We start from the raw sequence: 57,671 nt of genomic DNA, 5'->3' as shown, positions 1-57,671 counted from the left end.
ATTGAAGCTCTGGAACAGGTACTGCATCATCGTACGCATTTCCCCAAACTGCCCACCAAGACCTTCCTGTAGCGCGTTGGCTGCCGATGGATCGGGTTGATCATCGACAATAGGATTAATTAAATTTTGAACGTGATAAAACATAATGTCATTCTTTTAAGGGTAAGAAAATCGAGGAAGCAATACGCACCTCATACATTACATAACTGGCCCAGAGCATACATTGTTTCAATTTTTAGCAATTAGGCCAACTAAAAATCCCGAAGTACAGCAGACCACTGACAAGCACAAATATTTAGGTTTTTTGCTTCAACGGGGACAAATGACAGCCGGAGAGCTTTCTAATATAACAGGGTTATTCACCGGCGCAGTTACGAGTTTAATAGACCGTTTTGAAAAGCAAAAATTAGTAAAAAGACAAGCTGATAAAATAGACGATAAATCAAAAAGAATAATACGATGAAGACCATGATGTTGCCTTGCTTGGTTTGGCAATACATTTTTTTATCGCTTTTTCTTGGACAGTCCTTTTCTTTTTATTTTATCCAACATTTAGCCCTATTCGTCTGGTTAATGATGAATTTGATCGTACTGCCTATAACAAATGTACCAAAATTCCAAGTTCATTTGTTCGAAGCGATTAAAGGAATTAGTATACTAATCATTGCTGTCGGATTCCCTTTGGCTCATTTTGCTCATAACTACTACCAAGGCAATGTGAAACGGACCGGCCGGGAGGGCGGTATCGCTATTTAATCCTTAATCTCCCCTGTCAAAAAATTTTCTTTCTCAACTTAAAAAAACTAATAATTTTAGTATATTTGCATAGCTAAGCTTTTTGTAAAAGCATAGCCTCAATTATTGGGTGTAGGGGCGATAACTATCTTTATCGGGCATAAAGCCGATATTTGCAGTTATCGGATATAAAGCCGATATTTGACCAAAGGTAGATAAAAGAACATGATAGGCGTATTAACCGGAGACATCATCAGCTCCCGCACGAAGCTTGCCAATGAATGGCAACCCGTGCTAACACGTATCTTGAACCAATATGGCAAGGAACCGAATGACTGGGAACTATTCCGGGGGGACAGTTTCCAAATTCGCGTCGCTCCTGAAGGTGCCCTCAAGGCGGCCATCCACATAAAGGCCGGAATGAGGCAGGTACCTCCACTTGATGTAAGGATAGCCATTGGTGTGGGCACCGAGGAACACGCCGCCAACAAGATTACATCCGCTGCCGGTAGTGCGTTTATCCTTTCTGGCGAATGCTTTGATGCACTCAGGAAACAAACCCTGGGGATTGCGATCGGCAACAAGAAACTGGACGAGGTGCTAAACCTGATGCTATCGCTTGCGGCACTAACCATAGACAATTGGAGCCCTACGGTGGCCGAAGTCATCAAAATGGCCATCGAGCACCCTGAGATGAATCAGGAAGGGATTGCAAACAAAATGGGAAAATCACAAAGCAGTATCAGTGAAGCGCTCAAAAGAGGGGGGTACGATGCGGTGATGCGAATGGAGCATTTTTACAAACAACAAATCGGCAGACTATGATCACGTTAGGCCTCAAATTAGTTCTCGCCCATGTCTTGGGGGATTTTGTTTTCCAAGCCGACAAATGGGTAAAAAGTAAGTCAGAAAAAAAACACAAATCACGGCACCTGTATCTCCATATCGCGGTACATGCAATAACGATGCTGGTGCTGTTGAAATTTGACTTCTTTTATTGGAAAGCTCTTTTAGTGATCCTATCAAGCCACTTACTTATTGATGTCATAAAAACACACCTGGACGGCAGAATAAACAAGCCGACATTATTTTGGCTAGACCAATTGGCACATAGCGTCTTCATACTAATAGCTGTCTATCTCTATGAGCCGTTTACCATTTCCATACAAGGATTGCTGACAAATGAAACACTGTTTTTTTTACTGGCCATTCTATGCATCACATTTGTCTCTTCAATCATTATCAAACAGTCGCTATCGAGTTGGGGCCTTGAAGCACAGCAAAGCCCACCAGAAAAGCTGTTTGAAAAAGATTCGCTCACCAATGCGGGCAAATATATCGGGTATTTGGAACGGCTTTTTCTCTTCTGCTTCATTTTAATGAACCAATGGCAGGCAATCGGGTTTTTAATTGCAGCAAAATCCATTTTCCGGTTTAGCGACTTATCAACAGCTAAAGACAGAAAGCTTACAGAGTACGTATTGATCGGTACGCTGCTTAGTTTCGGGCTGGCCTTATTGATCAGCATATTGTATAGGTACTGCTTGTCGTTACAATGAATTACATGAATTATTTTGTCGCATTCACCCCCTCACCCTGTCAGTTTTTGCCGCCAGATTGAATGATTCAATTGCCTAACTTCGTATTTTTAAACCAACGGACTAAATTGACGATACGATGAGAAAATTAATCATGTGGAACATCATTACCTTGGATGGTTATTTTGAAGGCAACCAGCATTGGGACCTACCTTTTCACAACGTGGTTTGGGGAAAGGAACTTGAGAAATTTAGCCTTGAACAGTTAAACGCTGCGGACTACCTCGTTTTCGGCCGGGTAACCTACGAAGGAATGGCCGCCCATTGGACAAAAGCAACGGGGGAACCAGAAACTATCGCTGGCCTGATGAACAACATACCGAAACTCGTCTTTTCTAAAACATTGGAATCGGCCGACTGGAATAATACAACTTTAATTAAAGAAAATGCTTCTGCTGAAATCGCCAAACTGAAAGCGGAAGGCAACGGAGATATGTATGTATTTGGCAGCGCTAACCTTTCTGAGACATTTATCAACGACCAGTTATTTGACGAGTACCGCATTGGAATTGCTCCGGTTATTCTGGGTAGTGGACGACACTTGTTCAGCCGGGGAATAACCCCTGACAATTTATCCCTTATCTCTACTCAGGTACTTTCGACAGGCGGTATCGTACTAACCTATGCGAAAAAATTCAGTTAAGCTGATCGCGCAAGTACAGCTCCAACGATGTGAACGGCTGGCGACAACCTTATGGCAGGGTAATTATCGGATGCTGCCAAGGCTTCCGATAGGGCCGCCTCAAGAGTGTTGTCGCTTCCGGATCGTCAATACATATTTTCTGCTGCGGATCGTAACTAAGTGGCCTATTCAACTGCATGGATAGGTTGGCCAGTATACAACTGGCTGTGGATATGTGGCCCTCTTCGATATCCGCTACAGGCAGATGGTCGTTTTCAATAGCAGACAGGAGATTCAGCATGTGGCGCCGTGTAGCCGGTGCCGTATGCAGTTCAATCCGGGGCTCGTTTAAATCCGCTGGAAATTCTTCCTTCTCGTAGACTACATCTTTCGCAATGCGGTCGCCTTCGCCGGTAGGGATAAACTCATACTTCATGACGCTTCCCTTCAGGGTGCCTTTATCGCCATAAATGATAAATGCCCATGGGTATTCGGGATCGGCAGGGTTTCCCCAAGTGCGATGCTGCCAGATACAATTCAGCTCATCATATTCAAAAATGGCGGTCTGCGTGTCGGCAATGGTAGACTTCCCTCCTTTTTGAACGTAGATCCCCCCGGTTGCACTGACCCGTCTGGGCCAGCCAAGCTGCAACAGCCAGCGTACCGCATCAAACATATGCACACACATATCACCCGTAATGCCATTGCCATATTCCATAAAGGTTCGCCACCAGCTTCCATGTGGCAGCCCATCATAGGACCGTAAAGGTGCCGGGCCGGTCCATAGCTCATAATCAAGAAAGTCGGGAACGGGCTCCACCGGTGGATTTCCATCCCGCCTCATGTGATAGTAGCAACATAGCTCTACATGGGATACCTTACCGAGCAAACCTTTATCGATCACCCGCTCTTTGGCATCAATCAGATGCGGGGTACTTCGCCTTTGGGTGCCTATTTGCACCTTTTTGTTGTATTTTCGTGCAGCACGGAGTATGGCTTCTCCTTCAAGTACATCAACGCTAACGGGTTTTTGCAAATAAACATGTGCCCCTGACGCCATGGCGTCAATAGCCTGCAGTGCATGCCAGTGATCCGGGGTACCGATGAGCACCAGATCCAATTGGTGATCAGCCAGCATTTTCCGATAATCGCTGTATAACGCCGGAACTTTTTTGGAGGCTTGCCGCTCACTGACCAGCTTTCCTGCCTCCTCCAGTTGATTCCTATCCACATCGCACACGGCGACAACATCCACATCGCGCACCTGAATGAGCCTGAATAGGTCACTTTTCCCGTACCAGCCCGCGCCGATCAAACCAACCCGCAGGTTGCCGGGTGCGGGAGCAAATGTGAATCCCTTCGCCTGCAATGCCGATAACGTCAATACAGCGTTAGCACCTTGAATGAATTTCCTGCGATTCAGACTAAGATTGGCCATAATCTATTGGTTTATAATTTCCGATCGCGCCTGGCCGACCAAGAGTTTGATTTCGTAATCACCAAGCGTGATGAGCCGTTCTTTGTAGAGCCCACCGATGGCTTTCTTAAAAGCGCTTTTGCTGATCTGAAAACGCGCCTGGATTTCTTCGGGTGCACTTTTATCGCCCAGCGTTATCGTTCCCCCAGCGTCTTTCAAGGCGCGCAGGATCACTGCTTTGGTATCCAGCACATGCCCGAAGCCCTGCGGCCGCAGGCTGAGGTCTATCTTGCCCTCAAGGCGTATGTTTTTGATCCAGCCTTTGCGCTTGTCGCCTACGGCGACATCAGTAAACAATTCATTGCGGTACAAGAGCCCAATATAACGATTGTTGATTATCGCGTTGAAACCCAGGTCGGTCTCTTCACTGATGAGCAGTTGTACTTCATCCCCTTCTTCAAAATCAAAATCCTCCTCGTCGATATACTTATGTAGCCGCGATGATGCCAGCATACGCTGATGCTGCCTGTCCAGGTAAAGGTAAACGATATGCTTTTCGCCCGGACGCATTGGTCTCCGCTGTTCTTTGATCGGCACATATACGTCCTTACTGATACCCAGATCTAAAAAAGCGCCGTTTTCACCAGCATCGACAACCGTTAAATAAGCAAAATCACCGACCTCTGCCAAGGCTTGTTTGGTAGTCGCCAGCAGCCGCCCGGCTTTGTCCAGGAATACAAAAGCAGTAATCGTGTCGTTGACTTCGGTCTGCGGGGGCACATCCGCGGATGGCAATAAAATTTCATTTTCCCCATCGGACAGGCTCAAGCCGTCGCTATTTTTCCCCGCTACCCTGAGGATGTTATATTTTCCTAATTCCGCCATCATTTATAATTTGCGTCATGCGCTTACTTCCTTAAAATTTTCTCCATTGCCTTTCCTTTTGTCCATTCATCCACCTGCTTACCCAAATGACAAATCTGTTTGCATCAGTTTATCTTTAATAAGGGCTAAATTACAAAAAATGACGGTGCGTACAGCATTTGTTGTCGTCCATCAGAAGAAACCCATTCGATTTCCATCTTAAATCGTTATATTAGCCTGAAATACAGTCGTATGAAAGCCAATCATCCCTTATCCCTATACCAGCTGTTTTTTTGGGGTACCATCACGCCCACTGAAGATTTTCAGGCACATCGGAATGTATGATTAAGCGATCCATGCTTCCCTCGCGGCTAGCCTGTTGATTCCAGGACCGCGGCAGCCCCGATTAGCCGCCGCGGTGAAGGCAATCTACACGTCCTTATGGCGAGCGCTTCCAGCCATTGTCGTTGGCCGTTGCAAGCTCCCCATATATGCCCCGTTCTCCGGCGTAATCTTTGCCGCCGAATGTATAGGTATCCAAGCCAATGAGCTCCAGCTGGATTTGAGGCACGGGAAATTGGGTGGGCGTCCCCCCTTGCAGCAGGTCATGCCTGCGCATGAATGTAAAGGGCACAAACGTGCCCCCGGCAGCGTCGATTTCAATGGCATACTCGTAGTGCAGAGCGTCCCGCAAATCAGCCGGGTTGGGTGCGATATCCGGCAATCCACCCTTGGCTTTGCGCGCGGCACTTGTGGCGTTGAGCTCTGCTGCAGCTCCCGCATAGTCCCTCAGCCAGTATTTGGCTTCCGCGCGCAACAAGCGTAACTCTTCAGCCAAAAAATAGGGGTTGGACGCCCCTGCCACGTTCAGCGTCGACAATGCAGGATACATCCAGCGCGTCCGGACGTAGTTGCTAAACAAGTTGCGCCCACGCGCTTCGAGCAGGATGCCGAAGTTGCTCGTATACGCGAAATACGTGTAAAAACGCCCATCATCCGTCTCAATGGGACCCAAGATAATCGAATTGTCTACCGGATAGCTATTGGGCGTAGTATGGTTTTTGTCCACCAGGTAAGGAATCTTGATGTCCACCGGCACATACGTGGCACCCCCGTATGGGCGCTCCAGCACATCCACCAATGCGTTGTAGTAGCCACCCACCACGGTGGTGATGAGAAAATCCGTTGTAAATCCCCGACTCGCATAGCCCAATACCCTGTTCCAATACGCATCGCCCAATCCCTCGGCTTCCGCTTGATCCCGAGCTACCGATGAAAGTATGCGTGCAGCCATGGAGTTGGTGAGCCTGATCAAGTCGTCGCGAGAAATCGTTATGCCAGTCAGGAAATCGAATCGCAGGTCAGGCGTGGCTTCCACCAATTGCAGCGTTTTATCCAGATGGGCAATCCCATTTTCAATCAAATCCTTATACGAATGCGGAAACTCCCTCACACTGAGGGATACATCGTCCACAATGATTCCCCTATCGAAAATCACCCCCAGATACCCCTGTGAAATTCCTTTGGCATAATATGCTCCCACCAAGCAATCAGCCGTGCGATCGGCACCCGCATCGTCATAGATGCGCACCTGTTGGTTTTCGATGATATCAATCACCTTGGTGGCATCCAGGTTAGCCTGGTAGAAATTGGAATACACCTCCCGCACCGCCGCATTACCCCGATATGCAGCGTTATTATTGAGCCGGAGCCGCGGCTCATTGGCAAAGTCCCACCAAGACTGGCTGCCGTTGGTGTTGGTAGATTGGTCGGCCCAAAGGCTGAAATGCGAGCCTCCGGCATTATTTGTCGTGGTCTCGAAAGCCGTCTGCACGCTACTCGTCGTCAGCACGTAGCCGAGGCTCTTTATCTTCTGGATCGCCTCGGCATTAGTGAGGGTTGAGGGATCATCAAAACCGATGGATTCGCACGATGCCATTAAAATCAGCGGGACAAGGTAATAACTATATTTCTTCATGTCTTTTATCTTAAAAATTAAAGGTCAATTTTCCGGAGACGATTCGATACGATGGATAATTAAATCCATCCTGGCCAATCCCATCGACGTTTACGCCCTTGTAGTTGGTCCATATGAATAAATTGCGCCCAATCAGGGAGAAGGTGGCATTTTGGAGTACTTTTTTGATCCCCAGCCTTTCCGTAGGAATCTTATAGGACAGTGAGAGTTCGCGCAGCGCTACGTGGGTGGTACTTTCTATCCAATAATCGGTCACCTGGGACGCATTGAAAACGCGGGTGGTAAAGTTCAACGGTTTGCCCGCCTGCGCCGTCAGGTCAGAAAACTCGGAGCGATAGACATAGGTAAGGTATTGGGCCGTCTCATTGAATTTCTGCCCGCCCTGTTGCCAGTCCAGCACGGCATACAACGAAAATGGGCCGTAGGAGACGGTATTCGCAAACCCGACATTGAAATCAGGCATGGCGTCGCCAATGATTTTTGCATTTCCGGTTGCTTCATTGACATAAAACACCGGAGCCTCATCTGCGGTACCCAACGCCGCTTTTTCCACCAAGACGCCAAATTCATTGACCGCATAATCGTCCACCCGTTTTGTGCCATCGCCCGCATTGATCACCAATCCAGCTTCGTTGGTTTCCAATTGGGATAAGCTTGAGAAGATGCTGTAGCCATAGATGGCCGTGGTACTGGCTCCTACAGCTTTACGGTATCCACCGGAGGTAAACTCGGGCACATTGCCCAAGGACGTAATCTCGCTTCGGACACGGCTGAAGGTCAAGCCCGGCGTCCAGGCAAACCGTCCTTTGCTTACTGCTCTTCCATTGATCTCCAATTCCAGCGAGTTGGATTTCACGGCACCCAGGTTGTCGTAGATATTGGCAGACCCAGCGATGGGCGCAAATGCCGGCACCGCTATAAAATCATTGGTGCTGTTTGAAAAGGCATAGTTGAATTGGACATTCACCCGATCCCAAAGCGTTGCATCAAAACCAAGTTCCGTCTCCTCCGTGACGGCACGTTTCAGGTCGGTATTATCGTTCTGGGTATAACTCACCCCACCTGAATTTGAGATGGCCACCCGGCTATCTTTTGCCCCGAAAGGCGGCAAGCTTCCCGCTTGTCCATATGCCACCCGGAATTTTAATTCGGTGAGCGCATTCAAATCCACGTCCTGCGTGATGCGGTATGCCGCCGATATCCGCGGAAAGACCGCCGTACCCACATCCCGCCCAAAGCGGGAGCTCTGGTCCAGCCGCACCAGCCCATCGACGAACAATTTGTCATCCCACGCGATTTTGGCATTCAGGAAATAGCCGTAGTTGACCGTTTTTGCCCATGATGAAGACAGCGACCGTGTGGCAGGCTCGGTCACGTTCAAGCTTTTTACCGGAGCCGTCAGGTTCCGCCCAGACCCACCAAACCCGGTCTGCTTGGAAGACTCGTACACAAACTTTGCCGTGAGGCCCCAGTCAAACTTGCCGGTGCTGCGGTTATAATTCAGCTGCAATTGCCCGTTCCTGGTATCCGTACGCTGGGTAGCCAAAGCATAGTTCCCATTATTCAAGTTGATGTTCGGCGTGATTGTTTGAAAGCCGATGGGATAATACACCTCCGAATTGTAATACCTGTTTTGCAACGACGCCGAACCTTCCGCACTGAGGTGATCAGTGATGGCATACCTCAGCTTGCCCCCCAGCAGGAGATTTTCGGTGATATACCCATATTCCTTGTTGGAAAGCTCATAAAGCGGGTTTGACCATTGCGTGCCCGGCAAGTCACTTCCGCTTGGAAAAAACACGTACCTCCCATCATCACCCTTTTCTGCCAAGTTAATGTGGGGCTCTACCAGCAGCGTCGAATACAGGAGTCCATCAGAACGGGACGAGACAGCCTCCGAAGGACTATCAAAATGCGAGTACTGTGCCGTGATATCCGCGGTCACCTTCGGCGAAGCCTTATAGCCCAGGTTGAACAATAGGTTTTGCCGCGTATCTGCCCCTACCGCGTCAGACACGCCGCCCCGGTATTGGTTTTGCGCGGAGAGATAAGCCGAATACCTGTCATCATTGGCTGATACGGATGCCGAATTGGTATAAAAGCTATTCCGGCCAAGTATGTTTTTGGTATTGTCATAAAAATCTTTGTAAGGATGCAAGTTCACTGAAAACCCATTTTCTTGGTAATCAATCACCCGGGCACCATCCACCAGCAGGAATGAACCATCCGGGTTTACTTTGAAGTGGTGGCGATTGGAAGTAGGTGGCAACAATAAGACATCAGAAAAGCCCAGCTCGTTATCGACCGTGATATCGAGCTTCCTGCCTTTGCGCCCCTGCTTCGTGAGCACCTGGATGATGCCGCCCTCACCCCGGGTTCCATAAAGGGCCGAGGCCGCCGCGCCCTTCACCACTTCGATGGATTCGATATCATTGGGATTGAGGTCAGCCAAGCGGAGGCCGGTCACAAAGCCATCCACCACGATTAAGGGCTCGATGTTGCCCGTCACGGATTTCGAGCCCCGCAAGTATACGGAGGCACCTTGGTTTCCGCCCGACTGGTCTATGCGCAATCCCGCGACCTTGCCCCGCAGCGACGTGGAAGCATCCGTGGCCGGCACGGTATTGATCAATTCATTGTCTACTTTCGTGAGGGCAAACGAAAGCCTTTTGCGGCTGGTTCCCTCGGCCACGCCGGTGACCACCACCTCATCCAGCCCCGTGGCGTCCTGCTCCAGCAGAACAGTTATTGGGCTTCCGTCTGCCACCACCGTGATGGTCTTGTAGCCCAGGTAGGATACGACGATGGCGTACGGGAATCGCTGCCCTGTCACGAAGCGGAACTTTCCCTCCCTATCGGTCGTTGTGCTGTGGGTCACCCCTTCCAGTTGCAGGGTCGCGCCCGCCAGCGGCTCCCTGGTCAGCACGTCCAGTACCACGCCATCCAGCGTGGAGTTGATCAACGGCCTCGTCTCCTGCGCCCAGGCACATATGGGCAAAAAGAGCAACAGGATAGCGGCCATTTTACCGGCCAGGGTTCGATTACGTTTTAAGTACATAGTTTTATTCATGGTCATACGGTTAATACGTCAATTTAATAAACATCATAGGCCCATACCAGCAGCGACGCCGATAAGGCTGGCACCGCAAGGCCTCTTGCAGCGCTCAATGGATTGAAGAATTTTAGTTGGATGATTTCGTACAGCTGTTGGCCGTACGGTTGCTTACAGTGGCACGGCTACATGCACATATAGCGGCAGGCCGACATGGCCATTCGGTGGGTTGAAAGAAAGGTAGGAATAAAGGTTGAGATCGTTGGATTCGCTGACACTCGCGATTCCCCCAGCAAAATAAATGTACGGTAGTGCATGGCTTTTCTTAACTAATACAACAATAAATAACTGTTTAGATACGCTGGCTACCGAGCCAGCATGAAATAACGATGCAAATGTATATCAATTCAGTAGACATTTATACTCATAAATCATGCGCATCCTAGGCATAATTTATGCACAGTACCAGCTATTGACGACAATTTTTACGATTAGTTTTTCCTGCTTTCTTCATATGTAGGGCCATACAGGCCTGGCACTTTATTTCCCGTTGCACGTAGATAGACAATCAATTCACCCCGGTGATGATAGATGTGATTAAAAAGAAACCCACGCAAGACAATGCCCCTTGGCATAGGCCCGAGGATGACCTTTTCCCCTGCTTTCATCGTCCAGTTGTCTTGCAATCGCTCCGCAGTGAGGGATTTTAAAGCCGTCCGCGCTTTCTCTACATTACTTTCAAAAAGCGCCAATGTAGCGTTGATATCATCGGGAGCGCCCCGTTCAAGGCTATCGGTGGCCATGTCGTATACATCCTTGGTGAGCGTACCCACGTACCAATAGTAGATGGTGGCAATATGCTGGGCCAGTTGGCCCATCGTCCAAGAGATTTCCGATGGTTTGTACCCCAGGTCTTTTTCAGGAACCATGGTTAATAATTTTCGGGTGTTGTTTACTTCAAGTTCAAATTCCCCTATCAAGTATTGCAGTATCATATGTTGTAAAGTTTACGATAAAAATCGCAAAAAACCACCGAATATTATAAAAAAATCTGAGAAACCCCGGGGTGTCACTATACTGTCTCTCTGACAAAACGGATATGGAACCAGACAATGCCGCTCTGGGCAGGATAAAGGATATCACCGACATGCATTTGATATGTTTGAATGATTATACCATCCGTATAAAGACCGTATGTAGAATCTCCTATTTCCTTTACCCATAGTGTATACGCTATTAGTTTTCAGCTTATGGTCTACGTAATAAATCAATCTCGTTCCGCGTGGCGTCAGTTGGATGTGTTAGTTAATAGGCCAGTCACCGGACGAAGCAGTTGCCAACTACCCTTTTCATTATTGATTCAGGTGCCCTACGACCACGAGTTTAAGCCCTTTCAGTTCCTTCTGCTGGTTTGCAATTAAACTTGCCTGTCCCTCATTCTCTTTTTTTAGCTCAATCATGTGCAGCGTCAATTCTTCCACCTTCTTCAGCAGCAGGAGATTCATCTCAGCCAGGTCCAGGCCTTCCTTTTCGATATCCTTGGCGGAAGGGATTTCCGGTAGGTGTTTGTGTTCTTTTACGTAGGCTTCCACCTCGGCAAGCTTAGGCAGTTCGTACTCCGGCGAGAACACGTAATCCGGCACGGCGATGTCTGTTTTTACCTTTACCTCTTTGGCAAGGACGGTACCTTCCACGGCAAGCTTCGCTTGGGGGTTAGTTGTGCCGATGCCTACCCGGCCATTTTGCTGCGCCCAGATGATATAGGTATTATCATCCGTCCCCAGATAAATGCCGCCGCTATTCGCTGTACCATATCCAATATGAGCGTTTTTGGCGAGACCAGAACGGGTCAAGGTGATAAACCTACCAGCCGACCCCTCCAGATGGATTTTGGTTAAAGGATTAACCGTGCCGATGCCCATTTTCCCGTCATTTTCCACCGTGAATACCACATTTTCATTGGCCACGGCCGTGCCACTTGAAAGGCGCAATATGGCATTGGTGGTATTCAGTTGGTTCATATAGACCGCGGCACCAGTCCCCGTACCATTCCTATTGAACTGATGGTAGGCCGTATTATCCGGTACCGTACGAAATACACCCGTGTATGTTTGCCCTTTAAGAATTGGAATGGTCAAGCCTATTAAGGCCAACAGTACCATTGTTTTTGCCCTACCCCTTGTGAAAAATAATCGCTGGATCGAACAGTATCCAGGGAATCTGGTCAGTTGTGTTTGCATAGCTGTATCTTTTGTCCAGCAAAGCTATGCAGAGAATCGATTGCCTATGATTCGTTTTGGCTATAAATTTGATAGGCATAGGCTATAAATTTTGATAGGCTGTACCTATAAAGCGCGGCACTGCGCCATTGATATCGCCGGGCTGGGGTATGTCTTCGCGCACCTCATAGAAAAACACCCCAATAGTTGTGTCCAACTTTTGGGGTGCTATTTACTAAGTACTGTTCCACAAACATTGCCGCCCTCATTTCTTAACATCGACATCGGAGATTGGGTTAAAAACAAATTAACATAACCGGATTTTCCGTCTCTGCTATAATTGATGTTCGATTCATAAGCAGTGCTAAAATCTATTTTTGCCAAGTCCACATATAACGGAGAACCACCAGCCGTTCGGTACCACTCATTTGCGTCTGCTAAAGTGCGACATACCTTGCGTGAAATCCTTTTCGTTCATCACAATGGCCTTACCCTGCAACCCTTCATCATCAGTTCCAAGCGGATTACCATATTCATCTTAAATCGGGCTCGCTGCCATCCCATTTGGATCAATCACTATAATGGGATTGTTCAATCCGTAGTTATAAGGCGAATAGGGTTGGAAGCGCTCCGCCAACAGATCCACGCTTCCCCACCTGCCGATCACCGGATTCCCGAGACTGCGCTCGGGACAGGCCTTGCGCCATAGTCGTATGACTTTCCACAGATTTTTCGCGTTCCGGCCATTTTCCTTACAGCCGGATTTCAGCCTGTTCAAAGAACGTCTAACCTACCAAAGATATGCTTTTTATTTATTGCTCGTAATGTGGCAAAGTGGTTCTACGACAGCTCAATTTCCTTTCTTGGACATTAATGAAATTTTTTATATTTTTACATCATGGAACAGTTTTCATCCTATATCGCAATAGATCCTAACATCCGTTTCGGAAAACCGTGTATTAAGGGTACGCGTATTGCGGTTGTTGATATTCTCCAATGGCTGGCTTCCGGCATGACCAATACTGAAATCCTTGAAGACTACCCACTATTGAAAGAAGAGCACATTCTGGCTGCGCTTGCATTCGCCGCCAACCGGGAAGCCTTCATCAAAATTGTAGCCGCATAGCATGAACCTGCTTTTGGATGCAAACTTGTCCTGGCGTTTATCAAACAAGCTTAAAGTCTACTTTGAAGATTGTTTACACGTAGATTATATTGGCCTCACCGTACCTGCCAAAGACATTGATATTTGGAATTATGCTTTGGCTAACGACTTAATCATCGTTACCAATGACGATGATTTTCTGAATCTCGCCAATGTGAGGGGTTTTCCACCAAAAGTGGTTTTATTAAGGACGGGCAACCAAAGCAATGTCTTTTTGGAGCAATTACTAATCAAACACAAGGAAGACATCGAAGGGTTATTCGGTTCGACGGAATACGGTTTCCTTGAAATCATATAACCAATCCGCTGGCACGCACGTATCGACAGGCTCGATGCCGCCGAATGGGAGCATGTCTTCGCCCTGCTCGATTTCCTCACAAAGAGCAAGATGCAGGCGATACTGAAGTAAAAAGCCCGGCTCGTAAACGGCCGGGCTACAGGAGCAATGTCAACGGGTTATTCCTCTATGCTTTACACCATGAATCTGTATAGCCTGACGGCCAATGAAATCGCACCAAGCAGGACAAAGAACAACCAATATTTTTTCAAAGGTTTCCAACCGTCTTCTCCGGAAGAGTATTTTGCCATAATACCCGCTGCCAAAAGCAGTAAAGACGGCAACAACTTGACTAAGGAACTAATATCCATCTACGTTGGCCATATTCCGCATATTATTCGTTTTTAACTCACAAAAGAGGTATATATGGCTTTTGGGGATAGGTTGGCGTTCGCGCGCAAGCAGAAGAAAATGACGCAGGGAGACCTCGGCGTAACGCTCGACTACCTCGTAAAGGACGGCGAGTACGAGCACATCGACAACGAGACGCTCAAACGGCTGAAAGAGGTGCAGGGGCTGGACAGCGACACCCGCGCCCATGTCTTCGCCACCATCGATGCGTTCATCAAGGCGGCAAAGCTCAAGAGCATCGCCGCGCTGTAAAAAGAAAAAGCCCGGCGCGTTTGGACGGCCGGGCTCATAATGCAGCGGAAAGCCGGGACTATTCTAAATACCCCGCTTCAATAGCCTTTTCTAAGTTTTCTACCGTCAATTCTTTATACGTCTTACTCGGCTTCAATGTTATTAAACGAAGAATGGATGGCAATATCCAATCCCCCTCATTAGGAAAGTAGTCATTGAAACGGAACTTCGACAAATCCACTCCGTATAACTCCGAGAACCTTGACAGCAATTCGGCAGCGTCATCCCCATAGATGTTTAAGTCGTGATAAAGCCTTGTGCGATTACCTATCGCATCTTTCAGGGGATTATACGATTCTATTAGCTCTCTCAATTCCTTTTCCATCACCTAAACCATTTTGTGTCATCATTACCGTACCATTTGCTTGGCCCGTAATACTTGCCTAACTCGTAGCTTATTTCGCTAACGGTATAAATCCAGCCTGCATAGGGAACAGCTCTTCCCAATGCCCCACCTACCATTCTTGTACCTAATGCCCTATGGATTAAACCTTTCGCAGGCAACTTGTAATTTGTTCCCAATCCGGCTTGTACAGCCCTGTCGGCCCACCGCAACGACTTAGACGCCACAGATGTCCATCTGCCTGCTGCCCCGCCGCCGCCGACTCCCCCAGACTTAGGTAACAAACGAGAACCAAGCAATATCAAAGCTGGCCCAGTCGGGCTGATACGGAAACCACCCTGCTCCGCAGTCGTATTTTCCGATAGTCCGGGAATAACATCTTGCATGGACCCGCAGTAATTCCTATTTAATAAACGTTCTTTAATTCCAAGTCAGTAGGCACTTTATATTTTTCTCGCAATTGCTGGAACTCATCTTTATTTAAAGGCCCAAAAACAGTTTTTGACTCTTTAAGAATAACCCAGTAATACATTGCCTCGCGGCCATCGCTATAATCAATCGCGTCATACATAACATCGTTAAACCGACTCGGTCTCTGTTCGGCAATAATAAATTTGCTGTTGTAACCATATCGTAGTACAGATGGGGGTATACCGTCCACATCCGGCCCCCGATTAAAAATAGCGTTTGCAGATTCCCCTTCTATACTTAGAAAGTAACCACTACCAAGTTCCTTAGTTGCATCACTGCAACCGACCAACAACCATATTGCCACTATGATACTTTGTGCTTTCATTGTATTATTTGACTACTTGATACGTTGGCCTAATCCATTTTGAACCAGTAAGGTTTATATTATATGGAGTTCCAACCCCTGCTACTCTGCCTCCTATTATCGTTTCTGCGTTTCTCGGCCAGTTCAACGGATTAGACCACGAATGCATTCTAAAATCATATTCATCAGCATAAGCTCTTACTCGATTATTAGGATATAATTTCAATGCAATGTTTCCATAAACCAAACCATCATTCACAGAATTACTATTCAATAAAAGGTTAAAAGTCTCAACCGAACCAACACCCCTGAATTTCTCCACATTTATCCCTGATAAATCGAGTTTATCCAAACTGACATACAAGGGTTGTCCGTTCCCCGTTCTAAACCACTCATTTGCTTCTGCCAAAGTAAGATGCCCGTCATAGTCGGGCCTGCTCGGTAAACTATTGTAGTTCGTTAGTAGATTAGACTTTGCTTCATCGCCCTTCAATCCCGCCACCCCCAGATTCTTCTTCAGGGCTTCCTCGTGCGACATACCTTGCGTGAAATCCTTTTCGTTCATCACAATGGCCTTACCCTGCAATCCTTCATCGTCCGTTCCCAACAGATTACCGTCTTCATCATAGATTGGAGCCGCTGCCATCCCCGTTGGGTCGATGAACCTGAGCGGATTGTTCAACCCGTAATTGTACGGGGATACGTTATCGAACTCCTCGGCCAGCAGGTCCACGCTTCCCCACCTTCCAATCACCGGGTCATAGAACCTTGCGCCGTAATCGTACTGCTTCAGCCCGTCCTGCAATTCCTTCCCGTTGTAAAGGTAATTATTTTTTGGGCTCCCAATGCGCACCACCTCGCGGTATTGCAAACCGAACGGGTAATAGTCCGCCGTGAAGTTCGGCGTGGCCACATTCGTGCCCTGCTCGAAGCCCACGCGGTTGTTGCCCAAATGGTCACGCAGAAAATAATGGTACCTGTACGTGCTGCCGTTCCGCAGTATACGCCCCTCCTCCGTGTGGATGAGCTCCATCGTGCCGCCCGAATATTCTATGCCGTCAATGTAGTCACGCGTCTGCCCGTTGATGCCGTTCACGCTACGCAGCTTACGGCCCGTACCGTCATAGGTGTACGTCACGTTCCCCGCCACCGCCGTCACGCTGCGCGGCAGATCCAGGTAGTTGTACGAGGTCGCCGTGATGTTGTTCCCCGTGCGTCCGCTGCCACTGTTCACCCGTGTCTTCAGGTTCCCATTCTCGTCATACGTGTAGTTCGTCGTCCCGGGTAACTGGTAGTTCACGTCCGTATCGGCCGTGATGGCATCCACCACCGAACCCAGCCGTCCGGCCGTATTGTAGCTATACGTCAGCTGGTCTACCGTTGCGCTTCCCGTACCCGTGCGCAACAGGCTCCTGATGTTCCCGTTCTTGTAATAAACCAGCTTCTCGCGGCCCTTGCCACCACCCATCGTACCTTCCGTCAGCCGGCCCACCGCATCGTACGTGTAGGTGTACGTATCGGTGACCTTCGCCGCCGGAGAGGCCATGTTATGCCGAGTGGATGCCTGCGTGGCAATGTTCCCGTTGTACTGCGGTGCGCTCCCCGCGTTGTACCCCAGCATCTGCCGGAAAAGCCCCGCGTTGGCATCCGAAAGCCACCCCCGCGCATTGTAGCTGTACGTCACCGATTGCCCGAACGAAGTGCCGTCCGTGCTGTGTATACCCTTCGTCCGGAGCTGCCCTACCTCGTTGTACGTGTTGCGTGCAAGCAGCGTCCGCGTGCCCGTATTGATCTTCTTCCACGCGTGCGTCAGTCGCTCCCGATGGTCGTATTCGTACTCCGTCACCACCGTCACTTCCGGCGTGGCGGTACTGGTGGTGTGGTGCTTTCTGGTCTCCTTCTTCAATAGGCCAGTGAAGGTATATTCCGTGGTGATGTCATCGAATTTCGTGGATGCGATGCTACCCCCCAGGTAGTGCTGCTTCCGCTCCCGCACCACGTTGCCCTTGTCATCATAGTAGTACACCGTCCACAGGTAAACCGCCGGGCTTACGTCCAGCACCTTCACCTTGCTCGCCACCAGCCGCCCGTGTGTGAGCTTGCTGTAGCTGCCCGACTCGTTGTGCGGTAGGGAAGGGATGTTCGCGTAGTCGTCGTAGTAGTGCACCTCCAGCACGTCCATGTCTACCGTGTTCTGCGGGATGGCCCGGTTCGTGTAGCCGTGGAAGCTCCCCGTGGCCGTCGAGCGTTCCTCCCACTGGTAGGCATGCCCGTCCACCAGTCCCTGGATGGACGCCCGATCCAGCACGCGGTTGCGCTCCACGCCCTTGAGCACGAGCCGCCCCTGCCCGTCGTACTTGTGGAACGTGTGGTACTGGCCCGGCGTGAATCCCGAAACCGTCTCTAACCGCTGGCGGGCATCCTGGTGGAATACCAGCCATCCCGCCGGGCTGTGCACGTAGTTCTCCGCGCCCCGCCCGGGGATGCGCTTCTCCGCCAGCCGGCCGCGGCCGTCGTATATATACCGGTAGGCATGGGTGGTCAGCTCAGCAGATGTCGGGGCTGTGGTGCCGGTGCGGTCACCGCCAAGCTCCGGCGTCAGCACGAACGACAGCTGCCCCAGGTCATTGTATACATAGTACGTGCTCAGCACCTCATTCACTCCCTCATTCACGTTGAACGTACGCCTGAGCACCACGCGTCCCTGCTTGTCCGCATAGTCCTCCACCGTGTGCAGGCGGCTGGCGAACGTGCTACTCCCACCGGCCCAGTTCTCGTCCTTCGTGACCGTCACGTAAAGTTCCCCTGCCGTATACGTACCGTCCAGCACCAGCGTGGGGGTGCCGTCGCCCGCGAGCGTCACCCGGTAGCGCGATGCCATCCGCGTGGTGGCCACCGTGCCGAACGCCGTCGCGTTGTTCGCCGTGTATTCCGTCGCAACCGTGCGCCCCGAGCCTGTGCCCCGCGTGCCTGCGGGCTGCCAGACGGCCCCGGGAAAGCCCTGTTCCACCACTCTGTCCAGCGGCGAGGGCTCGTACACCCGACGCCCGTAGGGCGAAGGGTTCACTGCCTGACCCACAGGCACCGTTCCCGTGCCCGAATAGTAGCTCCCCTGCTGTGCCACCGCACCAGACTTGAAGGTCCCCCCGGCACCGGTCTCCGTCGCATAGGGCAGGTAATCGCGGTCCTGCCGCCCGTACGTATCGTATGTTACCGGCGTGACCAGATCTTTGTACCCCGTGCCCCCGGAGGCTTTCACCCCTACCTGCTGCAAAGGGCGTCCAAGCCCGTCAAAGTACGTGATGTCACGCATAGCCTGCGCCGAGGTCGGTGATGCCACCGGCGCGTCAAGGGGTAAAAAATATCGGGTGGTTTGCACATAGTTTTGGTTGGAACTTGCCCCGTCGCCCAGTGAGGTTGTCCCCGTGATGAACACGCGGAGCGTGCTCCCCGCGGGGGCGTGGAAGCCCGGCAATAGCCGCACGCTTTGCGTACCGCTCAGCTCGGGCAGGCCCGAATAGCTGCTGTACGTCGGATTGGCCGCCTGGCCGTATGATGGATCCGCATACAGGCCGGATACCAGTGCTATGCAGCAAAAAATTAGTCTCATCGTATGGTTCATATCTTTGTTTCCCATGGTATCCCCCTTAATTTGTCCGGTACTTGTATTGGTAATCCTCCACTACTTTGCCTTCCAGATCGCGGATGGTGCTGAGCCGTCCAAAGGCGTCATACCCGTAGTAAAACACGTTGCCCGAAGCGTCCGTATGGCTGGTCATCCCCACCAGCGGATCATATGTATATGTATCCATCTGCGCCTCCAGCGGATGCAGCCGCACATCGTCCACGGCCACGCTGCCGCTGAGGGACACCGAGGCCACTCCGGATACCACCCGCCGGTACTGCGTCCACCCATTGCGAGTACGTACCGCCACCGCCGTGCCGCCGCTGATGCCCGTGGCGGAGGCACTCTTGGCCCAGTACGTCAGCAGGTATTTCCGGGAGGTGACAAGCCCCGTCTTCTGCAAGCTGCCCCCACCGAGGTTGTAGGCCCGCCGCCCCGTCGGGGCCGTCGCATCGGCTGCCGTGTTCCCCGAATAGCTCCAGTTCCCTTTTCCGTCCGATTCGAAACCCGCATACGCCACGTCGGCCTTGGTCGCATTTTTGACCTCCGCTACCGGGTACTGCTCCTTATAAGACCATAAATAAACAGCATTGCTTCCACCGTCTTTTGTGATCGCGATGGGATTCCCATGCTGGCCGTATTCAAGATACCGCAAACGCGTTTCCGGTGTCGCTTGCCCATACTGCTGCTTAATATATTCCGGTGCAAACAACCGATTTCCCCATTTCTTATATTCCGTAAACTGCTTATACAGAAAAGTGGTGTTCAGGTATTGGGCTTCTTCCAATACCGGTGCCAATATCCGTTTGGTTACCATTGTCTTATAGGGCTCTACGGTTCCAAAATCACTGGGATATTTATATTTGGTAAGGACATCCGCTCCTTTGCTGTCTACCAATCGCACCTCATTTGGTTGTCCATATTGGTTGTAACCCGAATAGTAGGTGCGCTTCGTTACCCCGTCAGCAGATTCAGCACTACTGGCAAGTACGGAAAGGCCTGTATTAATGTAATAATTGAAGTAGTCGTAAAGGCTCCCTCCTATCATGCCCGAAAACGTCTCTATTGCCCCCGGATACGGATACCAGCTGAAGTTCTTTTTTATCTTTTCAGCTTCAACCCCCACGATATCAGCATAGTCCAATACCCTGAGGTTAAGGCGTTCTTTACCGTTTATCACGGTATACGCATTGGTTAGCGTGTGCACAGCCTGGTTATTGGAATTATAGGAAGTTTTCGAAAGCAACTGACCGTTGCGCCATGAATACGACCTGAATGCAATGTCCGGGCGATAAGACCGGGATGTCGGCATTCGTTCTTCAGCAGCGTCAGAAAACTTGTATACGGTCTTCCCGTTGGATACCGTCCCGGTTCCGGAATATTCCGTCACTTCCGGGTATACGACCGAGCTGCCGGAGGTGAAATATGCTAATTTTGGAAATGCATAATACTGCCTGATCCGTAAAATATCACCGGGGTTCGCTGAGTGCGATCCGTTACCAATTATGCTGTTTACCACCATGCTGTAGTTGCAGAAATCATCCGAAAAAAATACATCCGAGGTATTTGCTATCGGATACGCTGCCCTGCCCTCCCCAGATTCATTCGTTCCATAGCGGTACCATTTTTTTTCAACCAACGTGCCGCTTTCATCGAAATTCTGGATTTCCCTGATGCGCAAGCCGCCATACGTTTTACCTCCCGACTTGTGTGGTTCATAGGAAAATAGGCTATATCCCTTGGTCGGATAGGTAATTTTATTCAAGATTCCTCTTTGCATATAGGTCTGGTTGGGTGTCCTGTCCATTCCGGGAATCTGGTGCGGATCGGTTAGGCTGGTTCCATTTATGCTAAATATCGGAATCGTGAAATTGGGCACATATCCTCCCGAAGTGTTCAACGTTGCACCATTGTAATACCCCCAGTAGTCGATCCCTTGGAGGCCGCTCACCGTTCCATTGTACCCAAGTATATAACTATACACCTTCCCGTTTGATTGGTCGCGGAATTCCACTTCGTCCAACCAATCTGTCCTTGGTTTTATCAAGCTGACGCTCCTGACGGGCGTGCCCGCGCTGGAAATGATTTTGATTTCCTTCAAGGAGCGGGACGTGGTTTGGTTCTGATAGGTAAATTCCACGGTTCCTCCCCTGTATTGTATCGAAGTAAGCAGCGGCGGGTAATATGACTTATAGGTAATCCCCGCTGTTCCGCCGTATTCAAACGTTGTTTCTCTAAAGCCACGACGTGTGGCCGGATCCCTTTCTACCACGTTGTAGGTTCGATCGATGACCGGCCTCCGTACGCTGTTGGTTCCCCCGGTTCCGAAGGTCCTGTACTGGAACATCACGGTGTCCGCCTCATCCGCTGAGATGATACGCTTCAGATAATAGACCGCGTTCCGGCTGTAAAAATCCCATTCCATCATATCAAAAGAATACGTAATCCCTTTATCGTCTTTTATGATTACATTGGATGATGCCCCGGCTGAAATTTGCAGGGCATTTGCCGGAACCTGAATGGACTCCTCTCCAGAGAGGGTATAGTATTGCCCACTATAGTTATGGAATGAATAGCTGAATACATCATATTCACTGTCCGAAAAATAGTCACTACTCGTTGTCTGGTTTGGCTTGCTGCCAGCTGCAACATAGCCAATCCAATTCTGGTGTGCATCCAGGTTGCCTTCGTTGGCATCGTTACGGATGATCTCATTCACCGGCTTTATGAATGGATCCCGGCGGATGCCGCTGGGGGGGCTCATGTCTGCCGCCCCCCTTGCGCTGTAAGAAACGGTGCCCCCAGCGATCAGTGTCCATCCATAGCCAAGCTCCATCGGAAGGTCATCGTACTTAAGCCCGGAAGCGTGGTACTTAAACTCGATTGGAACGGTTATTCCGTTGGTTTCTATCGTAAAAATAGGGATGGTGATATCGACAAGGCCGGTGTAGAAACTAACCGGGTAACTCCCGAACCTGTCCATCATTGTCGCCTTTGGCGGAGGAGTGGTCAACATGGGAAACGATGTCGATGAGTTCAGCTGTGCCGAAACCCTAAGTGCACAGCCAATGCCGCAGAGCAGCACGGCAGCATAACTGATGTAGCTGCAAAACACTCTTTTCATGCTTGTATGAAATAAATTAATTGGTTTTATTTTTTAAGGCCTTCAATTCCGCGCCAAGCTCTTCAATCTTCAGCACCATCTGTTTCTCAAACTTGTCTTTCTCAATCAAATGCAACGTCAGCTCTTCCACTTTTTCCAGCAGTTTCCGATTCATTTCACCGAGCTCAACACCATTAGCCACCGCTTCCTGTGCCGTGGGCATGCCGGGCAAATGGCCATGCGACTGGATATACTTATCCACTTCGTCCAATGATGGCAATGCATAGTCTTTTTTGAATACATAGTCCGGCCAGTTGGCCATCTCAACCTTTACTTCTTTGGCACGAATATTACCATTCACAGAAAGGCGCTCTGCCGGATTTAACGTGCCAATTCCAACACGATCTTGCATGATAGATTTATATTGGCGGGATTTACCATGGTTCAGGGTTTCAGGGTTGCTCACCGTTAGGTTTTGCATAAACGCTGTCATTCCCTCCGACCAAAGCATCTGCGCATCAACCTTTATCGAAAGCCGGTTGCCTGTACTTGTCAAGTGATAGATGGGTATCCGATTATTCTCCGGGTCAAAATCGCCAATGTGCCATTTCTCTGCTAAAGGGTTAACGGCTGCCAGTACTTCATAACTGGCGTTGAAATATCCCGAAGTTTGTTTCATAAATGTGATACGCTTTTTCAGCACCCCAGTATTCAACTCATAATCGAACGAACCCGTAATCGTTATCTCCAACACGCCGTTTTGATTGACGTTTGTAGGTAGGTATAAGTAGCACACCTGATTGGGTGTCTCGTTTGGAAAGGTCACCGTGAGCGTCCTTGTACCTGCATATTGTGCCCATAGCGATAGATACATTCCTATCAGTATCAAGCTAAGCATGATTTTTTTCATGTTGTCTGTTAGTTATTTTTTAGGTTTTTTCAGCGGGTCTACGGACGCACTCCTTGTTCCAGAATCCGTACCCGATCCGCTAATGATTTTAATTCATCAATTTCTTTCTCTTTCTCAATCAAATGCAACGTCAGTTCCTCCACTTTCTTCAGGAGCAGTAGATTCATCTCAGCCAAGTCCAATCCCTCTTTCTTGACATTCGCCGCAGAAGGAATTTCCGGCAGGTGCTTGTGTTTTTTTACGTAGGCTTCCACTTCAGCCAGCGCAGGCAGTTCGTAATCTTCTTCGAACACATAATCCGGCACGGCGATGTCGGTCTTCACTTTTACTTCTGTGGCCAGGATGTTGCCGTCAACGGCCAATTTTGCCTGTGGAGTTCGGGTGCCGATACCGACGTTGCCCATGAAAACATTATCCCGTGCAGACTCACTTCGTATCGATTGGCTTGTGGTGGTTCCGAAATGATTTACATAAGCATCTTCTGTTGTTTTAGCACTATACGATGATCCATTCGTTGTCGTATATGGCAACGGGTTTTGAACGCCGTCATGCACCATTGGATCGACCGCACTGTTTCCTTGATAATAATAGGTTGTACCACCTCCTCTTAACCATATGACAATTCGTTTATCGCTATTGCCTCCTGAAGCATCCGACCATCCCCCAACGAAATTTCGCGGGGAGAGGTTTGTGCTGCCTTGAAACGATGCAATGTCCGCATTGATAAACTGAGCCTGATGCCCCCAATTTGACACATGAAAATGAAATGACGCTATCAACGCCCCACGCCATTCGCTGTTTGTATGTGCAGACGAACGGCCGATATACAGTTCGGTTTGCTTATTGCTATTCCATGCCCCATCATGCCAAGTCACAGGATAATAAGTATTGAAACTTCCGCCCACGGTAATGCTGCCTGATTGCTGGGCGTGCCCATACATTCCAAAAAATAGGCAGATAGCTGCAAGTAGGCTACTTAAAAAGTTATTTTTCATACGACGTTTTTGTTATTCCAATGTGCTTTTCAATCACTGATAATCTGTCTTGTAAAAGTGTGTTTTCCCTATCCTTCTCAATCAAATGCAACGTCAGTTCTTCCACTTTTTCCAGCAGTTTCCGATTTATTTCGCCCAATTCAATCCCATTGGCTTCCGCTTCCTGTGTCGTGGGTATACCGGGCAAATGGCCATGCGACTGGATATACTTATCCACTTCGACCAACGATGGCAACACATAACCTTCTTTGAATACATAGTCCGGCCAGTTGGCCATCTCTACTTTTACTTCCTTTGCACGAATATTACCATTCACAGAAAGCCGTTCCGCAGGAGACGATGTGCCGATGCCGACGTTGCCCGTTATGGTCAGTTGGCTCACCTGATGCCTGGCTATCATATTCGGAGAAAAATCCTGTACGTTGCTGAGCACGTTTTGGTTTTGAGGTACGCCATTAATTTCATAAGTGACGGTTTTCAGGTTTTCACCGCTCGAACGTACCCAGCCAGCGAAATGATACCCTTCCTTGTGTTGCTGGTTTTTGTAAGGGACATCCAGGGCCATGTAGCGCTTTCCATTGTATGTGCAGGTCTTTAATTTCCAATCAGTAGCCATATCGTTGTTGGAGGTTATGAAGGCGCGGATACTCCTATATCCAGACCCGGAGTGGATATTTACAACGTTAAGCCGGTGATCTGCACCTGTCGTACCCCTTACTGCCATGATAGTTCCCACGGCATAGTTTGTGGGCAAGGTATTTGTTCCATCGTAAATCTCATGGAGCAATATCAGCGTTTTCGAATAGGCGGTATTGACATCCATGTTAATGGTTACCGCCTTATAAAAGCTGTGTGTCATCGTCGATTGTGCATGCACGTTCAAGAAGCCAATCAGTACCCCCTGAAGCAGCAGAAAAAAAGGTTTTAGTTTCATAATAATATCATTTTTAATTTCAGATTTTCACGTCCAGACATCGCTCCCCGATAGACGGGCTCCCCTTTAGTTTTGTCCCATTAATGTTTTTATCTGCTCTCCCTGTTTCTCATTTTCTTTTTTCAATTCAATCAAATGCAACGTCAGTTCTTCCACTTTTTTCAGCAGCAGGAGATTCATCTCGGCGAGGTTGAGTCCGTCTTTCTCTATGTCAGCAGCAGATGGAATTTCAGGTAGGTGCCGGTGTTCTTTTACATAGATTTCTATATCGGCAAGTGCAGGCAACTCATAGTCCGGTTCAAAGACATAGTCCGGCACGGCGATGTCGGTCTTCACTTTTACTTCTGTGGCCAGGATGGTGCCGTTTACGGCGAGTTTGGCTTGGGGTTCGGTAGTACCGATGCCTACATTACCCGAAGCATCGTATTTTACCATCAGCCCTTCATATGCCTGTACAGCTTCAGGATGGATGTAAAACAATTCGGAAAGTTGTAATCTTCCCTCCGGGCTTGACGCTTCATAAAATGTATAACGCAATTTTGTATAATTCCCCTGGGGCATCGCAGTCATAAAGTGGCGTGACGAATGGCCGCTTACGTTTGCCAATTCTATCCATTGGTTATTGCCATTGTAGGTATCGTATCCTTCAATCTTAAAACGCGTGCTTCTCCAGTTTCTCGTACTCCATCCTATCCAAGCACCGCTTTGGGTATGAGCCGATGGTAAATTTTCAATGAGGATAACCAATGGGTTTGCCGTGGTCGGTGCAGTTGACGTCGTTTGCGGGAGAAATGAGCCGTCAAACAACGGAGCAATTGGTATACTTGGCCCTTGCCTTGTCACCTGAAATCGTTGGTCAGCGTAAAACAATAGATTCTTTTCCAAACTTCCTGTAGAAACGTTTGACGGAATAATCACCGATGAAACTTGCGCGTTTAGCCGACAAGTTCCAAGTAAACTGGCCAACACCGTTAAACAACAGGTATAAATTTTCAGCTTTTCCATATATTAACTATTAAGAAATTAAAACAACATTGCCCTCACCCGATCATACATCCTACCGAACCAACTTCCATCCCCCATACCCACTTCTTTTCCCTTCCGGTAGCGCTTTTTCTCGTATTCCAAGCTATCGCTGCTTGCAGGATACGTCAAGACAATACCATCAAACTTGCCATCCTTTAGATAACCCTGCTGCTGCAACCGGCCATTCTCGTTGTATACCGAAAACTTTCCCGTTTCCGATCCCGATTTCCAATGCGTTACCTTGCGGAGCATGCCCTGTTCATCCCAATACTGCCATTTGCCGGATTTCAATCCGTAGGCATAGTCGCCGAGTACCTTCATCCCCTTATCTACATACCGTTCGAGATACTTGCCATGCAGCGGCTGGCCGTGGTATCCGCCCTGTGTCACGTAGATACTATCGCGGTAATAAGAATGATAGGCCATCTGCGGCTCTGCACTGCCCATGTAAGCCTTACGTGTGAAATGGGCCTCGATGAAGCCATCGCCCGTGCGTAGCAATGCGCTGTTTCGGTAAGGAATCGCTTCTTCCAGGTAGCGTTGGCCGGATACCGGCTGAGCTGCGGTGAGGCAGCCGAAAGCGGCCAGACCTATCCACCGCCAGCAAAACGAGCTTATCAAAAAATCACGTCTCTTCATTATGTTCTCCATTGTTATCCTGCATTGTAATGGTGCCCACCTGCCCCTGATGCTCCACGGTAATCAAATTTCTGGCGAGCGTGAGCAGGGTAAAGCCGTCAACCGCATCGCCGGGCTTAAGCATGTATTCCTTACCATTGATACGCACCAGTGCCACTGTTCTTCCACTGGCGCTGTTATTGATAGACCCCAGGTACAGCACCTGTGACCAGTCGATATAAGGTGCTTCTTCTACATATTCATATTCGCCTTCCATCATCAGGTCTTCCGCCTCCATATCGAACGTTTCCGCCGTGTTTTCCAGGAAAGGATCGCGGTAGTCCAGCAGCAAGCTGTCAGCCACCACCGGCTTATCGGCGGTTTGCTTCCGGGGCATCACGGGGGCTACGGACGCAGTGGTATCATCTTCCCGCAGTCCCGAAAAGACACGATAAAAAATCGCGCCCCATAGCAATACGGCAAGCCCCAGCAGCGGATAAGTCAGTTTTCGTTTCATCGCTAATTTCGGATGATAAAGCTCCGCCAGGTACTGTACCCGCTTTCATTACCCGCCCGATCCATAGCCCGCACTCGCCATAGGATGCGTTCGCCCCGGGCCCCGGCGTCAAACACATGCGAAGGGTTTTCCAGCCGCAGCGGAAACTGATCATTGAACAAGGTGGAGTCGCTTTTATACACATACAACTGGTAGGCAGCCACATCTTCACTGCCACTCCACCGGAGGGTCACCGGCCGGTTTACCTGCGTCCCGTTGGCCGGAGCGGTCAATGCCGGGGCCGATGGCGGCGTCTCGTCGTACAGGAAATTGCGTACCGTAGACCACCGAGACTGCGCCGTATCGTTCTCGGCCCGCACCCGCCATTGGTACCGCTGCTCATCGGGTATTTCAAATGTGAATGCTTCCCCATCCACCACCCGCTCAAACAGCAAATCCGCTTCATCCGCAAATCCAGCCGTATCCACCTGTAAGCGGTAATTCTTGGCGCTAAAGATGCCCTGCCAGCTGACCTCCACTTCGTCTTGGTCAGTGATGAAATTGTTGGGCGGGGCCACCTGCAATACCGTCTGCGTGCTCAATGCCGCTTCATGGATGATGAAAGACCGTGTCGTATACACCGTGCTGCTGCTGCCGTTGAGCGCCTTCACCCGCCATTGGTATTCGCCGGGTTGCAAGCTGATGCTGAAGAGGGTTTTATCCAACGTGGTATCCGCATGAAAAAGGGCAACCGAATCAAACGACGGCGATGCCAGTTGCAGGCGGTATTGCAGCGCATGGTCAAGCGGTTCCCACATGAAATTAATGAGGTACACATTGGTCTCCGCCTCCCGTCCGGGAGACAAGAGCTCCAGCTCACCATCGGCAATGGATTCTTCAAAAAAATCCGAGCAGGCAGCCACGGTGCACGCGGCGAGCGACACGATGAACAATCGGCAAAAAACAGGCATTAAATTCCTTTTAACAATCATTCCCATAAGCTGTCAATTATTGATTAGCCAGCCTCACCGTACGCAGTTGCAATAGCAACTCAGGCATACGGGTGGTGGCATTCCGTTGTTTTACAAATGATGCACTCAGCAAATTGATACCCTGCTCCTGCTCCACATCGTGCAGCAGTTGCAATAGTGCCGTGAATGCACCTTCCAATTGATATTCCGTATAATCGATATGCAGTGTTTCCGTACCCAGCCGCTCCGGGGTGGGCAGGTTTCGCACATTCACCTGATGGACATCGGCCATACTGGCTATGCGTTCCGGCTCAGAAAGCGTGGAGGCCACGTTTGCAGCTGCGGTTACCCCCGGTTCAAACAGAGCCCCCACCTGCTGCGCCTTTGCCCTCAGCTGGCCCAGTACCTGCATATTGGCCAGCCGTGCAGCTTCCCCCGCCTGCAAGGCCTGGTATTCCGCACGCAGCCGCAGGGTCGGCTTGATAGCCAGTAGGTAGCAAGCCACCAAAAGCAGCAAGGCAGCACCCCACAATAAGCGATTCTTGGTTTTCCAGTCGTATTGTTCAAAAAACTGTATCATGGGTTCAGTGTCAAGGATAAAACAAATGTGCCCACCTCCTCCCGGCCGTCAAATCCATATTCATCAATCTCTACCGTCTCGCAGAAAGGCAGCCCACGCACCTGCTTTATCCAGCCGTTCAACGTCGGCATATCGCCGCATGTACCCTTGATGCGGATGGCCGACGGGGTATGTACCGGCCGACGTTGTTTGCGGCTGAGGCCCTCATCCCGCGGGTATATCGCCATTTCATTGAGCAGCATCCCATCAGGGAGGGTCGCAGCGATACGGTCGGCCATATACGCCATTCGCCACCGGGGTACATCCGCGTACCACAGCCCTTCCAACAAGGTTTCCCGTTCGGCAGCTTGCTGCCGCAGCACGTCGATTTCCTGCTGGATCGCCAATGCATCGCTGCCAGCAAACCCCGCCACGTTATCCGAGTAGTGCATGAAAAAAAACGCATTACCCAGCAATAGCACGAGAAAGAAGGCCATCAGGGCCGCGCCCGAACGCCTGAATAGCCCTTGCTGCCGATAGTCCGCCGCCTTTTCCTGCACCGCCTGTATCGGCAGTTGCGCAAAGGGGATATCACTTATCTCTGCAAAAGCGGCCGCAAATGCAGGCACCACCCATTCATTCAGCTGCTCGCCTGCCATATCCACCCGTTTGCCCCTGGCCGCCGCTTCCAGGGGGAGCAGCTCATACCCGATAATTGTTCCCTGGTGCAGCGCCAGCCGGTGCCTGCCAAGGACACATCCCTCGCTATCCACGGGAAAAAGATATTCGCTGAACAGCTGCATGGCAAACGGGCCAAGGCCTGCGCCGAGCAATACCAGCCCCTGCGCCGCCAGCTGCGCAATGAGATCATCCACCAGCTTCCTGCGCACCACGGACAGCATGGTACACGTCTCCAGTTCGGTGTGTTGCAGGTAAAAATCATCCGGCTTGGCATTGGGCAGCACCTGCTTCAGCAAGCCACCCTCCATTGCCCGCTGCCCCTTGGCTATCGCCCGGTGGATAATTCCTTTACCACTGATGATCAGCACGATTGGCATCCCATCCTGCACCTGTTCTTTAACTGCACCGAAGGAAGCCAGTCCATACTCCCCGCGCACGAAGTGCACCGTCGTCCCCGTGCGTTTCACGACGGCCGTATTGGCCACAAATGTCTCCCCGTCTGCCAGCAGCAGCTCCACGCCCACGAGTTGCGGAATATGCCGGAGGTATGCCCCTATTGCTGCAATCATGGTCGGTTTACTGGTAAATAATGGTCGGTTTGATGAATACCACGGAGACAATTTTATTGCGCCCCTTGCTGCGGCTGCTGAATAGCCATTTCAGCACAGGAAGACGTGAGAGCACCGGTATGCCCGATGAATTGTCGGACGTCTCAAAACGTTCGATGCCCCCCAGCACCACCGTCTCCTCATTGCGTACCCGGAGGATAGATTCAAATTTGCTGGTGGTACTCGGCGGTGGCTCATCAATCGGCGTATTCTGCGTAAAGTCCGAAATATCGATGTTGATATTCAGCGTTACCTGCTCGTCACCAGACACGATGGGCTTGATATTGATGGTCATATCCGCATTGACCTCCTGGTATTGTTCGGTCACCACCGTCTGCGGATTCAGCGAGCCCATCACATTCTGCGTGGAGAGTCGGTAATACCGCGTGTTGCCGATACTGAGCGAAGCGGTATGGCCATTGAGCGTAGACAATTTGGGCACAGAGCGCAGTTCCACGTTGTTATTATCCTCCAACGCGCTCAGCGTCACGTAGAAATTAGGCGTCACCCGCCCGAGGTTGAACGACCCCGTACCGATACGGGACAGGAAATCGTTGATGGAAGCCGCCCCAAACGTATAATCGACGCCCGGCAATATCTTCCCGCCGGTGCGTACGCTGTCAGACACGCCTGCTGTGATGCCCGTCTTGATGCTGTAGCCCTTGCGGATGTCCAGCATCGTCACCTCGATGAGCACCATCGGCACGCGCGTATCCAGCTTGCGTACGATGGTTGCAATTTCATTGACCTGCGGCCCCGGCCCGGCCACCAGCAGCGTGTTCTGCTCGCGAAATTCCTTGATTTCCACCCCTTGGCGCCATTCCGCCGGAATCATCGCTTGAATCGTATCAATCGAGCGGTTTTGCAGTTGGATGACCTGCATCTCCCGCAAGCCTTCCAGCCTACGTTCGCCAATGAGGTAAATATCGTTTTCCATTTTATGTGAATACATGGTGCCCCGCAGCAATGCGCCGAGCAGGTCTTCGAAGCTCACTTGCCGCAGCTTGGTGGTGATGGTGCCCTGCAGCGGACTAAAGAGGAAATAGTTGGCACCCACCTGATCCGCCGCATACCGGATGACCTCTTCAATCGGCGTATTGCTGGCCTCCACGCTCAATAAGGGGATGGAATCCTGTGCCGTATGCCCCTGCGTCTCCACATAAAAGCCGCCAGCCTGCCCTTCCATGCCGCCTTCCACAGGCGCGGAGAGCGGCAGCCTGCGGGTGGCCAGCTCCGCTTCGCTGTTGATGAAGTTTTCTTCCCGCTGGCCAAGGGGCAGGAATACGAATGCACCATCGGCAGTTTCCGCCAGCTTCAGCTGGTTGTTGAAGGCCAGCTGGCGCAATGCCGGTGCCAGTTCCATGTGCTGCACGTAGAGCGTCACCGCCTTATCCCTTAGCTCGTTGGTTATAATCACATTGGTGCCCGTCTTTTGCGTAATGGCACGCGCCACGCTGATGAGGCTATCATTCTCCAGCGAAAGCGTAAGCTGGCGAAGGCTCGCATCATATTCGGCTGTGATGGGCTTGGGCACCCGGTACGCCTGCGGGTCGAGCTGGCGGACAGACAAGATGGTACCAATGAAATTGACATCCAGGTTATACTCCTGCGCAATGAACAGGAGGATATTCAACGCAGTCTCCGACTGGAAGTTGTTGTAAATGCGCGTTTCAATGGCCGGATCCACATTGATGTTTAGACTTGCAGCCTCCGCCAATGCCCGCAGGAATTCCTGCGCCGAGGCACCGGACACCGATAGGGACACGCGCTGGTTGATACCGGGCAGCTGCACGGCGAGATCTTTCAGCCGCTGTTCGAGCTGGGCTATCCTATCCAATTGCTGGGCTATTCCCATCGCCGGAAGCAATACCGCGATGCAGAAAAGACCGATAGCGGCAATGCACAGTCGTAATGTTTTTCTCAAGGCAATGATTATTAGTCTATTGGTTATCAGTTGATTTATTTTGTTCTTCTAAACGATTCAAGCGCGTATGCACATCGTCCAATTGTTTATCTTTTTCAATCAGGTGCAGTGTCAGCTCCTCCACTTTCTTCAGCAGTAGCAAGTTCATTTTTGCCAAGTCCAGCCCATCTTTTTCAACGTCGGCTGCCGAAGGGATTTCCGGCAGGTGCCGGTGTTCTTTCACGTAAGCTTCCACCTCAGCGAGGGTAGCCACCTCGTAATCCGGGGCGAACACATAGTCCGGCACGGCGATGTCCGTCTTCACTTTGACTTCTGTGGCCAGGACGGCGCCATTCACGGCAAGCTTGGCCTGCGGAGATGCTGTACCGATGCCAACGTTGCCGTTATGCCGGATGATAAACTTATCTTCAATACCGAAGCGCGCCACATTAGCACTCGCTCTTACCGTTCCACCCCCCGCGGGCAAAGTACCCGTGTATAATGTAGCAAGCCGCCACCCATAGTTATCTAAAAGCAGGTGGACATCATTTATTGTTGTAGCAAAATTAACCTCGATATAGCTGTTCGTACCATCGTCTGTGATACGTACAGCCCTCCAATATTGAGTCGTTTGGCTGTCCGAATTGACGCGTATACCCGCCCCGCTACTCCAGTCGTGAGCCCAATCAATGGTGGTTACAATCGGTTGGTAATCGCCACCTTCGGTGAAGACGGTCACCCGTCCGAAACTCCTACCCCCCGATCCAGCCACATAAGCAACACGCCGCCAGCCCATGGCTCCGGAGCTGGCCGTTCCCGAGGTCTGAGCGATGATTATATTGGCCCACAGGCATAGTATTGAAAAAAGAAAAAACTGTTTCATGGTCTTTTATTTAAGTCTATTAAGTTGATTATTGTATGCGACGTCTGATTATCCTTTACCGCTTATCGGTTTTTCCACGGCAAAGGGCACGAGTCCAAGCGGTTGTGAAGGTCTAAGTTAATGTTCATCATATTCGTATGTATTTCCAGCAAACATATCCGAACGCATCGTAAACAGCAATACCCATTTTGGTGTATTTTTCATGTCTATGCTACTGTTTTCTATCTTCCAGCTGCTGCATACGCCCTTCGATGGCTTTATTTTTTTCAGCCAATGCATTATTCGCCTTCTCCAGTCGGATGATGTGCAATGTCAGCTTCAAGGCCAACAATCGCTGGATTGAGTGGTATTCAGGGAATCTGGTTAGTTGTGTTTGCATAGTTGTATCTTTTTGTCCAACAAAGCTATGCAAGGAATCAATTGCCTATGATTCGTTTTGGCTATAAATTTGATAGGCATAGGCTATAAATTTGACAGGCTGTGCCTATCAAAATCGACAGCCACAACGCGTTAAACTAAGATTATCAATACTTTATCCTGATATCAGGCGACATGAACTTATTTCCGTAAATAATTGAACATCTGACGCAGCAGTGATCGCAGGACACTTCATTCGAAAAAACTTTTGCCTTCCATGATATTGTGCCTTATAAGCCCATACAGGACGGGTATCGACAGCACCAACACAATGCCCATTACGATTAATTTTCCTCGTTTCCGCTTTTGATTGTCATCTTCGTCTTTCCGTTTTTTCCGGAGTTCTGGATATAAATTCGCTCTTTCATACCGAAACCAATTGTAGGACATGACGATGATAATTAAAGGAACTAACCAGAATTTATTGAAATGAGCGGGGATGGGATACTCGTAAAACACCCGAACAATGGCAAATAAGTCCATCACTAAAAAACACTGTATGACGGTTACTGCACCACTTGCAAAGGTATCTGCAACAACATTGCGCTTTTTGTGTAGAATACCATAAAACGGTAAAACATGTAATCAAAAATATCCATCATCCTACCATTCATATTTGTTAATCCCATCGATCAATATAATTTCGGAGTTATTAGGCAATTTTTTAATTAGAGTTTCGGCAACATTGAAAGACCAACAAGTGTTTTCACTTTTTAATTTTCATAAAAGCATTATATATCACAACTCCAAAATTTAAAAATAACCAGCCTGTTACCCCTATAACAAGACTGATAAAGGGTATTAAAAAAATCGATATAATCAATCCGATTATACCATAATATGGTTGTTCATTGAAATGTATAGGAATCTTTCCAATTAACGAAAAAAACCCTGCCAATATGCAGAATGGCGAAGTCCCAAAGACACTTGACCAAAACAATTTTTTAAAACTAAACAATTCATTGTTCATTGCTGCTTTTTATTAATCTCATCGATTTCTTCCTTGGTATGCGTGTAATGTGGTCTGTTTTTGAATGCTACCGTTTTTACGCCAATGCAGGGTGTCATGTCGCCGTCAAGCACATTTGTCGATTCCCAGAATCGGAAATCCTTCAATTTTTTGAGGCTCCGGATAGGCTTTATACTATCAATATCCCCCGTCGTTTTAATAGGAGATGAAACAACCTTTAAAATTTCAAGATTGCTTAGACCACCAAGATCTTCCAAGTCTCGCTTATTGAATTTCTCAATTCGCAGATACCTCAGCGATTTACAATCAAAAAGTGATTTTGCCTTCGGCCGCCAAGTGAACTTAGCAACCTCAAGTTGCGGAAAACAGGAAAAATCAATAGGCTGTTTATCATTTGCTGTAATGTTTAAAGCCAACTTTTTAAGAGCACTTAGGGCATGAATACCCGTCAAATCAATATGGCCATACCGCTGGATAACCAAAGTTTCAACAAAGGAACAATTTTGAAGAAAATTTACATCAGCAAAAGGATAATTACCGCCTTCCGCCACTATTAAACCATTGATGCCGTTCTTTCTTGCATATTGAACAGTTGCACTAATATCGCGGCCTACATAGACAGCTGGGCCGAATTCGGTATCTGCAACTTTTATACTCATATTAGAGTTCATCCATGCTTAATTGTTTGCCCGAACAAGAACGGTAAGCCAAATATACCTTAGTAAAAATCAACAACGCTATCTTTAATTTCTTTCTATTTCAGATAAAAATTGATTTGTTTTCCAAATCGGATCTTTACGGATTTTTTGGAGAAAATCTTTCGCTTTGAATTCAATTTTCCCTTCCTGTAGATATATACCCCATGTGCCATTGCTATACTCAATTCTATCAATTTCAAATCCGTTCACAAAACTTGTCTCAATGTTAATTTTTAATGCTGTAACTTCTATAAACTCTAAACTCGCTGGGGCTATCAAATACTTATAACTGTTACCCTTTTCCAATTTCCACTCCAATATGTAATCAATATCTAATGAAAAATTATCATCAAATTTAAAAGAGTAGACCGGACAATCATGCCATGAATATTCCTTCAACCTTTCTTCCGTACCTTGATTCATAATTAATTTAATTTATTGGCATTACATCTTTTTCTCTTAAGTCTGTTTTTCCCTGTATAGTCCCAGTAAGTCTTGTCAACCATAATAGATTTTACCCCAATGCGTAACTAAAATGGTAAAACCAACCCTCGGAATAAAAAGGACAACACCGTCATCTTCCGGTGAGCACCACAAATCCTCCCACGTATCAATCAATATTTTTTTTGATAGTTTAAGGATTTTATCCGGAAAATTTTCAATTACATAGATAAATTCCTCTCCATTATGGGAACCAATTTTTGCTTCTTCTAATATTAGCACCAAGTCACTGTCATCTATAATTTCGGAATTATGAGGCAATTTTTTAAGTAGCGCTTGATAGAAGCATTGGCTATCCAATAACTCTAACTCTATGTCTAATTTATCAGCATAATATTTCCTTAGTTCGTCCTTTTCTGTCTCATTCAAAAAAGCATGGTTTTCCAGCCCGGAATCCCCTCCTTTAACATTGTCTATCATTATTGCAAATATTAAAATTAAGGTTCAGTAAACACAGCTTCTGGCCCTTCACACGTCATTGTGTAACACCAACCTGTTTATCAATATCATTTTCAAACCGTTGCTTTGTTTTTGCTGATGTATGAATTTCTGTTGTCGAGTGTTTATATACACCAAGGTCTCCATCATCATAGACCGCAATCACATTGCCTTCTTCATCCGTATGTGTTGACCATGGCGCCATCCCGGTCGGGTCAATCATTATTATCGGGTTGTTCAGGCCGTAGTTATACGGTGAATAGGATTGAAAGCTCTCCGCCAACGGATCCACGCTCCCCCACCTTCCAATCACCGGATCATAGAACCTTGCGCCGTAGTCGTGCTATACTACAACAATTTACATCCTTAATAACTTTATTTCAATCAAATATCTCAGGTTTTATCTCTCTATATATATCGTTTATTGCTTCGATTAAATTAGGAGGAAGGTTCTTGTCCTTGGCTATTTCTAAATACTTATTTCTTTCTTCATTTATTATTTTCCTTCTCTCTTCTTTTCCATAAACGGCAATCTCCGCACTTATACCTAGTATCAGTTTTTCTCTTAGACAGGACTCCTTATGGATAGACAAAAATTTGACGAAATCAAGCAAATGGATATCGAATAATCTCTTGCCTAATTCATGAAAACTCTCAGCCAAATCACCGTCACTTTCCTGACACATGTTTTCAAGCCTTTGCAGCACGTCGTCATCATATTTTTTTTCTAGCAACTGAATTAAGCTATCTACCTTTCTATATGGATACATTGTGCTTTCCTGAATAATATTTTCACTGGAATCAATGCCCGATGTTTCAACACTGTCTTCGTTAGTTATTTGCTGCTCGTTTTCTACCTTTCCGTGGCAGCTATACAGCCAAAAACCAGTTAATATCACATAAACTATATTTTTCAAAATCATGTTACTCATTGTCCAAATATTGACTTAATTAATTGATTCCATGTATCCCATTCGGCTTTGTTGGAATTTTCATCGGGTTTTGTATACTTCACCCCACCAACAAATGGCACAGGGCCAGGTACAAAAGTTTCCTCCAAGTCGTCTAAAACGGTGAGTTTGCCTCCCTTCTCTTCTTTATCGTTTTTCATCAAATTATCAGTAATCTCTTTCAGCGTTTTGATATTAATGTCACTACATCTCAGACAGCCCTCCGTCTTCTTCAAATCTGGGTTTTTCACAGGTTTCCAAAGACCAGTTTTTGAATCGTACACCTCTTGCCTTCCACCATGAATGCGAATCAAATCTCTTCCGCTTTCCAATATCTCTCCAGATTCTGGCGTCAATGCCAATCGGGGATTCGGGCCATAGGAACCTCTACTACCTCCAGATATCCACATGTTTTGATCCGGAATATCATAGACACCAAGCGGAGTATCTACCCCTCTTTTACTTCTATCCCTTCCACCAACTCCTTCCAATCTAACTTGGAAAGTATATACCTCGTTACCGTGCCTATCGGTAACCACTGCAGTCCCATAACCATATTTCCCTCTATCTTTATACGCGTGAACGGTTATATCCCACAACCCATGCCTGTCTATGCGAAGTATTGGATTATTCCGGACATATGCATAGGGGCTGATTTCATATAATGTGGAAGCCAGCGGATCCACCGTTCCCCACCTCCCTATCACCGGGTCATAGAACCTTGCGCCGTAGTCGTACCAGTCTACTTTTAAGATATCTCCGTACTACTTATGTTTTATCAAGAGGACACACAACATCTTGTAAATAACCCATAATAATATGCCCGCAATTATTGTATCAAATATCGCAATAAATGTATTCTCGGACGTTCCCCCTGGATTTATGGATTCATGAATGGCAAATGGCAACATATTAAACAAGTTGGGGGTTGTCAAAACATACCATAAGAACAAACCCGATATTGGCAATGCCATTATAAACGCTAATATCCTACGCTTCTTCGAGTATTCCATAATTATCATCATTAATTGTCAGTGACAATCTTTCCATCTACAATTTTATATTTTCTGGCTGGCAGGTTTCTAATCCGTTCCATAAGACCAAAGAACCAGAAAACAAGGACTCTCACTTTCAACTAAAATAAATGTATATAGGTGCGGCGAATAAGAAAATCATCGCGGTTACAGCATACCAGTGTTTTTTACTCCAGCTTGGATAAATAAAGGGTGATGCTAGGCTAAGTACTAATCCCCCAATTAAAATAACAACTATTGCGTTAGCAACAATAACTAATGGCCACTGAGCCCCATCGGATGTGTTTATTCCCGCAATTAAAGCAATTAATAATGTCATACCTACAGATAGGAGTAACCAAGCCATAACTAATTTCATTGGATTATTCAAACTATTCATCTTCTACTATTTTTCCGTTAACGACTTTATATCTCCCTGCGGGGAGGTTCTTAACCTTATCAAGAAAATCAAAAATTGAATGGCCTTTATTTTTACCACTATCTGTGGTTACGTTCGCTCCATCTATTGCTTCAAATGGACTTCCTAATAGCTTATTGTTAGCTACAGGGTCGTTATCATTTGAAAATTGAAATGTCGGAACTCCTTTTACAGCTTTTTGCTTACCGGGCTGAAAAGGCGCAAAGTCGGCTTCAAAATCAATCCTAACCCCTTCAATATTGTTTTCTCTTGCGTAATCCAATATTGCCTGGACATAACCTTTTCCATAAGCCCCACCCATACTATGTGTAACAACCTTGATACTTTCGGTTATAGCTCCACCTGTTCTTCTTAGACTTTCAATAATGTCGGCAGCACTCGCCTTTCCTTCTGCATAACCCGCTGCCGTCCTGCCTGCTGCACCGACTCCGGATAACCCCGGAGACAAGAGGGTGGTTAATGGATGATAGCCCTTCATCTTATTTCCAGCACCATCAACATACATGGCATGGTAATCGCCTAAATGATTCATCACCTCCCCTGCGAAATCCCGAGTTGCCACCCATCGACTCTCGTCTATCCCCGAGCTAACCCGCTGCCTTACCCAGCCACTTTGCCAATAACGCCGGCTTCCTCCTTCACCATAATGGTTTCCATTTATGAAGATAACGAGTTTTCCATCCGGGTCTATCGCATTGATAGGAGTATTTGCTGCATATACATACGGTGAAATCTGAAAATATAGCTCTGCTTTAGGGTCTATCGTGGATAATCTCTTTGTCACTGGGTCATAGAACGTTGTATCTTAATCGTAAGCATATAGGCAAATCATGAATCCATTTAATATTTTGAAAGTATTTTCGAATAAAACTCGTCAATATCATTTGGTTTTAACGCTATTGTATTATAGTATATCAAACCATCGGCAATTTCGATGAATTGATAATTCCCATTTCTAAAAATAAAATGCTTCAAGGGAATTCGAATATTTAAGCTATCTCTCAATAAAAAAACCGAATCCCTGCTATCATTTAAAATTATTTTATCAACAAATATTTTGTCCCCCGTAGTGTTGCCTTCTATCCCCTCAATAATTCTATATTCAACAGGAAAATCTGCAAGTTTCGAAAGCCGAGCCTTTTTCATATGAATTTCTTCTGAATGGTCAAGTTTAGTTTCCTTCATAAAATATTCTAAAATGATGGTTGAATCTTTCTCTTTACCGATTAAGAAGGGTATAGGGTCTATAGCGAATGAACCCTTGTCACGCATTGTTAATCCTTTATCATATATTTCTATCGAATTACTTTCCCCCCATTTATCATTAAGATAGGTACATATAATATTATCTTCATCGAAGTAAAACTGATATGCTTTTTTAAGCTTATCCATAGTCAACCTATCATTCTGTTTACTATTATATGTACACGATAGTAGAGTAAAGACAACCACCAAAAATTTTAATCCTTCCATATATTCGAATATTTTAAAGTGAAATCTTTCAATGTTCGAATCCCTTCAAATCCAATTCGTTGAAAAAGATTTGAACCGAAATCTTCTCCGTATGTCCTAAACCTCGCATTGGAGCCGTCAAAGTTTAACGCCTTCTGTCTGAATCCAGAATAATCTTGAATAAACGCGCCAAGATTATTTCCAGATAGTTGGAATGCTCCATAGTTTACTAACATATCCCTTTTATCCATGCCGCTAATCCTACCGAATGCCCCTGCTGCGTAGTTTCCTAAATCTCTTGGGCTAAAAAACACTCCTTCGCTAATTTGGGACCCTGTTTTCATGTAAGATTTAGGGTCGAACACACCGCCATTCCTAGCGTTAAAAGCGTAATTCACTTTTCCTACAGTACCGAAAGCCATTGCAGCGATAAAGCCTTGATTGGCTTCGAAGTTGTTAATCCAATCCATAGCTTCAAACGAATTGAAATTTATTTTATCTCCGGCTTGAAACGAATTTATATCAAAAGTAACACCAACCTGTTTATCAATATCATTTTCAAACCGTTGCTTTGTTTTTGCTGATGTATGAATTTCTGTTGTCGAGTGTTTATATACACCAAGGTCTCCATCATCATAGACCGCAATCACATTGCCTTCTTCATCCGTATGTGTTGACCATGGCGCCATCCCGGTCGGATCAATCATTATTATCGGGTTGTTCAGGCCGTAGTTGTACGGTGAATAGGATTGAAAGCTCTCCGCCAACGGATCCACGCTCCCCCACCTTCCAATCACCGGATCATAGAACCTTGCGCCGTAATCGTATTGATTCAGCCCGTCCTGCAATTCCTTCCCGTTGTAAAGATAATTATTTTTCGTACCCAAGACAAAGCTGTTGTATGCCAGCCCAAAGGGAAAATAATCGTCCGACTGTATTTTCCGTGCGGTGCCGCCGTAGATGTCAAAGCTGACCCGTGCATTGCCCAAGTGATCCGTCAGCGTGTATTCATAGTTATATGTACCGTTGCTCAGCCGGTAAGCCCGCCCCTCCTCCGTCTGGATGAACTCAATGTTGCCCCCGCTGTACTGGATACCGTCGATGTAATCCGCGCTCTGGCTACCCTTCACCCGCCGCAGCTTACGGCCTGTGGCATCGTAGGTATAGGTGGTTGCGTTCGGCCCGGTGACCCCTGCTATCAGGTTCAGATAATTGTACGTAAACGTATTCGTCCCGTCGGTATGCACATTCCCGTTGGCATCATAGGTGTAACTCCGCGATACGCCGCCGCTGACACCCGACAGCCGGTTGCCGGTATATGTGTAGGTCTGCGTTGCGCTGCTGCCCCGTTTCAGCGACGTGATGTTGCCCATCTTGTCATAGTTGATGCCCGTTTCACTGAAGGCCGTCGTGGAAACCCCTTCTTTCAGTCGGCTGAGGTTGTCATAACTATATGTAAAGCTTTTATCCAAATTATTGGGTACCCCCCAATGTTGGCTGCTGATGTCGCCATTATAGCGCGGGGCGCTGCCTGTGTTGTACCGAAGCTCCATGGCGAAAAGCCCCGCACTCGCCGTACGCAGCCATCCCCTTTCATTGTACGTGTATTCCACGGTCTGTTTTGCCGTTGTTCCCTCCTTATGCAATTGCTTTTTCATCAACTGACCAACCTCGTTATAGGTATTGGCGGCAATCAGCGTGCGGGTGCCTGCCGTACCGGCAGGGCTCACCGTTTTCCATGTTTCGATGAGGCGGTCGCGGTTGTCATAGTTGTACCCTGTCGTGATGGTGATTGACGGTGTGCCCGCATTGTTGGTATGGTGTTTCCTGACCGTTTCGGTCACCAGTCCGGTGAAACTGTAAGCAGTGGCAATGTCATCAAACTTTGAGGTGGCGTAAGTACCCCCAAGGTAATGCTGGCGGAACTGCCGGACAACCTGCCCCTTGTCGTCGTAATAATTCACCGTCCACAGATAAACCGCCGGATTACTTCCGAGCACCAATACCCGCTCCAGTGTCGGCTTGCCCATCGTCATCTTGCTATACCCCGCTTGGGTAAAGACAGCAGGAATCGTCTGGAGACCGCCTACATTGTAATCGTCATAAAAATGTTCAGTCATTACGGTGCTGATAGCCGATGTCCCCGAGGGCCACGCACGGTTCGTATACGCCGTGCCCGTACGCTCTTCCCATGCGTTGGCACCGCTTTGGTTATTAACGATGGTCTGCAACGCTTGCCGCGTTATCGCTGTACCGCCGTTGTTCCATATTCCTGTCTGTACCACACGCCCCAACCCATCGTATTTAGTGACCGTCCACGACTTTGCCGCACGCTGTACACCATCCTGCGTAGCCACCACCAAGTCTTGCTTATTATACACCATATACTCCCGCTCTTTTCCGGGCAGTTGCTTTTCCACCAGCCTGTTCCGTTTGTCATATTGATATTGGTATGCATAGTTTGCTATTTGGGTGGCATTCGGCAGATTACCGTTGTCCGGATTGATGCCCGGCGGCAATACAAAAGTGAGATTGCCAAAATTATCGTACACATAGTAGGTGCTTAGCATCTCTTGACTTCCGTTATTCAGGTTGAATGTTCGCCTCAAAACCACCCTGCCCAGCTTATCTGTATATTCCTCTGACGTGAATATACGGCCATAAAAAGTCTCCTGTGCCGCCGCCGAATTTTCATCTTTTGTGACGGTTACATGGAGTTCGTTCTCAGCGTATGTCCCATTGACGGTCAATGTCGGTACCCCGGTCGATGTGTTGACCGAAACACCGTAGTTTACGGCACCTTTGGTATTTGCCAGTAAGGTAAGTGCAACCCCATTGTTGGTGCTATAAGTGAATTGCACGGTCCTTCCACTCGTTGTACTACGCGTTGCCGCCGGCTGCCAGACCAATCCGGCAAACCCCTGTTCCGCGGTACGCATAAGGGGCGACGGCTCAAATTTCCGTTGTGCAAAAGATGGCGTAAGGCCGGATGAAACAGGAATCTGCACCACGCCCGAACCCGTGGGCGGCGCATTGTAATACGCTGCCTGCAGCGAAACGGCATTGTTCTTGAAAGCACCACCAACACCTGTTGCTGTCGCAAAGGGCAGGTATTCCCTATCCTGCCTACCATACGCATCATAAACCACAGGAGTAACCAAATCGCTGTATGTAGTGGTGGTTCCGTTTATCCTGTTTGCAGCTTTGACCCCTACCTGCTGGCTCGGACGGCCCAGACCGTCAAAGTACTCAATATCCCGCATCGCATCAGTAATCGTCAGCGAAGGCGGCGTACTGAATGCTTTTAGATAACGGGTTACCTGGATATGATTCTGACTGCCGGTCGCCGCGGCGCCCAACACGGGGGATGGAGCCGCAATAAAGGCATGAAAAGGGCCACCGGTCTGGAAGCCGGGCTTTAGGGTAATGCTGACGTTATTAGAGTATATACCCGTTGTCTGTGGTTGGCTCAGCTGCAGTTGCCCAAAAACGATTGGCATCCCGCATATACCTGCGGCAAGCCAACAGACTGTACTTATCAAAATGCTCACTTTCTTTTCCATGATTGATTGTTTTTACGGACGGTAATTGTATTTATAATCCGTCACGACATTGCCCTGCAAATCGACTACGGATGACAGGTTTCCATAACCGTCATACCGGTAATAAACCGTATTTCCAGCCATATCCGTCCCGGCCCCCAACCTTAAAAACGTATCATACGTATAGGTTTTAACACCCGCACCGGCCGGATGCAGAAGCACACCGTCAATAAAAATATCGCCCGACCCACCGATGCTCAGGGAAGCTGTACCAGAAAATACCCTCCTGTGAAGCGTCCACTCGTTGATGGTACGTATTGGCCCTGATAACGCAGGCACCGCAGTCCCCCCTGTAATCATCGGCTGGCTGCTTCCCTTGCTCCAGTATGTCAGCACATATTGCCTACCGGAGGTAAGGCCGCTTTTGCTGATAGCACCGTTTTTCAGGTTATACACCCGTATGCCGCGAGGAGACGAAACATCCGAGACAGTTGCCCCCGAATAGGTCCAGTTCCCTTTTCCAGCAGATTCGAAATCGCCGAACGCGATGTCATTCAAGTTCGCGTTGGCTGCTTCGGCAATGACCATCGAATTGTTGAAATCCAAGATGTAGGCAGTAAGGTTCCCATCTTCGTCGATTTCCGTCGCGTTATTAGCCGCATCATACTTATTAAAAACAACCTGTTTCTCAACCACCCCGTCCCGTATGTATTCAACCCGGTCACGCACCACCAACTGTCCGTTATTTTTATATTTGATATTCAGTCTGCTCACCTCGTTTCCGTCCACCAAATCTGTCCTTGTGAGCAAGCTTCCATACATGGATTTGCCCTTCAGCAGATTGGCATATTGGTTATTTGTGGTGGCATCTTGCGGATATACAAATACAGACTTACGGCTGATTTCCCTGCTGTCAACAGCTTGCTGCTGTATCAATTGCCCCTTCGTGTTATAGGCATATTGGACGGTACTGGCCAATGGCTGGCCATCCAAATAATCTGTTTCCACTCTGGTGGTGTTCAGATACCATCCCGACTTTATCGGGTAGTATGCTACCCTGAACAATTGGCTCCGCTCAACAGGCCCTATAAGCCACGAAGCATTACATTCCCCGTCAAGCACCATAAAAGACTTAAATGTTTTTACACCCGTAAAAAGGGAACTCCACTTGTTTTCATACCCATAAAGTGTCCTTTTAACCGGCGTTCCCGCCGCATTCTCAAGAATCTCTTCCCTGAGCAGCCCATTCATCAGATCAGGATCCTCAGGTACCTCAGTAGCCCATCGGGCCGCTTGGTTATGGAACAATAAGATGCGCTTTCCAATGTTCGCCGTGCCTGCCCGCTCAATTTCCTCCACACGGGAATATCCCACGGCACTGCCGGAGGCCGATGACGACAGCGGCACATAGCTTTCTGAAGACAGGTACCATATCTTCCGGAAATCAACAAATGTCGTATAATGGCCCGGGGAAACCTGCTCGACTTTCTCAAAATACATCCCTTTTCCATTCAAATGATGGATCGGCGACATTAAAAGCCCCGAAGATACCAAGCCGTCCGCTGCCTTGTACCTTAGCTCCTTATGGGATGACAAACTCCCTGCCTGATCAAAATTCCTGATTGCAGAAACGCGTACCCCGCCACCGATGCTGTATTTAAACATGCTTCCCGTATCCATATACTCAATGGTTGCCCGGATGGATGCGCCCTTATTCCAGTCATTTTGGGGGCCGATGAGGTCAGGAAGTTCCACAATCAGGTTATACGACGCCTGCGAATCGTATGTTATCTGTATATCCCGTTGCCAGCTTATCCCGGCATTGTTTAAGTAAGCAGGCTTGTCCTGTGTCACCATACTGATTGGCGGCGTCACGTCGGTTACCTGCCCGTTTTTTATTTTCTGAAGCTTGGCCTGTGCATTCAGCAACCGGTAAAACATGGTATCGGGCAGGTTATACTGCGGGTTTCCATTGCTCAGGTATACCCTCAACTTCACGGTGAGTGTTTTCGGCAGGGTAAAGGCCACCGATTTGGTATTGTAAGGCATGTTCTGGTCCTCGGCCATAATAAGCACATTGGCCGAACTTATCTTATCCGGATCGGGATAATTAAAGTTGGTATAATCATGGGGCTCATAGGTAAATTCCGTGAAACCTCCGGTCGGATATACTACCTTGGTGAGCAGTCCAGCCACCATTTTGTCGGGTTCCGGTGTCCTGTTCCCCCCGTTATAATTACTCAGTAAACTGAAAGGAAGGTCCTGTCCATAATATCCGGAATAATAAAAGAACGAAAGATCGGGTATTAACGCTGGGTTTTCCTTCCCGTTGAAATACCCCCAGAAATCCTTCGCAAACGAACTTTTCAAGGGCAGCAGGGTCGTATTATAAGTAAAGCTGTAAGGCGGCTTCGTGCTGACGGCTATACCGTTGGCGTAACCTATTTCCTTGACCCCCGTTAGCCGAAGCCGTTTCCCATACAGATCGCGCTGTGCTTGCGCCAAACCCGAAGCCGGTTGTCCCCTGTGCCCGCCCACGGTTGAATACGGGAAATAATCCTGCAACAGATTGAAAGTTTTTATCTTTTCATTGTTATAGCGGCTCACGACATCTACGGACTTAACCCGTCTTACCGTACCGGATATATCCTCCCTGCTGTCCTGTATGAAGTTTATCACAACATTCGTCGCCGTGATACGGTGAAGCATCTTAATCGTATGCGCATTGTAGCTTACATACGGCTGAACAAACTGTTCGCCCGGTGTGGCAAACTTTTCATGGAAAGCAGAATGATACGTCTGGCTGAACGTCTCCGACGTGTAGCTGCCGTCCTGATACTCAAAATCGATTTCCCTCCCGTTCGTCAGGATAATTTTTGACAACTTCCAAGTGTTTCCGGCATTAACCTGACCGGTGGCTGTCACCGTCTCCTTTGCCTGGAATACAAACCGTTGCCCGTGAATGTTGGTGATGGTCCATTGCATACTGTTACCGGTAATCTGAAGCTCTTCCTTTTTGTCTATCAAGACAACCTGTGCAGTTTCAGGATGTATGTAGAATTTACCTGAACTCCCTCCCGGCAATGTGTAATAGTAGATATCGGGCTGTCCATGCCCCGCAAGCGCACGCTGAAACGTCTGATAAGAGTCGCCTGTCACCGAGAAAGTCGGACACAGTACCTTATCGCCGATGGCAGGCCTCGACGACTGATAACCCGTCGAAATGATATTATTCTTTAAAAACTGATATCCCGCCGCATCGTACGTAACCAGATTATCCATATTGTCGGCCACCCCCAAAACAGACTGGATAACGGCCCCTCCCGGCTCCAAACTCCATCCTAGCCCAACATTACTCGCCTGTTCTTCCACGTTGATGCCCGAGCTGTGGTATCTCAACACTACCGGAATCGTGATGCCTTCCTCTTCGATTGTATAGAGCGGTATGGATATATCCGCCGTTCCGGTATAATGCCCTATCGGTATATCGCCAAACTTGCCAAGCATGGCTGCCTCAGGCGAAGTGCTTACTTTTTTCCCTAAATCTACGCCGGAAAAAAGATTGTTTTGACTAAATACCCGTGCTGCTGGCGATAGCATAAGCAGGCAACATAACAATAACTGTGTCTTCATATTTAATAGGTTATTCTGGTTTATCCCGTCTCATCATAGGCACTCATCGATTGCCGAGCTGTCTTTCCAACCGCTCGATGCGTTCATCCTGCAATCGTTCATTTTTCTCCTTCTCAATCAAATGCAGCGTCAGCTCCTCCACCTTTTTTAGTAGCAGCAGGTTCATCTCGGCCAAATCCAGTCCATCTTTTTCGATATCTTTGGCAGATGGAATTTCCGGCAGGTGCTTGTTCTCTTTCACGTAGGCTTCAATGTCAGTAAGCGCGGGTAGTTCATAACCGGATTCAAAGACATAATCCGGCACGGTGATGTCTGTCTTCACTTTTACCTCCTTGGCCAGGATGTTGCCGTTTACGGCCAGCTTGGCTTGGGGGGTTGCGGTTCCGATGCCGACGTTGCCGGATGCATCATATTTGACCATGACCCCATCGTATGATTGAACAGCTTCAGGATGAATATAAAACAATTGGGATAGTTGCATTCGACCGTCTGTACCTGATGCAGTATAAAAGGAAAAACGAAGTTTAGAAAAACTTCCTCCGGGCATTTTTACCATATAATGTCTTTGCGAATGGTTCGTCACATTTGCTACCGTTACCCATTGATTCACTCCATTATATACATTATACCCTTCAATCTTGAAACTGGTGGGGATCCAATTTCTGCTACTCCAACCTATCCAGGCCCCCTGCTGGGTATGTTGGGGCGGTAGATTCTCCACCAAGATCTCCAATGGCTGTGCTGATGTGGGAGCCGTTGACGACTCTGTAGGTTGGAATCGCCCATCAAACAAAACATCTAGTGCAATGTTGGGACCTTGCCTCGTTACCTGATAGCGTTTATTTGCATAAAACAGGAGGTTCTTTTCTAGACTTCCTGTCGAAATGTTGGAAGGTATGATTACCGAGGATGTCTGTGCATTTAATGAGACTTGCGATAGGCAGTGAAGAAACATCGCGAAACAAACAATGGGTCTAAGTGTCAACTGATTCATGTGCGTTAAATTATTTTTATAAATGGTAACCGCTCGCTAATAACTATGGCTCGATACAGATACTCATTGTTATTTCATTGTCTTTGAGTTATGGTTACTTGCTTTACATCATAGCGGGAGTAAAGCTATGCAGAGAATCGATTGCCTATGATGCGTTTCGTCTATAAATTTGATAGGCACAGGCTATAAATTTGATAGGCTATGCCTATAAATCTGGCAATAAAAAACCCCGATTCTCAGCGGGGCTCACACAGAACACACTGTTTCACTACCACTTACTAAGCAGCCAACCTTGCAAAAGCAGCGTCACCACGCAACTCACCACTGCGCCATTAGTGGCAAGTGCAACCATATTCATCACGTCGGATCTCTCCGAGGCTTCTACTTTAATTTTTACGTCTCAATCAGATTCAGGATATGCAAAATCGAATTTCCCTGCCTGCATTCGGTAGACTTTTCCTGCTCCCCAATCGGTAGCCCTGCAATCTTTTTCAAATTATGATAAGCGACCCCTTGTGCAAAAGAACGCAGGGCGTAAATGTTGGTTTTAGCCCACTTTCACGTTGGGTTTTGATTGTAGGATCAAAAAGAGCAGGTCATTTAAAAATTGATTTCTGTCGCCTAAGTCGAACGGCTGGAATTTGTCGAGCAAAAACTTCATAGCTGGTCCGACTTTCTATGGTGCAATGTGTGTTGTATAATTTTTCTTTATAAATGTATATGACCTGTTTATCATAGGCTTTTTGGGCAAGTATATGACATATAAGCTATCACCAATTTCATATCCTTCATTCGTAGTTTGCCCAATATATTTTACATGATTCACTTGAAAGCTATACTCAATACTTATGGTTCCTTTGCCGCCCACTTTCATCCTAGAAGTGACTATGCCGTTACTAAGTTTGCCATTATTTGCTAATCGATAGTTCTCAATGGTTTTTTCGCTTGCCCCATAAATAAATCGTCCTACCAAAAACAATATTAAAATCGTTCCTAAATGGATTTTCCAGTTCCCAAAAATGGGATCACCGCCCCTTTTTCGTTTTTTGCTCATGCGAATCTCTTAATTTATGTTCTTATCAATTTTGCGTTTAGGTTCTATTTTTTGCGCTGCATCTCTTCAAGCTTCGTAATGCCGTCTTAGGCTAAACACGGTATTCACCTTCAGATTTAGGCAACGCGACATGGATTTATCTGTCTCCTCCCATTCAATCCCGTCGATGTCAGGAAGACATTATTCAAGACGGAAAAGCTCAGGACACTCAACGGCAACGATATCGATAATGTTGTCAGAATTACACACTATAAAATGTTTCAGCTCCCATTCTTTAAACATCTCTTCACTCTCCATATCCAGCCATCTCAGAAATTCAGAATCAATGGAAATATTGATTAGCCCAAAAGTTGAGTCCTGGTTCAATAACCTTAGCCTCGCCCCTTCCTGAAAAACTCTATATCCTAAAATTCCGCTAAATCTAATTTCCAAGGTATTCTCCGGAACGTTAATGTCTTTCAAAAAAATTGATAGCTTTCCAAATGAATCTTTTAATTCCACGAAATACATTTGGGTAGACAAATTTTCAGCCTGTTCCCAAACCTTAAAATTATTAGCAGTCATATTATTTATACCTTATCTTCGTCTCCGATTGTCCAACTGAACATTCATGAACAGCACCCCAAAAGTTGTGTCCAACTTTTGGGGTGCTGTTCAGATGGCCGGGCTATAAAGTATTGCAAGACTAATTTATACGGGACTTCAATTTACAGTCCGACTATTCTTTTATATCCAACCTTTCCTTTACGATACCAGCCATCCAAAAAGAAACAACTGCCAGCACCAGTGCCATGAAGTTTATGCCTACTAAAGTATTATCCGAAGAGTCAAACTTTAGATTAAAGTCCAGCACCATTGGTTCAAAGTAAATACCCCAGCGAATGTCTTTGGTCAAGTGTTCAAAGTTAATGAAGAAAAACAATTTGTTTCCTTGCGTATATCGGTAATAAAAACCATCTGTAAACAATGTTATGCTTTGCAGTGCAAATATGACACCGTTGATAACTGAACCACGCCTTAATGAGTCCTGTCTTTTGGAAACCAAGGTATCTATTGCATTGAAAATGGTAACACCTATTATAAGGCCAGGAACAACGACCGAGAACCAAGCACCTAACGTATTTAACTCCTCCTGCTTGAATATCACCAAAAACAAATAAAAAACGCACGTTAGTGCTGACAACAATAGGTAAACACTAATTATCTTGATTACATTACGGGTTTTCATCAGGCTTTTTATTTGGGGTTACTATTTTTTCCACAGCCGTTTTAAAATATTCTTGAACACTTTTATATGCATCATGTAAAACATTGACGGCTTCTTTCGGATTAACGTTCACGGTGACCGCCCCCTGTTTTATGCCAACCTCTTCAAGAAGATTAGGAACCTCCGGAAGCGCGGTCCCATTTAATTCCACCGATGTTTCAGTATTAACCTTTGGTTCTCCTCCTGCAATGTTTTCCACATATTCAGCCGAAGCGGTGCCTTTTCCTGGTAAGGTAGACACACCAGCTTTCAAACCCATCCCAATATCCCCCTTGCTATCCATCCTCACATATACTTCGGTACCTACACCATCTTTCTCTGCACCCATCGACATTCTTGCTATGTCTTTTCCTGTTGACTTGGCATCTATCGGCTTCATATCCTTCGCTACGAAAGCAAATTGATTAATCGCTTCCCGAACCTTTACTTTCGTTATAGATACCAACGCATTCAAAATCGGATTAGGCCACTGCCCATCCGAATCAATGAAACGCATCGGATTATCGAATGCATAGTTGTATGGGCTCCACCTCCTGCCCTGTTCGGCCTTGGGGTCGATGGTGTTCCACCTGCCAATGTACGGGTTCCCGAGACTACGCTCGGGACAGGCGCCGAACCTCTCATCGTAGTCATAATATCCTGAGCCGTCCTGAGGTTCCCTGTCGTTGTAAAGATAGCGGCTTTTGATTAATCAAGCCTGTTTTCAGTGACAATCAAACTATTCCGATGCCCTCCCACTCGATGCCGTCGATGTAGTCCGCGGTGATACTCGAAAACACTGAACGCAGCTTCCAGCCCGCTACGCATCATCATTTGTTCACCCAATTTGTAAACCGATTACTAAGGTCTATAACAATATCCTCATTCGGAGAGTAAATATCACATCCTCGATCATCATAAATATTTACGATTAACGATTCAGTGAAGTCTACAAAGTAGCATGTTATATTGGCTGAAGGTTCAAAAACCAATTCGTAATTTATTATTGACGCTACTATAGGCGATACCATTCGAAAAGAATATTGTTCATAATGAAGACATAAAACGTCGTAGTCATTTTCCTTCCATTCAAGCTTTTTATCTGCCTTATCGGGATTTATACCCGCTGTTTCCAATGCACTTAACTCGTTGGCTCCCCATAAAATTATTATTAGCCATACCCCTTTACCACCAAAACAATAATCCAAAACGGCTGCACTTCTATCAAGTGCCTGCTGGATTCTAAGCTCATCCTCAAGGTCTTCTCCAAGACCAAGCCGCACACGATGATCAGTAATGCTGCTTAGCGTAGTCTTAGGTATATCTCCAAACTTCTCTATGAACATTCCTTCTAAATCAGCACTGTTCTTGATTTCCATTGTCTTTTGAATACATTAAGATTTTTATCAGCAGCCCCAACCCTTTTCAGCCCCCAGCCTCTCTATTATCCAATATGTCAATAGTGATCGCAGGATACTTCATTCGAAAAAATTTTTGCCTTCCATGATATTGTGCCTTATAAGCCCATACAGGACGGGTATCGACAGCACCAACACAATGCCCATTACGATTAATTTTCCTCGTTTCCGCTTTTGATTGTCATCTTCGTCTTTCCACTTTTTCCGTAATTTTGGGTATAAATTTCCTTTTTCGTATCGAAACCAATTAATAACTCCTATCGAGGCTATCACCGGTAATGCCCAAAACTTGTTAAAACCATTCGGGAAATCGTACTCATAAAAAACTCGAAATAATGCAAACAAATCAAGAATTAGAAAGAACTGCATAAGCGCAACAATCATCGAAGCAGCTGTCTCCGGTGACAAATCCTTTCTTTTTTTGTAGAACGAAGCTACCCTATAGAATATATAATCAAAAATATCCATCATCCACAATGAAAAGCCCAGCCAGGTTTAACAAGATCATAACCCTGAAAATATCCAATCCCTGTTTCGGTAAAAAGCCGACAGGAATACGATAAATACGCTTATCAAATAATATAAAACTACGACCAGGATTGACCACCAAATAGCTGGCGGTTCGCTGTGTTTGGCTTTATAGGTTTCAAATATCCGTTTATATCGCTTCTTATGCAGGTAGTATGAGAAAACCAAACAATATATCAAAACTCCAACAACATATTCGTTCTTGTCGGTAAAGATTTCCAAATGTTGTGTTGTCATACCTTCAATAAAAAAGAGGATTGACATAAGGTTCAACACCAAACATAAGCCTATCAACATAACAGGAATGAAAAGCGGCATATCCTGATTACTCTTTGAGCGTAACGCTAAAATATATGAATGTATAAACAAAGAATTATAAATCATTAGTTTCCAAATTTAGTCTCTACTTTGCCCAACGTATGCTTCTGCCGCCAAATTGCTGATTCATTGTTAAGTGTTCCCAGCCCGTCGAGTGTTCTGAAACCGGATCCAAATATCAAAAAGGCGGAATTGGTTGAAACGTTCCCTGAAGAGCAAACTAAAAAGCCCGGCTCGTTAGACGGCCGGGTCTTCATTAATTTGTCAATAATTAATCCACCGAACCTCCGGTGTTTGGTTTGTAATCACGTCAATAATGTTATCACTGTTACAGACCATATAATGAGTTACATCCCAGTCATTAAACAGACCATCGCTTTCATAGTTAAACCACTCCAGGAAATTAGACTGCTGTGTTTTACAAAAAGTATAAATATAGGGATTGTCCAGTTTTTTCAAACGTCCGGACTCATTAACTATCCTATAACCAAGTGGATTCTTAAACACTATCTTCATCCTTTTCTCAACAAGATCAGACTCTTTTAATAAAATTATCAGACTTCCTTCCTTAAAATACATTTCATAAAAAAAGGGCGAGGAAGGGAGCTCCTTTATAGGTTCCCAAGGCTCATATTTTTCTTCTATCATTATCATCAAAGTCCTTATTTGCTTGTTCCATTCCGCCATCCTTTATGTATTCTTCGGTACCAGTGCCCTCGAAAGGGCAGCCAGACTACACTGGATGACAATCAATTTACCCCGCTATTCATATTTTTTATAGGCCGCATAGCCGTGGTCCGTTACCAGCAGCACAGTCTTGTTTTCGGGAATATAAATGACCATCGCTTCATCTGACGTATCATACCATACATAGTCCCAGTCATCAATCAGGCTCTCGACTTTAAATTCATCAACCCGGCTTACCATATCCCAGATGATATAACTTGAGGCTGAACCTTTGATAGACAGTTCAGACATAAGTGATTGCAGAAAGTCTCGTCCCGCACCTTTGTCATCATATCTAACTTTGTTAGGGATGTATCTTTCGAGGTGTTTGAACAGGACTGGCGTTTCAATCCTATTGTTTGTAATCCCCGTCAAAGACAACAACATACCTACGACCTTACCCGATTCAAATTCATCGAGAGACACGAAGCCAAAGACCTTTCCCTGGTTTTCTTCCTTGAATATTTCAACCTTAAACGGTTCCATCAGTCAATCTTTATCGTTCCTTTCCTGAAAGGTCTTCTGCAACTTTATCTGAATATTCCATTATCTAATTTTTCCATTTTTTGTTCCTCTTTTTTAGCGACGTGACCAAACATACTAAAGGCAAAATGAAGAATGAAATGCTCACGATATAGTTAAATCCTGCGGTTGCTTTTTGGAAAAACAAATAATCGAATCGAGACACATATATCATATCGACCATATCCCCCCTGCTGTATACCCCATCGACACAATTCTTATTCGAAATGACGATGGAATACTCCCTACCGTCAAATTTCACATCGATTCTATTGTTCCTCCGTTGGCAAAAATCAGGGACGTTGATGACCTCGGCACTTACTTTAATTCCTTCCGTTTTTGCCAAACGATACTCAATATAGCTATTCTTGAAGTTTTGAAACGCCAGAAATCCAGTTAACAAAAAAGCGATCAAACAAATATAATTCATCTGCTATGGTCTGAAAGCAATGGGAATATCGACATCTAAAAAAAATATCATCGCTGAGGTTTCTTGCCGTTGTAAAGATAGCGGTTTTAAGTCTGTTCTCAATGGCTATCGAGCTATCCCAATTATATTGGAACGGCATTGAGAAGCTACACACTTGGCTATAAACCCCGCCAAACGGATAGCAGTCAGCCGCGAATTTTTCCGGCAACTTCCAGATACGATTTAGTTACACCAATTTCCGTTCATACTGCACTCGGTCTTCCGTTCATAAAAATGCCCCCAATAACGAACAACACCCCAAAAGTTGTATCCAACTTTTGGGGTGTTGTTCACAAAGGCCGGGCTTGAATTTCTTGCACAACGCTCTATTTATCAACAGATGTTACATCAGCATTCGCGGATTGACTTGATAGGTTGCCAATAAAAGTCCTTATATTTTTCTTGTTCCAACCATAAGAAATAGCCGAGATGAACATCGCTTCCGGGTTACAGATGCTATTAATAAGGACTCGACCGTCACCCCGCTTGATGGTAATCAACTCGCCCCAACTGGCCGACCGCTCCCAATCCCGGTAAGCTCTCACATAACCCTTTTGCTTCTCGATGATTTTCCATTTCAACTCTTCCGATGTCTTCTTCAATGCCCTGTCAAATGCATCACTCGTATAGGACAAATCGAACTCCCGGAACTTCAATCTATTCCGTTGCAAGAGAAAGAAAGCTCCGGCAAGAATGACAAACCCAAAGGTTATCAAAAAAAGCTCTTTCGCTTCCAGAACCCCATTGTAACTGTCCAAAACGTAATATTCCACTAAGCTCCAAAGATTAGCAAAAGGAACGATAAGGAAAAAAAACACAACAGAATAATGCCAAAGAAGCTGTTTCTTGGACAAGGTGATTCTTTCGGGTTTATTTATTACGGAAACTATCTTAGAACCCCTCATTTTTTCAGCGTTTTATCCCTAAAAATCTTTGAACCGGAAGCCTTACATACTACCCCACCTGCCAATGTACGGGTTCCCGAGACTACGCTCGGGACAGGCGCCGAATCGCGCGCCGTAATCATATGACCCTCCGCGGAGTTCCGGAATTCCGGCCGTTTTCCCAACAATCGGATTTCCGCTTGCTCAAAAAACGTCTTACACCCCCAAAGATATGTTTTTAAGGGTTGTCCGGCCACTGTTTTTTCACGATGTTTCCGGGCTTGTGCTTATAAGGGTTAGCAATCCGTCACAGCAAAGGTAGCCCTCCAAGGAGAGCTCCGCCAAACTGGCCGCAAACAACGGAATGTCAAAAATAAGCGCTAATTTTGTATGGAGCCGTTGAATATGTACGCTGGGATTAGAACCGTATACGAAAATGGCTTATTGAATTAACTTCAGCGGTTATGAGACTACAGGTAATACAGGACAGCAAGGGCAAAGCCACCGGGGTGTATATCCCCATCAAGGAATGGAGGGAACTCAAAAAGCAGTACCGGGATTTGGAGACCCTGGAATACGAGGAACCCACCAAAGAGCAGTTGTTGCAGGAACTCAGGGAAGCGGTAAACGAACTTAAATTGGTGGAGCAGGGCAAACTGAAAGCCCGTCCGGCGCAAGAGCTGCTGGATGAGCTATAACATTGCCTCCATACCGCTTTTTGACAAGCAGGCCAAACGGCTGGCCAAGAAGTACCCATCGCTCAAAAGGGATTTGGCCGCGCTTATCGAACAGCTCGCCGATGAGCCGGAAATGGGTACCGCCCTCGGCAACAGCTTCTACAAGATACGCCTTGCCATCGCTTCCAAAGGCAAGGGGAAGTCCGGTGGCGCGCGGGTGGTTACCTACGTGAAAGCGGCCCGCAATACCCGCCATTAACTTCATATCATCAGGGAAAAACTCAACATTGGATTGATCTTTATAGCTGGACAAACCCTGACCAAACTTATTTACCAGTATTTCATCTTGCAATACCATATGTCATTTTGGAAAATTCGCACCGAAATAACTTACAGTCTTTGTTGTCGCAGTCCCACCGATAAAATAGGATTCCGGGTAAACCGCGGTCGTTGTGCCGCTATGCTTCGGTGCATTCCAATATTTGCATATTGTTCGTGAAGGAATCGGCCTCCTCGCAAAGAGCAAGATGCAGGCGATATTGAAGTAAAAAGCCTCAAACGGTAGTCAGAACTACGTGGGGGATGATGACCGGAATCTCAAAAATAAATGCTATTTTTGTGGAAAAGCATTTGAATATGTACACTGCAATTAAGGGCATTTATGAAAATGGCGTGCTTAGGCTCCTGGAGCCGGCCCCAAACATAAAAAAGGCCGAAGTGGTAGTAACTTTCCTTGAAGAGGAAAAAAAGGCAACCACAAAAAAAGCCAGAAAACCCGGAGGGCTTCTGCGTTTGCAAAAAAACAGTGGCAAACGTTTTGACATTCCCAAAGATTTCAACGATCCCATTAACGATCTGAAGGATTATATGTAATGGAAATCCTGATCGATACGCAGGTACTGATTTGGTTTCAGGTAAACCATCCCAATCTTGGAAAAACTGCAGTCAGGTTAGTTACTGAGCCGAATAATACAATATATGTCTCTGACATTAGCCTCTATGAGATTGCTATCAAACAAACAATAGGCAAACTGGCAGATTTCAATGTTGATATACGGGATATCGTAACTGTAGGTAAAGAAGACGGCTTCAATTTCCTCCCGCTGAGCCATGATGCTATCGCGGCCTATGCTAATGTTCCGCTACATGACGGGCATCGCGATCCGTTTGACCGACTGATCATTGCTACGGCAAAAATGAGCGGCCTTACACTTTTATCTGCGGACGAAAAATTTGAACTATACGACGATTACGTCTCTTTGATTAAATTATAGGAGCTGGTCACAGGACAAACCGGCCACCTAGAGCGGCGTGTCACGCGTCATGATTGGCAAGTACGAGCGCGGCCGTAAAGAAGCTGGCAAGATTGCTGATGCTTGCCTTTCGAAAAGTCGTTCATATTTTCGCCGAGTACTATATAACCGCACTCGGTCTTCCGCTCATAAAAATGCCCCAATAAGTGTCTAATTTTTGGGGTGCTGTTCAGTTTGGACGGCCGGGCTTGAATTTCTTGCACAACGCTCTATTTATCAACAGATGTTACATCAGCATTCGTGGATTGACTTGATAGGTTGCCAATAAAAGTCCTTATATTTTTCTTGTTCCAACCATAAGAAATAGCCGAGATGTATAGTACTCCCCAAATATTGGACAGCTGCTTAAATGTTTAACTTAGCAGTTGTAAAAATGAAAAAAGAACGTAGGAAATTCAGTGCAGGCTTCA

The 57,671-nt window shown here is 47.1% G+C and carries 58 protein-coding genes and 1 pseudogene (1 of these 59 running past the window's edge); 13 read left to right on the top strand and 46 right to left on the bottom strand.

The window, feature by feature from the left end; translation table 11 throughout:
- Window positions 1-144, bottom strand: the 5' portion of a protein-coding gene (locus tag BMW65_RS23275) for a manganese catalase family protein (protein ID WP_090609360.1). It extends 813 nt beyond the left edge of the window; 144 of the gene's 957 nt are visible here — the first part of the coding sequence; it begins with the start codon at window positions 142-144; the stop codon falls past the left edge of the window.
- 79 nt (window positions 145-223) lie between these two features.
- Here BMW65_RS23275 and BMW65_RS24625 point away from each other — a divergent pair, with 79 nt between their 5' ends.
- The 5 genes from BMW65_RS24625 (at window position 224) to BMW65_RS23250 (ending at window position 2,976) form a co-directional block, all read left to right on the top strand.
- The gene (locus BMW65_RS24625; RefSeq protein ID WP_245747729.1) at window positions 224-463 is read left to right on the top strand and encodes a MarR family transcriptional regulator; all 240 of its coding nucleotides are present in this window, start codon (window positions 224-226) and stop codon (window positions 461-463) included.
- Window positions 460-756 (top strand): hypothetical protein, encoded by a 297-nt coding sequence (locus BMW65_RS23265; RefSeq protein ID WP_090609359.1) that lies wholly within the window; start codon window positions 460-462, stop codon window positions 754-756. The genes BMW65_RS24625 and BMW65_RS23265 overlap by 4 nt, the downstream gene beginning before the upstream one ends.
- 204 nt (window positions 757-960) lie before the next feature.
- Window positions 961-1,560 carry a SatD family protein gene (locus BMW65_RS23260; protein WP_090609357.1) on the top strand — a complete coding sequence of 200 codons (600 nt, stop codon included), beginning with the start codon at window positions 961-963 and terminating at the stop codon, window positions 1,558-1,560.
- The gene (locus BMW65_RS23255) at window positions 1,557-2,294 is read left to right on the top strand and encodes a DUF3307 domain-containing protein (protein ID WP_090609355.1); all 738 of its coding nucleotides are present in this window, start codon (window positions 1,557-1,559) and stop codon (window positions 2,292-2,294) included. The genes BMW65_RS23260 and BMW65_RS23255 overlap by 4 nt, the downstream gene beginning before the upstream one ends.
- Window positions 2,295-2,412: 118 nt before the next feature.
- A complete protein-coding gene (locus BMW65_RS23250) occupies window positions 2,413-2,976 on the top strand; it encodes a dihydrofolate reductase family protein (RefSeq protein WP_090609354.1) in 564 nt (187 codons plus the stop codon).
- A gap of 49 nt (window positions 2,977-3,025) precedes the next feature.
- Here the strand turns inward: BMW65_RS23250 and BMW65_RS23245 are convergent, their stop codons facing one another.
- The 7 genes from BMW65_RS23245 to BMW65_RS23215 form a co-directional block, all read right to left on the bottom strand.
- Complete coding sequence (locus tag BMW65_RS23245) at window positions 3,026-4,393, bottom strand: Gfo/Idh/MocA family protein (RefSeq protein ID WP_090609352.1); 1,368 nt, start codon at window positions 4,391-4,393, stop codon at window positions 3,026-3,028.
- Window positions 4,394-4,396: 3 nt separating this feature from the next.
- Entirely contained in the window at window positions 4,397-5,260 is an 864-nt protein-coding gene (locus BMW65_RS23240; RefSeq protein WP_245747728.1) for a CvfB family protein, read from the bottom strand.
- A 415-nt stretch (window positions 5,261-5,675) separates the two neighbouring features.
- On the bottom strand, window positions 5,676-7,214 hold the full coding sequence (locus BMW65_RS23235) for a hypothetical protein (protein WP_090609351.1): 1,539 nt from the start codon (window positions 7,212-7,214) through the stop codon (window positions 5,676-5,678).
- Window positions 7,215-7,224: 10 nt separating this feature from the next.
- Complete coding sequence (locus BMW65_RS23230) at window positions 7,225-10,284, bottom strand: SusC/RagA family TonB-linked outer membrane protein (RefSeq protein ID WP_177181285.1); 3,060 nt, start codon at window positions 10,282-10,284, stop codon at window positions 7,225-7,227.
- A 473-nt stretch (window positions 10,285-10,757) separates the two neighbouring features.
- On the bottom strand, window positions 10,758-11,261 hold the full coding sequence (locus tag BMW65_RS23225) for a DinB family protein (protein ID WP_090609348.1): 504 nt from the start codon (window positions 11,259-11,261) through the stop codon (window positions 10,758-10,760).
- A gap of 357 nt (window positions 11,262-11,618) precedes the next feature.
- Complete coding sequence (locus BMW65_RS23220; RefSeq protein ID WP_090609346.1) at window positions 11,619-12,428, bottom strand: hypothetical protein; 810 nt, start codon at window positions 12,426-12,428, stop codon at window positions 11,619-11,621.
- Between the two features lie 595 nt (window positions 12,429-13,023).
- Window positions 13,024-13,263 (bottom strand): hypothetical protein, encoded by a 240-nt coding sequence (locus tag BMW65_RS23215; RefSeq protein ID WP_090609344.1) that lies wholly within the window; start codon window positions 13,261-13,263, stop codon window positions 13,024-13,026.
- A gap of 120 nt (window positions 13,264-13,383) precedes the next feature.
- Here BMW65_RS23215 and BMW65_RS23210 point away from each other — a divergent pair, with 120 nt between their 5' ends.
- From BMW65_RS23210 to BMW65_RS23195, 4 genes are all read left to right on the top strand, one after another.
- The gene (locus tag BMW65_RS23210) at window positions 13,384-13,611 is read left to right on the top strand and encodes a DUF433 domain-containing protein (RefSeq protein ID WP_177181284.1); all 228 of its coding nucleotides are present in this window, start codon (window positions 13,384-13,386) and stop codon (window positions 13,609-13,611) included.
- 1 nt (window position 13,612) lies between these two features.
- Complete coding sequence (locus BMW65_RS23205; protein WP_090609341.1) at window positions 13,613-13,948, top strand: DUF5615 family PIN-like protein; 336 nt, start codon at window positions 13,613-13,615, stop codon at window positions 13,946-13,948.
- A gap of 180 nt (window positions 13,949-14,128) precedes the next feature.
- Window positions 14,129-14,335 (top strand): hypothetical protein, encoded by a 207-nt coding sequence (locus BMW65_RS23200; RefSeq protein ID WP_090609339.1) that lies wholly within the window; start codon window positions 14,129-14,131, stop codon window positions 14,333-14,335.
- Window positions 14,336-14,353: 18 nt separating this feature from the next.
- Window positions 14,354-14,590, top strand: a complete 237-nt coding sequence (locus tag BMW65_RS23195; RefSeq protein ID WP_090609337.1) for a DNA-binding protein — start codon at window positions 14,354-14,356, stop codon at window positions 14,588-14,590.
- 58 nt (window positions 14,591-14,648) lie between these two features.
- Here BMW65_RS23195 and BMW65_RS23190 read toward each other — a convergent pair whose 3' ends face one another.
- The 38 genes and pseudogenes from BMW65_RS23190 to BMW65_RS22985 form a co-directional block, all read right to left on the bottom strand.
- On the bottom strand, window positions 14,649-14,942 hold the full coding sequence (locus BMW65_RS23190; RefSeq protein WP_177181283.1) for a DUF1493 family protein: 294 nt from the start codon (window positions 14,940-14,942) through the stop codon (window positions 14,649-14,651).
- Between the two features lie 11 nt (window positions 14,943-14,953).
- Window positions 14,954-15,358 (bottom strand): hypothetical protein, encoded by a 405-nt coding sequence (locus tag BMW65_RS23185; RefSeq protein ID WP_090609334.1) that lies wholly within the window; start codon window positions 15,356-15,358, stop codon window positions 14,954-14,956.
- Between the two features lie 20 nt (window positions 15,359-15,378).
- Window positions 15,379-15,768 carry a DUF3997 domain-containing protein gene (locus BMW65_RS23180; protein WP_090609332.1) on the bottom strand — a complete coding sequence of 130 codons (390 nt, stop codon included), beginning with the start codon at window positions 15,766-15,768 and terminating at the stop codon, window positions 15,379-15,381.
- 4 nt (window positions 15,769-15,772) lie between these two features.
- Window positions 15,773-19,357, bottom strand: a complete 3,585-nt coding sequence (locus BMW65_RS23175; RefSeq protein WP_177181282.1) for a DUF6443 domain-containing protein — start codon at window positions 19,355-19,357, stop codon at window positions 15,773-15,775.
- Window positions 19,358-19,394: 37 nt separating this feature from the next.
- The gene (locus tag BMW65_RS23170; protein ID WP_090609329.1) at window positions 19,395-22,496 is read right to left on the bottom strand and encodes an RHS repeat domain-containing protein; all 3,102 of its coding nucleotides are present in this window, start codon (window positions 22,494-22,496) and stop codon (window positions 19,395-19,397) included.
- A 16-nt stretch (window positions 22,497-22,512) separates the two neighbouring features.
- Window positions 22,513-23,385, bottom strand: coding sequence for a hypothetical protein (locus BMW65_RS23165; protein WP_143054005.1), 873 nt, complete (start codon window positions 23,383-23,385; stop codon window positions 22,513-22,515).
- Between the two features lie 38 nt (window positions 23,386-23,423).
- Window positions 23,424-24,380 carry a hypothetical protein gene (locus BMW65_RS23160; RefSeq protein WP_143054004.1) on the bottom strand — a complete coding sequence of 319 codons (957 nt, stop codon included), beginning with the start codon at window positions 24,378-24,380 and terminating at the stop codon, window positions 23,424-23,426.
- Window positions 24,370-25,314 (bottom strand): hypothetical protein, encoded by a 945-nt coding sequence (locus BMW65_RS23155; protein WP_090609324.1) that lies wholly within the window; start codon window positions 25,312-25,314, stop codon window positions 24,370-24,372. Before BMW65_RS23155 ends, BMW65_RS23160 begins: the two co-directional genes overlap by 11 nt.
- 66 nt (window positions 25,315-25,380) lie before the next feature.
- Entirely contained in the window at window positions 25,381-26,319 is a 939-nt protein-coding gene (locus BMW65_RS23150) for a hypothetical protein (RefSeq protein WP_143054003.1), read from the bottom strand.
- Window positions 26,320-26,337: 18 nt separating this feature from the next.
- Entirely contained in the window at window positions 26,338-26,979 is a 642-nt protein-coding gene (locus tag BMW65_RS23145; protein ID WP_090609321.1) for a toxin-antitoxin system YwqK family antitoxin, read from the bottom strand.
- Window positions 26,966-27,475 carry a hypothetical protein gene (locus tag BMW65_RS23140; protein ID WP_090609320.1) on the bottom strand — a complete coding sequence of 170 codons (510 nt, stop codon included), beginning with the start codon at window positions 27,473-27,475 and terminating at the stop codon, window positions 26,966-26,968. Before BMW65_RS23140 ends, BMW65_RS23145 begins: the two co-directional genes overlap by 14 nt.
- 2 nt (window positions 27,476-27,477) lie before the next feature.
- The gene (locus BMW65_RS23135; RefSeq protein ID WP_177181281.1) at window positions 27,478-28,452 is read right to left on the bottom strand and encodes a fibronectin type III domain-containing protein; all 975 of its coding nucleotides are present in this window, start codon (window positions 28,450-28,452) and stop codon (window positions 27,478-27,480) included.
- A 10-nt stretch (window positions 28,453-28,462) separates the two neighbouring features.
- Window positions 28,463-29,005 carry a hypothetical protein gene (locus BMW65_RS23130; protein ID WP_090609317.1) on the bottom strand — a complete coding sequence of 181 codons (543 nt, stop codon included), beginning with the start codon at window positions 29,003-29,005 and terminating at the stop codon, window positions 28,463-28,465.
- Window positions 29,002-30,234, bottom strand: coding sequence for a hypothetical protein (locus BMW65_RS23125; protein WP_090609316.1), 1,233 nt, complete (start codon window positions 30,232-30,234; stop codon window positions 29,002-29,004). The genes BMW65_RS23130 and BMW65_RS23125 overlap by 4 nt, the downstream gene beginning before the upstream one ends.
- Window positions 30,235-30,241: 7 nt before the next feature.
- Window positions 30,242-32,197, bottom strand: a complete 1,956-nt coding sequence (locus BMW65_RS23120) for a type II secretion system protein GspD (RefSeq protein ID WP_245747727.1) — start codon at window positions 32,195-32,197, stop codon at window positions 30,242-30,244.
- Between the two features lie 16 nt (window positions 32,198-32,213).
- Window positions 32,214-33,059: a hypothetical protein gene (locus BMW65_RS23115; protein ID WP_090609313.1), complete on the bottom strand. Its 846-nt coding sequence runs from the start codon at window positions 33,057-33,059 to the stop codon at window positions 32,214-32,216.
- 211 nt (window positions 33,060-33,270) lie between these two features.
- Window positions 33,271-33,438, bottom strand: a complete 168-nt coding sequence (locus BMW65_RS24365) for a hypothetical protein (RefSeq protein WP_177181280.1) — start codon at window positions 33,436-33,438, stop codon at window positions 33,271-33,273.
- Window positions 33,439-33,668: 230 nt separating this feature from the next.
- Entirely contained in the window at window positions 33,669-33,962 is a 294-nt protein-coding gene (locus tag BMW65_RS23110; protein ID WP_143054001.1) for a hypothetical protein, read from the bottom strand.
- 480 nt (window positions 33,963-34,442) lie between these two features.
- Window positions 34,443-35,105, bottom strand: coding sequence for a hypothetical protein (locus BMW65_RS23100; RefSeq protein WP_143054000.1), 663 nt, complete (start codon window positions 35,103-35,105; stop codon window positions 34,443-34,445).
- Between the two features lie 84 nt (window positions 35,106-35,189).
- Window positions 35,190-35,567: a hypothetical protein gene (locus tag BMW65_RS23095; protein ID WP_090609306.1), complete on the bottom strand. Its 378-nt coding sequence runs from the start codon at window positions 35,565-35,567 to the stop codon at window positions 35,190-35,192.
- A gap of 75 nt (window positions 35,568-35,642) precedes the next feature.
- Window positions 35,643-36,065, bottom strand: a complete 423-nt coding sequence (locus BMW65_RS23090) for a hypothetical protein (RefSeq protein ID WP_090609305.1) — start codon at window positions 36,063-36,065, stop codon at window positions 35,643-35,645.
- 55 nt (window positions 36,066-36,120) lie between these two features.
- Window positions 36,121-36,414, bottom strand: a pseudogene (locus tag BMW65_RS24735) (RHS repeat-associated core domain-containing protein); the annotation flags it as partial.
- A gap of 49 nt (window positions 36,415-36,463) precedes the next feature.
- Complete coding sequence (locus BMW65_RS23080) at window positions 36,464-37,015, bottom strand: hypothetical protein (RefSeq protein WP_090609302.1); 552 nt, start codon at window positions 37,013-37,015, stop codon at window positions 36,464-36,466.
- A complete protein-coding gene (locus tag BMW65_RS23075) occupies window positions 37,012-37,788 on the bottom strand; it encodes an RHS repeat-associated core domain-containing protein (RefSeq protein ID WP_090609300.1) in 777 nt (258 codons plus the stop codon). The genes BMW65_RS23080 and BMW65_RS23075 overlap by 4 nt, the downstream gene beginning before the upstream one ends.
- A gap of 376 nt (window positions 37,789-38,164) precedes the next feature.
- On the bottom strand, window positions 38,165-38,446 hold the full coding sequence (locus tag BMW65_RS23065) for a hypothetical protein (RefSeq protein ID WP_090609297.1): 282 nt from the start codon (window positions 38,444-38,446) through the stop codon (window positions 38,165-38,167).
- The gene (locus BMW65_RS23060; protein ID WP_090609296.1) at window positions 38,439-39,269 is read right to left on the bottom strand and encodes an FtsZ/tubulin family protein; all 831 of its coding nucleotides are present in this window, start codon (window positions 39,267-39,269) and stop codon (window positions 38,439-38,441) included. The genes BMW65_RS23065 and BMW65_RS23060 overlap by 8 nt, the downstream gene beginning before the upstream one ends.
- A 56-nt stretch (window positions 39,270-39,325) precedes the next feature.
- Window positions 39,326-39,877: a hypothetical protein gene (locus BMW65_RS23055; protein ID WP_177181279.1), complete on the bottom strand. Its 552-nt coding sequence runs from the start codon at window positions 39,875-39,877 to the stop codon at window positions 39,326-39,328.
- A gap of 68 nt (window positions 39,878-39,945) precedes the next feature.
- On the bottom strand, window positions 39,946-43,500 hold the full coding sequence (locus tag BMW65_RS23050; protein WP_090609293.1) for an RHS repeat domain-containing protein: 3,555 nt from the start codon (window positions 43,498-43,500) through the stop codon (window positions 39,946-39,948).
- Window positions 43,501-43,512: 12 nt separating this feature from the next.
- The gene (locus BMW65_RS23045) at window positions 43,513-47,112 is read right to left on the bottom strand and encodes a hypothetical protein (RefSeq protein ID WP_143053999.1); all 3,600 of its coding nucleotides are present in this window, start codon (window positions 47,110-47,112) and stop codon (window positions 43,513-43,515) included.
- 43 nt (window positions 47,113-47,155) lie between these two features.
- Window positions 47,156-48,106, bottom strand: coding sequence for a hypothetical protein (locus BMW65_RS23040; protein ID WP_143053998.1), 951 nt, complete (start codon window positions 48,104-48,106; stop codon window positions 47,156-47,158).
- Between the two features lie 676 nt (window positions 48,107-48,782).
- Window positions 48,783-49,160 (bottom strand): hypothetical protein, encoded by a 378-nt coding sequence (locus BMW65_RS23035; protein WP_090609288.1) that lies wholly within the window; start codon window positions 49,158-49,160, stop codon window positions 48,783-48,785.
- A 180-nt stretch (window positions 49,161-49,340) separates the two neighbouring features.
- The gene (locus tag BMW65_RS23030; protein WP_090609286.1) at window positions 49,341-49,724 is read right to left on the bottom strand and encodes a hypothetical protein; all 384 of its coding nucleotides are present in this window, start codon (window positions 49,722-49,724) and stop codon (window positions 49,341-49,343) included.
- A gap of 154 nt (window positions 49,725-49,878) precedes the next feature.
- Complete coding sequence (locus BMW65_RS23025) at window positions 49,879-50,388, bottom strand: hypothetical protein (RefSeq protein ID WP_143053997.1); 510 nt, start codon at window positions 50,386-50,388, stop codon at window positions 49,879-49,881.
- Window positions 50,375-50,923 (bottom strand): hypothetical protein, encoded by a 549-nt coding sequence (locus tag BMW65_RS23020; RefSeq protein ID WP_090609283.1) that lies wholly within the window; start codon window positions 50,921-50,923, stop codon window positions 50,375-50,377. Before BMW65_RS23020 ends, BMW65_RS23025 begins: the two co-directional genes overlap by 14 nt.
- Window positions 50,924-51,236: 313 nt before the next feature.
- The gene (locus BMW65_RS23015; RefSeq protein ID WP_090609282.1) at window positions 51,237-51,785 is read right to left on the bottom strand and encodes a DUF3885 domain-containing protein; all 549 of its coding nucleotides are present in this window, start codon (window positions 51,783-51,785) and stop codon (window positions 51,237-51,239) included.
- A 1,149-nt stretch (window positions 51,786-52,934) separates the two neighbouring features.
- Window positions 52,935-53,318 carry a hypothetical protein gene (locus BMW65_RS23000; RefSeq protein ID WP_143053996.1) on the bottom strand — a complete coding sequence of 128 codons (384 nt, stop codon included), beginning with the start codon at window positions 53,316-53,318 and terminating at the stop codon, window positions 52,935-52,937.
- A gap of 114 nt (window positions 53,319-53,432) precedes the next feature.
- Complete coding sequence (locus tag BMW65_RS22995) at window positions 53,433-53,882, bottom strand: hypothetical protein (RefSeq protein WP_090609276.1); 450 nt, start codon at window positions 53,880-53,882, stop codon at window positions 53,433-53,435.
- An 831-nt stretch (window positions 53,883-54,713) separates the two neighbouring features.
- Window positions 54,714-55,160, bottom strand: coding sequence for a hypothetical protein (locus BMW65_RS22985; RefSeq protein WP_143053995.1), 447 nt, complete (start codon window positions 55,158-55,160; stop codon window positions 54,714-54,716).
- Window positions 55,161-55,735: 575 nt separating this feature from the next.
- On the opposite strand from BMW65_RS22985, the gene BMW65_RS22980 reads away from it, so the two are divergent.
- The 4 genes from BMW65_RS22980 (at window position 55,736) to BMW65_RS22965 (ending at window position 57,222) form a co-directional block, all read left to right on the top strand.
- Window positions 55,736-55,969: a hypothetical protein gene (locus tag BMW65_RS22980; RefSeq protein WP_090609271.1), complete on the top strand. Its 234-nt coding sequence runs from the start codon at window positions 55,736-55,738 to the stop codon at window positions 55,967-55,969.
- Entirely contained in the window at window positions 55,959-56,207 is a 249-nt protein-coding gene (locus BMW65_RS22975) for a hypothetical protein (protein WP_090609269.1), read from the top strand. The genes BMW65_RS22980 and BMW65_RS22975 overlap by 11 nt, the downstream gene beginning before the upstream one ends.
- Window positions 56,208-56,584: 377 nt before the next feature.
- A complete protein-coding gene (locus BMW65_RS22970) occupies window positions 56,585-56,821 on the top strand; it encodes an antitoxin AF2212-like protein (RefSeq protein ID WP_090609367.1) in 237 nt (78 codons plus the stop codon).
- Window positions 56,821-57,222 (top strand): type II toxin-antitoxin system VapC family toxin, encoded by a 402-nt coding sequence (locus tag BMW65_RS22965; RefSeq protein WP_090609268.1) that lies wholly within the window; start codon window positions 56,821-56,823, stop codon window positions 57,220-57,222. Before BMW65_RS22970 ends, BMW65_RS22965 begins: the two co-directional genes overlap by 1 nt.
- The last annotated feature ends 449 nt before the right edge of the window (window positions 57,223-57,671 follow it).

Source organism: Parapedobacter koreensis, from assembly GCF_900109365.1.
GTDB lineage: Bacteria > Bacteroidota > Bacteroidia > Sphingobacteriales > Sphingobacteriaceae > Parapedobacter > Parapedobacter koreensis.
This window is presented reverse-complemented; position numbering and strand designations above follow the sequence as displayed.

Bases quoted from the DNA above. Each gene is read 5' to 3' on its own strand.
- BMW65_RS23175 (WP_177181282.1), bottom strand. From the start codon at position 19,357: ATGAGACTAATTTTTTGCTGCATAGCACTGGTATCCGGCCTGTATGCG.
- BMW65_RS23020 (WP_090609283.1), bottom strand. From the start codon at position 50,923: ATGCGTTTCATTGATTCGGATGGGCAGTGGCCTAATCCGATTTTGAAT.
- BMW65_RS23125 (WP_090609316.1), bottom strand. From the start codon at position 30,234: ATGATTGCAGCAATAGGGGCATACCTCCGGCATATTCCGCAACTCGTG.
- BMW65_RS23180 (WP_090609332.1), bottom strand. From the start codon at position 15,768: ATGAAAGCACAAAGTATCATAGTGGCAATATGGTTGTTGGTCGGTTGC.
- BMW65_RS23000 (WP_143053996.1), bottom strand. From the start codon at position 53,318: ATGATAGAAGAAAAATATGAGCCTTGGGAACCTATAAAGGAGCTCCCT.
- BMW65_RS23185 (WP_090609334.1), bottom strand. From the start codon at position 15,358: ATGCAAGATGTTATTCCCGGACTATCGGAAAATACGACTGCGGAGCAG.
- BMW65_RS23165 (WP_143054005.1), bottom strand. From the start codon at position 23,385: ATGAAAAAAATCATGCTTAGCTTGATACTGATAGGAATGTATCTATCG.
- BMW65_RS24365 (WP_177181280.1), bottom strand. From the start codon at position 33,438: ATGCAAACACAACTAACCAGATTCCCTGAATACCACTCAATCCAGCGA.
- BMW65_RS23235 (WP_090609351.1), bottom strand. From the start codon at position 7,214: ATGAAGAAATATAGTTATTACCTTGTCCCGCTGATTTTAATGGCATCG.
- BMW65_RS23135 (WP_177181281.1), bottom strand. From the start codon at position 28,452: ATGGGAATGATTGTTAAAAGGAATTTAATGCCTGTTTTTTGCCGATTG.
- BMW65_RS23225 (WP_090609348.1), bottom strand. From the start codon at position 11,261: ATGATACTGCAATACTTGATAGGGGAATTTGAACTTGAAGTAAACAAC.
- BMW65_RS22975 (WP_090609269.1), top strand. From the start codon at position 55,959: ATGAGCTATAACATTGCCTCCATACCGCTTTTTGACAAGCAGGCCAAA.
- BMW65_RS23100 (WP_143054000.1), bottom strand. From the start codon at position 35,105: ATGAGTATAAAAGTTGCAGATACCGAATTCGGCCCAGCTGTCTATGTA.
- BMW65_RS23050 (WP_090609293.1), bottom strand. From the start codon at position 43,500: ATGGAAAAGAAAGTGAGCATTTTGATAAGTACAGTCTGTTGGCTTGCC.
- BMW65_RS23015 (WP_090609282.1), bottom strand. From the start codon at position 51,785: ATGGAAATCAAGAACAGTGCTGATTTAGAAGGAATGTTCATAGAGAAG.
- BMW65_RS23250 (WP_090609354.1), top strand. From the start codon at position 2,413: ATGAGAAAATTAATCATGTGGAACATCATTACCTTGGATGGTTATTTT.
- BMW65_RS23045 (WP_143053999.1), bottom strand. From the start codon at position 47,112: ATGAAGACACAGTTATTGTTATGTTGCCTGCTTATGCTATCGCCAGCA.
- BMW65_RS23090 (WP_090609305.1), bottom strand. From the start codon at position 36,065: ATGATAGACAATGTTAAAGGAGGGGATTCCGGGCTGGAAAACCATGCT.
- BMW65_RS23145 (WP_090609321.1), bottom strand. From the start codon at position 26,979: ATGAAGAGACGTGATTTTTTGATAAGCTCGTTTTGCTGGCGGTGGATA.
- BMW65_RS23230 (WP_177181285.1), bottom strand. From the start codon at position 10,284: ATGAATAAAACTATGTACTTAAAACGTAATCGAACCCTGGCCGGTAAA.
- BMW65_RS23160 (WP_143054004.1), bottom strand. From the start codon at position 24,380: ATGAAAAATAACTTTTTAAGTAGCCTACTTGCAGCTATCTGCCTATTT.
- BMW65_RS22970 (WP_090609367.1), top strand. From the start codon at position 56,585: ATGTACACTGCAATTAAGGGCATTTATGAAAATGGCGTGCTTAGGCTC.
- BMW65_RS23035 (WP_090609288.1), bottom strand. From the start codon at position 49,160: ATGAGCAAAAAACGAAAAAGGGGCGGTGATCCCATTTTTGGGAACTGG.
- BMW65_RS23115 (WP_090609313.1), bottom strand. From the start codon at position 33,059: ATGAAACAGTTTTTTCTTTTTTCAATACTATGCCTGTGGGCCAATATA.
- BMW65_RS23155 (WP_090609324.1), bottom strand. From the start codon at position 25,314: ATGAAACTAAAACCTTTTTTTCTGCTGCTTCAGGGGGTACTGATTGGC.
- BMW65_RS22980 (WP_090609271.1), top strand. From the start codon at position 55,736: ATGAGACTACAGGTAATACAGGACAGCAAGGGCAAAGCCACCGGGGTG.
- BMW65_RS23240 (WP_245747728.1), bottom strand. From the start codon at position 5,260: ATGATGGCGGAATTAGGAAAATATAACATCCTCAGGGTAGCGGGGAAA.
- BMW65_RS23140 (WP_090609320.1), bottom strand. From the start codon at position 27,475: ATGAAACGAAAACTGACTTATCCGCTGCTGGGGCTTGCCGTATTGCTA.
- BMW65_RS22995 (WP_090609276.1), bottom strand. From the start codon at position 53,882: ATGGAACCGTTTAAGGTTGAAATATTCAAGGAAGAAAACCAGGGAAAG.
- BMW65_RS23220 (WP_090609346.1), bottom strand. From the start codon at position 12,428: ATGGTACTGTTGGCCTTAATAGGCTTGACCATTCCAATTCTTAAAGGG.
- BMW65_RS23255 (WP_090609355.1), top strand. From the start codon at position 1,557: ATGATCACGTTAGGCCTCAAATTAGTTCTCGCCCATGTCTTGGGGGAT.
- BMW65_RS22965 (WP_090609268.1), top strand. From the start codon at position 56,821: ATGGAAATCCTGATCGATACGCAGGTACTGATTTGGTTTCAGGTAAAC.
- BMW65_RS23080 (WP_090609302.1), bottom strand. From the start codon at position 37,015: ATGAGTAACATGATTTTGAAAAATATAGTTTATGTGATATTAACTGGT.
- BMW65_RS23260 (WP_090609357.1), top strand. From the start codon at position 961: ATGATAGGCGTATTAACCGGAGACATCATCAGCTCCCGCACGAAGCTT.
- BMW65_RS23200 (WP_090609339.1), top strand. From the start codon at position 14,129: ATGAATCTGTATAGCCTGACGGCCAATGAAATCGCACCAAGCAGGACA.
- BMW65_RS23210 (WP_177181284.1), top strand. From the start codon at position 13,384: ATGGAACAGTTTTCATCCTATATCGCAATAGATCCTAACATCCGTTTC.
- BMW65_RS23040 (WP_143053998.1), bottom strand. From the start codon at position 48,106: ATGAATCAGTTGACACTTAGACCCATTGTTTGTTTCGCGATGTTTCTT.
- BMW65_RS23030 (WP_090609286.1), bottom strand. From the start codon at position 49,724: ATGACTGCTAATAATTTTAAGGTTTGGGAACAGGCTGAAAATTTGTCT.
- BMW65_RS23150 (WP_143054003.1), bottom strand. From the start codon at position 26,319: ATGGAAAAGCTGAAAATTTATACCTGTTGTTTAACGGTGTTGGCCAGT.
- BMW65_RS23245 (WP_090609352.1), bottom strand. From the start codon at position 4,393: ATGGCCAATCTTAGTCTGAATCGCAGGAAATTCATTCAAGGTGCTAAC.
- BMW65_RS23265 (WP_090609359.1), top strand. From the start codon at position 460: ATGAAGACCATGATGTTGCCTTGCTTGGTTTGGCAATACATTTTTTTA.
- BMW65_RS23025 (WP_143053997.1), bottom strand. From the start codon at position 50,388: ATGAAAACCCGTAATGTAATCAAGATAATTAGTGTTTACCTATTGTTG.
- BMW65_RS23055 (WP_177181279.1), bottom strand. From the start codon at position 39,877: ATGGATAAGCTTAAAAAAGCATATCAGTTTTACTTCGATGAAGATAAT.
- BMW65_RS23205 (WP_090609341.1), top strand. From the start codon at position 13,613: ATGAACCTGCTTTTGGATGCAAACTTGTCCTGGCGTTTATCAAACAAG.
- BMW65_RS23065 (WP_090609297.1), bottom strand. From the start codon at position 38,446: ATGAATAGTTTGAATAATCCAATGAAATTAGTTATGGCTTGGTTACTC.
- BMW65_RS23095 (WP_090609306.1), bottom strand. From the start codon at position 35,567: ATGAATCAAGGTACGGAAGAAAGGTTGAAGGAATATTCATGGCATGAT.
- BMW65_RS23195 (WP_090609337.1), top strand. From the start codon at position 14,354: ATGGCTTTTGGGGATAGGTTGGCGTTCGCGCGCAAGCAGAAGAAAATG.
- BMW65_RS23130 (WP_090609317.1), bottom strand. From the start codon at position 29,005: ATGATACAGTTTTTTGAACAATACGACTGGAAAACCAAGAATCGCTTA.
- BMW65_RS23170 (WP_090609329.1), bottom strand. From the start codon at position 22,496: ATGAAAAGAGTGTTTTGCAGCTACATCAGTTATGCTGCCGTGCTGCTC.